We start from the raw sequence: 42,956 nt of genomic DNA on the forward strand, positions 1-42,956 counted from the left end.
TCGTCCTCGGTCAGCGCCATCGGCTTTTCCAGCATGATGTGGTGGCCGAGCGCGGCGAAGGCGAGGACCGGCTCCAGGTGGTCACGGTCGAGGGTGCAGATCAGCACCGCGTCCGCGACCCGCCCGCGTGCGGCCAGGACCCGCCAGTCGTCCACCGCCGCCTCGGGCTCCAGGCCGTGGGCGGCCGCGAACCGCTCCCGGCGCGTGCGGCGCGGCTCGGCCACCGCGACGACCTTCGCCCGCTCGGGGTGTGCCAGGGCCCAGGCCGCGTGGCCGGTCCCACGGTCTCCGGCACCGACGACGGCAAGGGTGACAGGGGGCATCCGGGTCTCTCCCAAGGCGATAGCTCGACACACGACACTTCATTGGCGATTGGCGATTGGCGATTGGCGATTGGCGATTGGCGATTGGTGATTGGTGATTGGTGATAGAAAGCGCTTGCCGTCGTCCACGGTAGTGATCCTCGGACCCCCGGGACAAGAGGCGGCGCGAGAGCGGCCGGGCGCTCAGGCCGAGAGCAGCCGCGTTGACCCTCACCAGCCCTCCTGCCAGGATGCAAACGATTACAGGAGTCCTGGGGAGGTTCGGTGGCCACCGAAGCGCATGCCGCGCCGCAGCCCTCGCGGCGACAGGCCACGATGCGCGATGTGGCGCGCCGGGCCGGGGTGTCGACGGCGACCGTCTCGCGCGTACTGGCCGGCAAGCCGCTCACGGACTCCACCCGCGCCAAGGTACTCCTCGCGGCGAAGGAGCTGCACTATGTCGTCAACACCCATGCGAGGGCGCTGAAGAGCGGGCGCAGCAACACGGTCGGCATCGTGCTCGTCACCCTCAGCGGCGGACCGTACAACGAGATCGCCCGGGGGATCGAGCTGCAGGCGGCCGTCGAGGGCATGCGCTGTACGGTCGCCTCCTCCCAGGCCGACCACGACCGCGAACTCTCCCTCGCGGCCACGATGGCCGAGCAGAACGCCGACATCGTGATCCTCATCGGGGGAGTCCGGGACACCCCGCGCTATCGGACCCGCGTGGCCGCGCTCGCGCGCGAGCTCGAAGCGGCCGGCTCCCGTCTTGTCCTGGTCGGACGACCCTCACCGGGAGCGGAACTGCCCCTCACCGTCGTCGACTACGACAACGAGGGCGGGGCCTTCGCGATCACGAGCCATCTGCTCTCCGCGGGACACGAACGGATCCTCTTCCTCGGCGGCCCCGACAACTCCACCACCGCCGGGCGCGTCGCCGGCCATGTCCGCGCCCTGGAGAGTCACGGTCTGGGCCCCGACCCCGCGCTGATCGCCAACCACGGCAACCACAACGACATGGGCCCGGCCGGCATCCGCGAGATCCTGCGCGGGATGCCGGCCGATGTGACCGCCGTGTTCGCGTGGGACGACGACGTGGCCGGCTGCGCGATGGCCCAACTGCGCGCGGGTGGGGTGTCCGTGCCGGAGGAGATCTCGGTCGTGGGGTTCAACAACTCCCTGCCCCACGCCGAGCACCTGTTCCCCGCCCTCACCACCGTCCAGATCCCGTTCCTGGAACTCGGCCGCACCGCCGTGAGGTTGGCCGTCCTGCGCGACGACCCGGAGCACCGCCACGACCAGCAGGTCGTGCTCGGCACGCATGTCGTGGTCCGTGATTCGGTACGACCCCGGGTCCGCCGCGCCTGACGAACCGGAACCACCAGCCGCTCACCCAGCAGCAGGAACGTGTCCCTTCAGGTCGTCCAGGTCGAAGGACGTGTCGCCGAGCGCCAGCGTGCTGCCCTCGGCGACGGCCGTGGGCACCGTGGCGCCCTTGCCGACTGCGAGGACGATACGGAAGTCCGCCTCCGTACCGCTCCGAACGACCCTGAACGCGCCCTTCTCGACGGAGAGTTGCGCCCCCTCGGCGTTCAGGATCCACCCCTTGAGCCAGCCGTCGCCCTTCCTGAAGAGGAAGGTCGTGGCCCCGGACTCGCTCTCGCCGAAGGTGATCGCCGTCCCCGCCTCCGGGGACAGCTGCCAGGCGTAGGTGCGCGCGGCCGCGTCGGCGAAGGTGTCGTGGACCGCGACGACCGAGTCGGCCCCGCCCGTCGGGCGCAGATCCACCGCGATGTCCCGTCGGGCCGTGCCGAGTTGGTAGTTCCCGCTGCCGTCCAGGGAGACGAATCCGCCGCCCTGACCCGCGTACGCCCGCGATTCCAGCGTCCTTCCCCGGCCCGCCAGCGGCTCGGGCTTCCCGTCGACGAGCGGCTTGGAGAACAGTTCCGGCTTCGAGGTGTTCTTCGCGGGCTGCTGCGCCCAGGTCACGTCCTGGCCGACCAGCGACAGCGCGAAGGTGTCCGAACCACCCCAGCCGATGTGCTGCTCGTTGCGGTTCTGGACGCCGACCAGGACGTCGTCCTTGTCCTGGTACCGGCTCCGGAACAGGTACGAGCCGACGTGGTCGTCGAGCAGCGCAGCGCGCACGCTCTCCGGCGCCTCGTCGGGGTCCTGCGGGGCGACCCCGTACGGGTAGTGCAGCAGCCCGTAGGTGCCGCCCCCGCCGCCGACCGTCCGCTCGTACTGCCAGAGCCAGGCTGCGCGCTGATCGGCCGGCACCTGGGTGAAGATCAGGCCGGGGATCGGCACCCCGCCGGTGCTCGTGGCGACACCCCACTGGAGACGCGCCTTGTCCGCCTGTGCGGACACCGTGTGCAGCAGCAGGTTCGCGAACCGCGGGCGCTCCCACTTCTCCTTCAGCGCGCCGATGCCCGCGTCGAGGGAGCCGGTGATTCCCGGCGCCCCGACCCCGAGCCCGTAGCCGAAGTAGTCGAGTCCCTCCTGGTCCCAGCCGGTGTCCGAGTACGCGGTGTCCAGGTGCCGGCCGAGGTCGTCGATGAGCTGGGGGATCCGTTCCTCCTGCAGGTCGAACGGCCCGTCGCCACGCACGGCGAGACGGAGCGTCAGTTCCGCACCGCGCACGACCGCGGTCCAGTTGCTCTGCTTGGTGGGCAGGGCGAAGTTCGGCTGGTACGCGACCTCCAGGTAGGCGGCGACGCGCTGGAGAACCTTCTGCGCCTCGGCCCGCTGGTCCTCCGTCCAGGCCTGGTACGTCCAGTCGTAGGCGGTGGCCAGGGGAGTGGCGGCGTTGGCGGTCTCCAGAGCGGCGGCGCCGGCGTGCGCGGTGCCGTTGACGAACGGCATGGTCCGGCCGGACTCGACGACCGCCTCATAGGCGATCCTTGCGTACGCCGGGTCCTGCGTGACCTGGTAGAGGAGTGCGGCGTCATGGGCCAGGGACGCCTGCGCCTCGCCCGGACGGTAGTTGTAGGCCGGGAGCCCCTTGGCGACCCGGTTCACCAGGCTGTCGTACGTCGACCTGGGCGTACCGCTCTGCTGGATCGCGGCGCGGATCGCGCTCAGCCGCTCGTCCGTGACGCCCATCCTCGGGTGGGCGAGGCTGCCGAGGGACGCGGTCGCGAGAACCTCGCCGTTCCGCCCGGTGAGCGCGAACCCGGTCGCGCCCTTGAGGTCCTTGGCGGACAGGGTGACCGCGCCGGTCGTGTCGTCGGCGCCGCACGTGCGGACCTTGCGGGCCTTGCCCAACTGGCCCTGAGCGACCTCAGGGCCGCCCGCGAGGAGGGTCACCGGAGTCCTGCTGCCGGCCTTCAACCGCCATGCCAGACGGGCTCCTTGGCCGGTCGTGGTCGCCGTCAGAACGTCCGTCTGCTGCTCGTCGAGGAAGCGGGAGGGTGTCGTCACGGTCTCCGCGCCGGTCGTCGCCAGCCGCGTGCCGTCGGCGGCCAGGGCGACGACCTTGTACGTGTAGCGCTTCCCGGGACGGGCCGAGCCGTCCTCGGCGGTCCAGGCCGCCGGCACCGAGCGGATCAGCGTCTTCCGCCCGGGCGTGAAGTTCCGGTCCTCGGAACGGTGCACCTCGTACGAGGCCGCGGGCTGCGCGAGGGTGCCGAAGTTCCAGGTGAGCTGGACGGCACCGGTCGGCTGGACGTTGGCGCCCACGACATCGCCCTCGACCCGCTCCACACGGACGTTGTCGACGAGCAGGCGGCCCGTGCTCCGTTCCAGGGCGAGCAGCAGATTGACGGTCGGGGCGCTCGGGCGGGCGAGGACGACGGCACTGGCCTTGCGCCATGGGGTGTCGCCGGTGACCCGGCCGATCAGGGCGTCGTGGCCGAAGCCGCGCGCCCACAGGTCACCGCCGTAGCCGGTGAGGCCCACCGCGCGCTCGTCGAAGGTGATGCGGTACGCGCGGAAGGTCCCGGTGTCCGGGATGGGGACGTCCTGCCCGATCGCCGCCTTGTCGTCCGCGTTCCCGAGGTCGAGGGCGAGCGCCCGGCTGCCGTCCGGGCCCGCGCCGTCGAGGACCTGGGCGCGGCCGCTGGCCCGGTTCTCGCTCTGCGGCCAACCGACGATCGTGCCGTCGACGGCGACCTGCTCGAAGTCGCCGTTGACGACCAGGTTGGTGGTGGCCTCGGCGTGGGCGGGCGCGGGGACCGACACCGCGAGCGCCCCTGCGACGGCCGCCCCCGCGACGGTGGCTCGGCCGAGACGGGACGGTAGGGCTCTGGACATCGCTGCTCCGAATCGCGTGCAATCGATTACGTGGCGGCGAGGCTAGGGGTGTGGCGTGAACCAGGTCAAGATGGCCGACGGTAAGAGGTCTGATGATTTGCGATGCGTGGGCTCACTTCTCCCTGGTTCAGCGCGAGTTCGTGCGGCGTTCCCCTTGAAGAGGCCAGACCAATCCCTTGACCGATGTGTGCAATCGATTTACGTTCCGGGGCGGTGAGGCGCCTTTGCGCGGCCCCTTCCCTGGTCCTGGGCAGGCCGCCTCGCCCAACTCGCCTTCTCCGCACGAGGAGTCAGGAGACACGCCATGAACCCCGATCACCGCCCCTCCCCGCCCGTACTCCGCCCCTCCCTGCCCGTACTCCGCCCCCGCACCCTCGGCGCCATGGCCGCGGCGGGCCTCGTCGCCCTCTCCCTGCTGCTCTCCGCCCCGGCGCGGGCGGATGTCCGGGCGGCGCCGGTCGACCCCAACACCCCCGCCGGTGTCCGCCCCGTCGGAGGCAGCTCACACGCCACCCTGGTCTTCAGCGACGAGTTCCACGGGACCGCGCTCGACACCACCAAGTGGTCGTCGGTGGACGCCGAGCGACGCGACGGCCAGTACTTCGACAGCTGGTGGAAGCCGTCGAACGTCAAGGTCAACCCCAACCCCGACTCCGTCAACGGCGGCAACCTGTGGATCTCGCTCTCCCAGCTCGCCGAGACCGAGTACGCCACGGGCGAGATCGAGAGCCGGGGCAAGTTCGACTTCACCTACGGCACGGTCGAGTGGCGCGCACAGATGCCGCCCAACCACGACCTCTTCGGCGCGCTCTGGCTGATGCCGCCCGGCGGTGTCGACGGCGTGGACGGCACGGCCCGCGACGGCGGCGAGTACGACGTGATCGAGAGCGTGTCCGCGTCGGACAGCTACAGCAACACCATCCACTACGACGGCTACGGCGCCGACCACAAGGTGTCCTCCGTCTCGGTCGCCGCCCCAGGGCTGCACAGCGGGTACCACACGTACACCCTCGAATGGCGGCCCGACCGCATGATCTTCCGCTACGACGGCACCGTCGTACGCGACATCACCGACCCGAAGCTCATCAGCCAGGTGTCCATGTTCCCGGTGATCTCCAGCGAGTCCGCCGAGTGGGCCGCCGGCTCGATCTACGACGCCCCGCTGGACTACCGCTCCAACATGTACGTCGACTACATCCGCGTCTGGCAGTAGCACCCCCCGTACCGCCCCCGCCCTACCGCCCTGCCCCCCCCCGGAACCGACCCCACCCGACCCCCGTAGGAGGACCCGCATGTCCGACGACGACCAGCAGTCCGGCCGCCCCTGGTGGCGCAGCGCCGCCATCTACCAGATCTATCCGCGCAGCTACGCCGACGGGAACGGCGACGGCGTCGGTGACATCACCGGCATCCGGGCCCGGCTCCCGTACCTGCGCGACCTCGGCGTCGACGCGGTGTGGATCTCGCCCTGGTACGTCTCCCCGATGGCCGACGCGGGCTACGACGTGGCCGACTACCGCGACATCGACCCGCTCTTCGGCACCCTGGCGGACGCCGAGGCCCTGATCACCGAGGCCCATGAACTCGGGCTGCGGATCATCGTCGACATGGTCCCCAACCACTGCTCCGACCAGCACCCCTGGTTCCGCACGGCGCTGGCCGACGGTCCCGGGTCGCCGGCCCGTCAGCTCTTCCACTTCCGCCCCGGCGTGGGGGAAAGCGGCGAACTGCCGCCCAACGACTGGCAGTCGGCCTTCGGCGGCCCCGCCTGGACCCGTACGAGCGCACCCGACGGCACGCCGGGCGAGTGGTATCTGCACATGTTCGCTCCACAGCAGCCCGACTGGAACTGGGACCAGCCGCGGGTACGCGCGGAGTTCGAGTCCATCCTGCGGTTCTGGCTCGACCGGGGTGTCGACGGCTTCCGTATCGACGTCGCCTCGCTCCTGGTCAAGCAGGACGGACTTCCCGACGAGGGAACCCTTCCGCCCGGGGCGCCCGCACCGCACAGCGACCGGCCCGAGGTGCACGACATCTACCGTTCGTGGCGGCGGCTCGCCGACTCCTACCCGGGCGAGCGCGCCTTCGTCGGCGAGCTGTGGGTGTCACCCGAGGCCCTGCCGCGCTACTTGCGCGAGGACGAACTGCACACGGCGTTCAACTTCCCTTTCCTGCAGGCTGCTTGGGAGCACGGGGCGCTGCGGAAGGTCATCGACGAGACGCTCACCCTGCACGCCCCTGTCGGCGCCCCGGCCACCTGGGTCCTCGGCAGCCACGACGCGACCCGCGTCGTCACGCGTTACGGCCGCGCGGACACCTCCTTCACCGAGCGGCACCAGCCCGTCCCGGTCGACCTGGACCTCGGTACGCGACGGGCCCGTGCCGCCGCCCTGCTCAGCTTCGCCCTGCCTGGCAGTGTCTACGTCTATCAGGGCGACGAGCTCGGACTGTGGGAGGTCGAGGACATCCCCCTCGCCCTCCGTCAGGACCCGGCCGTCCAGCAGTCCGGCGGCACGGACCCCGGCCGCGACGGCTGCCGCGTACCCCTGCCCTGGGAAGGCGACGAGGCCCCCTTCGGCTTCAGCCCGCCCGACGCCGGTACGGAGCCCTGGCTGCCACAGCCGCCGGCCTGGAAGGACCACACCGTCGCCGCGGAGACCGGTGACCCCGGATCCACGCTGGAACTCCACCGCAACGCCCTGCGCATCCGCCGCGCCGAACCCGCCCTCGGTGACGGCCCGTTCGCCTGGCTCCCGTCCGCCGACGGAGTCCTCGCCTTCACCCGAGGGCCCGGCTTCACCTGCCTGGTCAACCTCACCCCCGACCCCGTCGAGCTGCCCGCGCACACGGAGCAGCTCCTCGCCAGCGGCCCCCTCACCGACGGCCTGCTGCCGCCGGACACGACCGTCTGGCTGCGTGCGGTCTGAGCTCGAAGCGCCGAAACCGCCTGTCCGCCGCACACCCCTGGAGACCTCATGACAACGCCGTCGTGGTCCCGCCGTTCCGTCCTGTCCGCCGCGGGCGCCGCCCTCGCGGCCCTCACCGTCGGTGTCGCCGACGCGCGCCCCGCCCTCGCGGCGGACGCCTACGACGCGCTCCGCCTGAAGTGGCGTGAACTCCTGCTCGGTACCGGCTTCACCGCGAGCGACCCGCTCTACGCCGGCCGGCTGACCGAGCTGGGCGCCAAGGCCGTCTCGTACCGTTCCTCGATGGCGCCCTCCGGCTCCTCCCTCTGGCCGGACCTGCCCTACGCCTCCTTCTCCGGCGACCCGGTCAGCTCCACCTACAACCGGCTGAAGACCATGGCGCTCGCCCACGCCCAGCCCGGCACCGGACTCACCGGCGACGCCTCACTCGCCGCCGACATCGTGGCCGGTCTGCAGCACGTCCACGACGGCGTCTACAACGCCTCGTTCACCCTGCCCAGCTCCAACTGGTGGTGGAACGCCCAGATAGGCGCCCCGACCGCGCTCCTCGACACCTGCGTCCTGATGTACGACAGCCTCTCCGCCGCCCAGACGGCGGCCTACTGCGCGGCTGTCGACCACTTCGTACCCGACAGCCAGCTCGACGTGGGCGCCCCGCACGGCGAGAGCGCGAACCGCGTCGACTTCTGCAAGGTCGTCGCCCTGCGCGGAGTGGTCGGCAAGAGCTCCGCGAAGATCGCCCGCGCCCGCGACGGTCTCTCCCCGGTCTTCCCGTACGTCACCTCGGGCGACGGCTTCTACCGTGACGGATCATTCATCCAGCACAGTCACACCCCCTACACCGGTTCGTACGGCGCCGTCCTCCTCAGCGGTCTCGCCTGGCTCTTCGCCCTGCTCGGCGGTTCCTCCTGGGACATCACCGACCCCGGCAAGCAGCTGATGCTCGACTCCGTCGAGCGCTCCTTCGCCCCGTTCGTCTACAACGGCCTCCTCATGGACGCGGTCAGCGGTCGGGCCGTCAGCCGGGGGCTCTCGGCGGGCAGCACGAACGGCTTCGTCGGAGGGGACCACGGCCGCGCGCAGGGCGTCATGGCCGCCGTCCTGATGCTCGCCATGGGGGCGAGCGCCGCCGAGCGGACCCGCTGGCGCGGGATGGTGAAGGGCTGGCTCCAGCGCGACTACTTCCTGACCCTGGAGAACAACCCGTCGCTCGACGTCGCCTCGCTCTCCCGCCTGAAGGCGGCCAGGGACGATGCCGCGCTGGCCGCCGTCGCCGAGCCGGTCGGGCACCGCGTCTTCGGCTCCATGGACCGCGCCACCCACCGCCGCCCGAACTGGGCCGCCTCCCTGTCCATGTCCTCCAGCCGCGTCGCCTTCTACGCCTTCGGGAACCTGGAGAACAAGCGCGGCTGGCACACCGGCTCCGGCATGCTCTCCTGGTGGAAGGACACGACCCTCGGCCAGTTCACCGACACCTTCTGGCCCACCGTCGACCCCTACCGACTCCCCGGCACCACCGTCTCCAAGAAGACCCTGGCCGACGGCGCCGGCGGTGACTTCGGCGCACCGCGGCCGACCTCCACCTGGGCGGGCGGCGCGAGCGACGGAACGTACGCCGCACTCGGCATGGACATCCGCGGGCTGCAGTCCACCCTGGGCGGCCGCAAGTCCTGGTTCTTCCTCGACGACGCCGTCGTCTGCCTGGGCGCCGGCATCGGCTGTACGGACGGAACGGGCGTCGAATCGATCGTGGAGAACCGGAACCTCGGCGCCGGCGGCACGCACACCCTCACGGTCGACGGCGTCGCCATGCCGGCCACACAGGGCTGGTCGGCCACCCTCACGGGCGCCCGCTGGGCCTCCCTCGCGGGCATGGGCGGGTACGTCTTCCCCGGCGGCGCCACGGTCAAGGCGCTCCGCCAGGAACGCACGGGAGCGTGGAGCGACATCAACGGGCTCTCCGGCTCGACGACGCCGTTCACCCGCCGCTATCTGACGCTCTGGTTCGACCACGGCACCAACCCGACGGGCGCCGGCTACTCCTACCTCCTGATGCCCGGCGCCGACAGCGCCGCCACGGCAGCCCGGGCCGCCGACTCCGGCTGGATGAGCGTGCTCGCCAACACCGCCAACCAGCAGGGCGTCCACGTCCCCTCGCTCGGCTTCACGGGCGTCAACTTCTACGGCAGCGGCACCGTCGGCACCCTCACCTCCACCGGGGCCGCCTCCGTCATGGTCCGCGTGAGTGGTACGACCGCCACCGTCTGCGTCGCCAATCCGACGCAGACGCTCAGCAGCCTCGACATCACCTGGAACCGCGCGGTGTCCGGAGTGGTCTCCCAGGACCCCTCCGTCACCGTCCTCTCCACCGGCCCCTCACTGAGGCTGCGCGTGGACACCACGGCGAAGGCGGGCGCCAGCCAACGGATCACGGTCACCCTCGGCTGACTGCCCGGCTGCCTGGCTGACCCGGCTGCCCGCGCCCGCCGGGTCAGCCGGGCAGCCGGGTCAGCCGGCTCCCTGGCCGCGGTAGAGCTCGATCTCGCCGTCCAGTTCGAGGGCGAGGACGGTGGCCTGCGGGTCGCAGAGGGTCGGGGCGTCGATCCGGACGACGCCCGGGATGCGGTGGGAGGGGAAGCCGCCCACGACGCGGTGGCTCAGCTCTTCCCCCGTACCGAGCACGGAGATCTTCCGGACGGTGTTCCGGAGGCCGCGCACCTCGACGAAGCCGCGCGGCGGGTCGAAACAGACGAGGAAGAGGGTGCGACGGTCGCCGGCGAGCATCGAGGGGCCGTAGTGGTGGCCGTACGGCATACCGCGGTCCGTCGAGTAGACCGCCTCCTGGTTGCGGCGGATCCACTGGCCCAGGCCCTCGAGTCGTTCGGCGTGGTCGGGCTGGATCGTGCCGTCCTCCCGGGGCCCGGTGTTGAGGAGCAGATTGCCGCCGTGGCCGATGGTCTCGGCGAACACCCGGACGAGTTCGGGGACGGACTTGTGCGCCGTGTCCCCGGGCTGGTGGCCCCAGGCGTCGCCGATCGTGTAGCAGAGCTCCCACGGCCCTTCGGGCGGGAGGATCGGCACGCCGAGCTCCGGGGTCGCATAGTCGCCGTGGCCGAGCATCCGGCCGTTGAGCACGGTGCGCGGCCGGAGCTTGAGGATTTCCTCGCGCAGCTCCTTCATCCGCCACTGGCGTTCGTCGCGTTCCCAGGCGCCGTCGAACCAGAGCAGATCGGGCCGGTAGCGGGAGAGGAGTTCCCGGATCTGCCCCCGGTGGACCTGTGCGAGGAAGCGCTCCCAGCGCTCGGGCTCCTCCTGTCCGGGCGCGGGCATGGCGAAGCGGTTGTCCACCCAGGGGCGCTGAAGGACGGACGGGCGGACCGTCGGGTAGTCCGGGTGGCTCCAGTCGGAGTGGGAGAAGTACAGGCCGACCCGCAGGCCGTGATGGCGGAGCGCCTCGGTGAACGGGCCGACGAGATCGCGCGCCGCGGGGCTGCGGGTGGCGACGGAGAGGTCCGTCCGCGCGGTGTCCCAGAGCGCGACGCCGTCGTGGTGCTTGGTGGTGAGCACCGCGTACTTCGCCCCGGCGCGCACGAAGAGGCGCGCCCAGTCCTCGGGGCGGTACCGGGAGGCGGTGAAGCCCTTGAGCTGCTTCATGTACGTGTCGCGGGAGAGGTCCCCGCCGAAGAAGGACCAGGACTCGGGGACGCCGTCGACGGCGTAGATCCCCCAGTGGACGAAGATGCCGAGTTTGGCCTCGGGGAACCAGGGCTGCATGGTCATGCCGAACGCTCCAGGTCCTCGCGTCGTACGGGATGGGCGAACGGGAGGCCGGCCGCGTACCGCGCCACCTCCTCCAGGGCCAGATCGGCCATCCTGCGCAGCTCCGTCCCGAACGAGCCCGCGAAGTGCGGGGTGAGCAGGACGTTCGACAGGTCGTAGAGAGGGGAGTCGGCGGGCAGGTGCTCGGGCTCGGTGGTGTCGAGCACGGCCCTGATGCGGCCGGTGGCCAGCTCCTCGGTGAGGGCCTCCTGGTCGACGAGCGAGCCGCGTGAGGTGTTGACGAACGTGGCGCCGTCGCGCATCAGACCCAGTCGGCGCCGGTCGATCATGTGGCGGGTCTCGGGGCTCTCCGGCGCGTGGAGCGTGACGACGTCGGAGAGAGCGCACAGTTCGTCGAGCGGGACCGGGCGCACCCCGAGCCGCTCCGCCTCCTCGGGGGTCAGGTACGGGTCGTGGACGAGGAGGTCGAAGGAGTACGGGGCGAGCAGCTCGGCGACCCGGCGCCCGATCCGCGAGGCCCCGACGATCCCGACCGTGCGCCGGTAGTTGCCCACGTCGGGGTAGCGGGCGCGCCAGTCCTGCTCCCCGCGGACCCGGCGGTACTCGTCCCTGACCTCCAGGACGCGCTTGTTGGAGAAGAGGATCGCGGCCACCGTGTACTCGGCCACCGGCAGGGCGTTGGCCGCGGCGGCCGAGGACACCGCGATGCCGCGGTCCCAGCAGGCCTCGCTCACGTGCCAACGGACCGAACCGGCCGCGTGGACCACGGCCTTGAGCCTTGGGGCGGAGGCGAGGACCCACGTGTCGAGCTCGGGGCAGCCCCAGGAGGTGAGGAGCACCTCGGTGTCGCGCAGCGCGCTGAGGACGTCGGCGCGGCTGAAGTCGTCGGTGACCAGCCCGGTGTCGACCTCGGCGACCTCCGCGAGCCGGCTCAAGGTGGGTGCGTCGAGCAACGAGGGAGCCAGTTCGGGGGCCATGGCGATGAGAAGCCGGGGACGGCGAGGAGTCGCCGCCCGCTCGTGCGCCGGACGGCTGTGCGGGAGCATGGCGGTCATGGCGCGACCATATTGAGCGATTCTGCGATCGTCAAGATCGATCAAAGTGATCGATAGATCGATCCCTCTTGACTGCGATCGCATCGGTGGCCAAAATTCGGTTCATCGCACCGGGCCACTGATGAGGTCCCCGGGCGTCGTCGTCACAAGCCGCCCGGGACAGGCGGGTTACGCGTCCCACCGGAGCCGAACACGAGCGCGCCGCGAGCGCCGCTCGACCGCGTCCGTACCCCTGGCCACTCCTCCCGTAGGGGAGAGGTGTGCGCATCGGCCCGGCGCACGGCGGCCGGGAGGCATGGAGAGGGGAGCTGCATGTCCGTGACACTCAAGGACCGGGAGGCGCGCCGGCAGGCGCGCGCCCCCGGACCTCCCAAGGAAACGGCGCCCCGGCACCGGGGCCTGTGGGACCGGTTGCGCAGGGACCGCGCCCTGCTGATGCTCATGGTTCCGGGCGTGCTGTACTTCCTGGTCTTCCACTACGGGGCGATGTTCGGCAACGTCATCGCGTTCAAGGACTACGTCCCGTTCCTCGGCGTCAACGGCAGCCCGTGGGTCGGCTTCGCGAACTTCGAGACCCTGTTCAGCGACGGGGCCTTCTGGGCCGCCGCCTTCAACACCCTGTCGCTCTCCTTCCTCCAGATCGTCTTCTTCTTCCCGCTGCCGCTCGCCCTCGCCATGCTGCTGCACAGCGTCAGCCGCGGCGGCGTCCGCAAGTTCGTCCAGAGCGTCGTCTACCTGCCCCACTTCATCTCCTGGGTCATCGTGGTCGCGCTCTTCACCCAGGTCCTCGGCGGCGACGGGCTCCTCAACGGGCTGCTCGGCGAGGACGACGGCGACCATCTGATCGACGTCTTCGGCAACCCCACGGCCTTCCAGCCGCTCATGGTCGTCGAGTTGATCTGGAAGGACTGCGGCTGGGGCACGATCATCTTCCTCGCCGCGCTGCACAACGTGGACGAGTCGCTCTACGAGGCCGCGGCCATCGACGGGGCCGGACCCTGGCGCCGCTTCTGGCACGTGACCCTTCCGGCCATCCGACCGATCGTCATCCTGCTCCTGATCCTGCGCCTCGGCGAGATCCTGAACGTCGGCTTCGAGCAGTTCCTGCTGCAGCGCGACGTCTTCGGCCCCGAGACGGCCGAGGTCATCGACACGTTCGTCTACTACCACGCGGTCACCGACGGCATGTGGGGCGTCGCCGCGGCGGCGGCCCTCTTCAAGGGCCTGATCGCCGCCGTCCTGGTCTTCGCCGCGAACAAGGTCGCCCACCGCATGGGCGAGCAGGGGGTGTACCGATGAGCCGCCCGGCATGGATGGAGAAGCCCCGCGCCGTCACCCAAGTCGCCAAGGGCCTGGCCCTGGTGCTGACCGTGGCCATGGTCGTGCTCCCCTTCTGGACGGTCCTGGCCACCAGCTTCGCCCCGGACCGGCAGATCGTCGCGAACGGCGGCTGGGCGTTCTGGCCCGACGAGTGGACCCTCAAGGCGTACGGCAAGGTCTTCGCCAACGAGAACACCACCCACGCCATGCTCGTCTCGGCGGGCGTAGCGGTCGTCGGCACCGCGCTCAGCCTGGCCTGCACCGTCTTCCTCGCCTACGCGCTCGCCCGGCCCGGTGTCGTCGGCGGCAAGCCGATCATGCTGCTCGTCCTCTTCACGTTCCTCTTCCCGCCCGGCATCATTCCGAGCTTCCTGGTCGTCCACACGCTCGGGCTGCGCAACACCTACTGGGCGCTCTTCCTGCCCGTCCTCATCAACGCCTTCAACCTCGTGGTCGTCCGCGGCTTCTTCCAGGGCATTCCCGAGGAGTTGTACGAGGCGGCCCGGCTCGACGGAGCCGGCGAGATCCGCACGCTCTTCCAGATCGTTCTGCCGCTCTCCAAAGCGGTCATCGCGGTCGTCGGTCTCTTCTACGCCGTCGGGTACTGGAACGACTTCTTCCGAGGCGTGATCTATCTCGACGACAGCTCGATGTGGCCGCTCCAGACGGTGATGCGCGGATACGTCACCCAGGGACACGGACTGGCCGACTCCCAGGCGGTGGACGAGACGCTCGTCCAGGCGCCCCAGACGATCAAGATGGCCATCGTGATGGTGGCCACCGTGCCGATCCTCTGCGTCTACCCCTTCATCCAGCGCTACTTCGCGAAGGGTGTCCTCACCGGCGCCATCAAGAGCTGACCTTCCCGCGGCTCCGGCTCCGCACCACCAGAAACCTCTCTCCCCGTCTCCCGGGGCCTTCAGCAAGGGACGTTCCCATGAGCACTGGCGTATCCCGCAGAAGAGTTCTGCAGACCATCGGCATCGGCACCGCGCTCGCCGCCACCGGCGTGTCCCTGTCGGCCTGTTCGACGACCGGTGGCGGCGGAAACGACGCCGGCAACAGCGGCAAGGACCTGGCGCCCTTCCCGACGTACGTACCGTTCGCCGGCCCGAAGCCCGATCTCCCCGGCACCGAGCAGGGCGTCCAGGCCGCCTACCTCGGCTACCCCAAGGAGCTGACGCAGTCGGTCCAGGAGAAGCCCGGCGACGGCAAGAAGATCACGGCGTGGTTCCTGTCCTGGAACTCGACCCCCGTGCCCCGGGAGAAGAACAAGTTCTGGCTGGCGGTCGAGGCGGCGCTCGGCGTCGAGCTGGACCTCACGGTCGTCCCCGCGATGGAGTACGAGACCAAGCTCGCCACCCTCATGGCCAGCGGCGAGATGCCGGACATCCTCCAGGTCGTCGCCGCACCCAACGAGGCCCAGTTCGTCCTCAACAAGTGCGCCGACCTCACCGAACACCTCGCGGGCGACGCCGTCAAGGAGTACCCGAACCTCGCCAACATCCCGCCGTACGCCTGGAAGGCCGCCGGCCGCTTCGGCGGCAGGCTCTACGGCGTCCCGGTGGAGCGCCCCCTGATCGGGCACGGACTGATCGCCAACCAGGAGAAGTTCAAGTCGGCGGGCATCTGGGTCCCCGAGGCCGGCGTCCTCGACGTCGACACCTTCACCAAGGGCCTGAAGCAGCTCAGCGTCAAGGGCAAGTACGGTCTGGGCGCCTCCCAGATCGGCGCCTTCGGCTTCAACTCCTACATCGCCAACCACGGTTCGCCCAACATCTGGTCGGTCAAGGACGGGGCCTTCGTCAACTACATGGAGACCGAGGAGTTCAAGGCCGGTCTCGAGCAGATGGTCAAGTGGCAGAAGGAGGGCGTCTTCCGGCGTGACGCCCTGAGCGTGGACGGCGGTGCCTACAGCCTGGAGTTCTACAACGGCACCACGTACTCGCAGTCCAACGCTTTCGGCGGCTTCAAGGGTGCCGTGCTCGCCGTCAAGGACGGGTTCACCGTCGACATGGCCCGCCCCTTCAAGCCGGCCAACGGGGCGTCCCCCAAGCACTGGCTGGGCTCCGGGATCTACGGCTACACCGTGCTCAAGAAGGCGCCCAAGGAGCGCATCGAGCTGCTGCTGCGGGTGATGAACTACCTGGCCGCGCCGTTCGGCTCCAACGAGTACGAACTCATCAACCACGGAGTGGAGGGCACCCACTTCACCCGGGGCAAGGACGGCGGTCCCGTGGTCACCAAGCTGGCCGCCGACGGCGGCGACGGCCCGCTCAACCTCCCGCTGACCTTCATCGCGGGGCCGCCCCAGGCGCTCTACCTGGCCGACCAGCCCGAGGCTACCAAGCGCTACCACACCTACCAGCAGGAGATGATTCCGCTCGGCGTGCCCAGCGCCCACTACGGCCTGCGCTCCAACGCCTGGGCCAACAGTGAGCGCGGCCTGGTCAAGCAGCGCGAGGACGCGATCAACGCCGTCGTCACGGGCAAGCGCAGCCTCTCCGAGTGGGACGCCGTGGTGAAGGAGTTCAAGGCGAAGGGCGGCGCGAAGGCCGCGGAGTCCCTCGCCGAGGAGTACGCCGCCGCCGGCAGCTGATCCCGCCCAGGGCTTCGCCCGAGTACTGCCCGTGTCTACGGCCGGGATGGTGCTCGGGCGGAACTCTTCCGTACGACTCCGCCCACTGCCACCCTCACCCCCACCCCATCCCCGTACCGACGGAGCATCCTTGACCTCCCCCAGGGCGGTCCCGCCCTTCTCCGAGCAGCGCGCCCGCTGGCGGGACCTGCTGCTCGGATCCGGATCCGGACCCGGCCTCGATCCGACGGAGCCCCGCTTCGCCCGCCGCCTGGCCGAACTGGGCTCGGCCGCGGCCGAGTACCTCGCGACGATGGACCCGGCCGAGGGCCACCTGTGGCCAGGGCTGCCGTACCGCGAGGGCCACGGCATCCACCTCGGCGCCGGCTACGTCCGCCTGAGGAGCATGGCCCTCGCCCACGCCCACCCCGGCACCGGAGTGACAGGGGACGAGAAGCTGGCCGCCGGTATCCTCCGCGGCCTCGACCACCTCCACGAGCACGTCTACGGCAGCGTCCACGAGAAGCCCGCGAGCTGGTGGTGGTGGGCCCAGGTCGGTGCCCCGCAGGCCATGCTCGACACCTGCGTCCTGCTGTACGACCGGCTCGGGGACGAGCGGATCGCCCGCCTCTGCGCGGCCGTCGACCAGGCTCTGCCGCCCACGCGCCTGGACCGGTACGAGGACCAGAGCACCGGCGCGAACCGGGTCGACTTCTGCCGCACGCTTGCCCAGCGGGGCGTCCTCGGCGACAGCCAGGCCGCGCTCACGCTCGCCCGGGACGGCCTCCACCCGGTCTTCCCGTACGTCACGGAAGGAGACGGGTTCTACGCCGACGGCTCCTTCGTCCAGCACCGGACGGTCGCCTACACGGGCGCGTACGGCGCCGTGCTCCTCGAAGGCCTGGCCACGCTCTTCACCCTGCTCGACGGCACCCCCTGGGAGGTGACAGGCCCCGGGCGCCAGCTCGCCCTGGACAGCGTCGAGCACGCCTTCGCCCCGTTCGTCCACGACGGCGTGCTCGACGCGAGCGTCTGCGGCCGCGGCATCAGCCGGGGCCTCACCGGTCGCGACGTCCACCTGATGCCCGTACGGGACCATGCCCCGGCCCAGTCGCTGATGGCGGCCGTGCTGGTGCTGGGGGAGTGCGCGAGCCCGGCCGAGCGGTCGCGGTGGCGCGGCATCGTCAAGGGCTGGCTGCGGCGCGACGCATTCCTCCCCGTCGCCGCCAACCCCCGCCTTGGGACAGCCGACTTCACGCGCTTCACCTCGCTCCTCGACGACCCGGCCGTCGATCCGTTGCCCGAACCCGCCGGCCACCGGCTCTTCCCGATGATGGCCCGCGCCGCCCACCGAGGGCCGGGCTGGGCCGCGTTCCTCAGCATGTCCTCATCGACCATCACCTTCTACGAGTGCGGGAACCAGGAGAACACCCGCGGCTGGCACACCGGTTCGGGCATGCTGACCTGGTACGCCGGGGACAGCGGCCAGTACGCCGACGCCTACTGGCCCACCGTCGACCCCTACCGGCTGCCCGGCACGACCGTGTCGACTTGCACCCTCACCGACAACGAGGGCGGCGAGTGGGGAGCCCGGCTACCGGACGCCGTGTGGGCCGGCGGTGCCACCGACGGCCGGTTCGCGGCGGTGGGACAGGACACGCGTGGTCTGTCGAGCAGCCTGCGGGCCAGGAAGTCGTGGTTCTTCACCGACGACGCGGTGATCTGCCTGGGCGCCGGGATCGATGCCAGGGACGGTGTCCCGGTGGAGACCGTGGTCGACAACCGCCGGCTCAGGTCCGGCGAGGTCGGGACGCTGACGGTCGACGGCGCGCAGCAGCCGGTCGGCCCGCCGTGGCACGAGACGTTCCCCGACGCCCGCTGGGCTGCGCTCGACAGCCACGGCGGGTACGTGTTCCCGAGCGGGGCGACCCTGCGTGCGCTGCGCGAGGAGCGGACCGGACGCTGGAGCGACATCAATCGCCTCGTCGGTTCGGACGAGGAGATCCGCCGACGCTACGTGACCCTCTGGCTCGACCACGGCACCGACCCCCGCGCCGAGTCCTACACGTACGTCCTGCTGCCGGGCGCCGACGCCCGGGTCACCGAGGAACGGGCCCGGGACCGCGCGTGGCTGAAGATCCTCGTCAACGAGCCGGGCGCGCAAGGAGTGCGCGTCCCCTCGCTCGGGCTCACGGCCGTGAACCTCTGGAGCGCGGGCACCGCCGGTCGCATCGGCTCCGACGTGCCGGCCTCGATCCTGGTACGGGAGGACGGTACGGGCATCACCGCCACCGTCCATGTCGCGGATCCGACCAGGACGGCGGGCCGACTGGTCGTCACCTGGCGCCGACCGGTGGCGCGCGTCCGCTCCCACGACGCGACGGTGACCGTCCTGGCCACGGGGGAGAGCATGACCTTCGCCGTCGACACCGGCGCGAAGGACGGCGCGACGCACCGCGTCGAGGTGACCCTCGGCTGAGGGTCTGTCTGCCGGGGCCGGAGTGTGTCCTTGTCGTCCACTGGTAGATTTTCCGCGTGCCTGCGAGATTCTGGGTCCGGCCCGGGCGGACGGTGGCGGTACCACTGGAAGAGCCGCCACGAGTACTGAGCCTCGGAGTCGGGGTGCACGGCACGACGAGTCCGGTCGACGTGTTCCGGCTCCCGGACCTGTGGCAGCTTCACCTCTACCGGTACACCGCCGAACTCTTCGTCGACGGTGTTCTTCATGTCGTCCGGCCGGGCCATGTGAGTCTCGTGCCGCCGGGGACGGAGGTGCGGTACCGCTACCGAGGCCGGTCCGAGCATCTGTACGCGCACCTGCGCCTTCCCCTCTCTGGTACGGGAGAGACGGTCGACCTGCCCGTCGTCCAGGACGCCGGCGCGCGGACCCCCGGCCTTTCGGAGCTGTTCCTGCGGGCCATCGCGGCGGCTCCGCGCAGCCCGCGCCGGGCGGACGCCGAGGTCTGGTCGGTGCTGTGGGAACTGGCCGAACTGACCGAGCCGGCGGGGCGCGAGAAGGGTCCGCACGCCTCGCTCGCCGCAGCCGTCGCGTACATCGAGTCGCATCTCGCGGAGCGGCTCCTCGTCCCCGAGGTGGCGCGTGCCGCGGGGGTGTCGCACAACCACCTGCTGCGGCTCTTCCGCGCGGAGACCGGTACCACCGTCGTGGCGTACATCCGACAGCGGCGCATGGAACGCGCGCGGCACCTGCTGCGCGAGTCGACCCTGTCGATCCCCGCGGTGGCGGCGGCCGTCGGCATCGACGATCTGCAGGCCTTCAACAAGGCGTGCCGACGCGAACTGGGCGCTTCTCCGCGTGTGGTGCGCGCCGGGTAGAGGCCTACTGGTCTGATTTCACCACGCCGAGTGCTGCTGCTCGCCGGTGCTCACCCTTCCACGTGGGCCCGCATCCACTCCTCGACCTCGCCGACGTGCGCCGCGGCGGCCGCGCGGGCCGCCTCAGGGTCGCGGGCGACCAGGGCCCGATGGATCGCGGCGTGCTCCCGGCGGGTGCGCTCGAACGCGCCCTCCTCCGCGTAGCCACGCCAGACGCGGGCCCGGAACGTCCGGCTCGAAAGACCTTCGAGGATGGCGGCCATGGTCTCGTTGCCGGAGGCCGCGTTGACGGCCCGGTGGAAGGCCAGGTCGTGGGCGAGGATCTCCTCCGGGTCGTCGGCCTCGTCCATCGCCCGCAAGTGCCCGGTCACCACGGCCAGTTGGTCCTGGTCGATCCGGGCGGCCGCCAGGGCGGTGGCCGTGGACTCCAGGACGCGCCGGACCTCGAGCAGTTCGACGAGCTGCTCCCCGCGCGAGAGGTCGGCGACGACGCCGAAGGTCTCCAGCAGGTCGTCGGCCCCCAGCCGGCTCACGTAGATCCCGGAGCCGTGCCGCGCCTCCAGGACGCCGATGACCGTCAGCGCGCTGATGGCTTCCCGCATCGAGCTCCGGGAGAGGCCCAACTGCGCGGCGAGGTCCCGCTCCGTGGGCAGCCGGTCCCCGGGGTGCAGCTCACCCCCGCTGATCATCGCCTTGATCTGGTCGATCGCGCGCTGGGTCACGGTTCCCCTGGCCGGGGTGCGCTCCTCCACCGATTTTCTCCCTTGTCCGATTCGGGCAGTCTAACCAGCCAAGTGGTCCGACCACTTCGAATCCGTAGGAGCATTTTTTTGATCTCAGGGGTGTCGCCGACGCCAAGTGGTCTGATAAATCTAGGAGTCCGGGGGCGCAGCACAAGAGCCCCGGTCCGGGATCCGGCCCGTCCGGCAGCCGTTGCTCCGCGCCGCTCGCGGCCGCGACCACCGGTCCCGCGCGTGCGTGGGGCCGTTCCTCAGCGCCCGACCCGTCCCGAGGGTGGGAGCGGCCCCACTCCTTCCCCCGTCTGCAAGGAGACCGACCAGTGAAGCTGATGCGCCTGGGCGCCCCCGGCGCCGAACGGCCTGCCGTACGGACCGAAGACGGCCGGGTGTGGGACCTGACCCCCGTCGCCGACGAGATCGACGGAGCGTTCCTCGCCTCGGGTGGACTCGCCCGTGCCCGAGCGGCCGTCGAGGAGGGCGGGCTCGCGGAGTTGGACCCGCGGGGTCTGCGCGTGGGTGCTCCGGTCGCCCGGCCGGGGAAGGTCGTCTGCATCGGCCTCAACTACCGCGACCACGCCGAGGAGACGGGAGCGCCCGTCCCGCCCCGCCCGGTCGTCTTCATGAAGGACCCCGGCACGGTCGTCGGCCCGTACGACGACGTGCTGATCCCGCGCGGCTCGGCCAGGACGGACTGGGAGGTGGAACTCGCGGTCGTCATCGGCAGCCGGGCCCGCTACCTGGAGAGCGCCGAGGAGGGCCTGCGGCACATCTCCGGATACGCCATCAGCAACGACGTCTCCGAGAGGGAGTTCCAGCTCGACTACTCGCCGCAGTGGGATCTCGGGAAGTCCTGCGAGACCTTCAACCCGCTCGGCCCCTGGCTCGTGACGCCCGACGAGGTGGACGACCCGCAGGACCTCGGCCTGAACCTGGCCGTCAACGGAGTCCGGCGCCAGCGCGGCACCACCCGCGACATGATCTTCCAGGTGGGCCACCTCGTCGCGTACCTGAGCAACTACATGGTCCTGGAGCCCGGCGACGTCATCAACACCGGTACGCCGGCCGGCGTGGCCCTCGGCCTGCCCGGCACCCCGTACCTCCGCCCCGGCGACACCGTCGAGCTGTCCATTGACGGCCTCGGCAGCCAACGCCAGACCTTCGCCCAAGCCTGACAGGCCGCCCCACCCACAGCCCCAGCCCGGGCGCCCGCCCCGCCCCAGTCCGACAAACCGAGCTCCCGCCAGCCCAAGAAGGCCCCCGAGAGGCCCCACATGACCGCATCCGCCGCCCGCGTCACCGCGGTCGACACGTACGACATCCGCTTCCCCACCTCCCGCGAGCTCGACGGCTCGGACGCCATGAACCCCGACCCCGACTACTCCGCCGCCTACGTCGTCCTGCGGACCGACGCGGGTGACGGCCACGAAGGCCACGGCTTCACCTTCACCATCGGCCGCGGCAACGAGGTCCAGGTCGCCGCCCTCGACGCGCTGCGCCCGCACGTCGTCGGGCGCCCGGTCGCCGAGCTGTGCGCCGACCCCGGATCGCTGAGCCGCGACCTGATCGGAGACAGCCAACTGCGCTGGCTCGGCCCGGAGAAGGGCGTGATGCACATGGCCATCGGCGCCGTCCTCAACGCCGTCTGGGACCTTGCCGCCAAGCGCGTCGAGAAGCCGCTGTGGCAGTTCCTCGCGGACGCCGAGCCAGAATGGCTCGTCTGCCAGGTCGACTTCCGCTACATCGCCGACGCCCTCACCCCCGAGGACGCGCTCGGCCTGCTCCGCCGCGGCAGGATCGGCGCCGGCGCACGCGCGGACGTGCTCCGCGAGCGCGGCTACCCCGCCTACACCACCTCACCCGGCTGGCTCGGCTACCCGGACGAGAAGCTGAGCCGCCTCGCCCGGGCCGCCGTCGCCGAGGGCTTCACCCAGATCAAGCTGAAGGTCGGCGCCGACCTCGCGGACGACATCCGCCGCATGCGCGCCGCGCGCGCCGCCGTCGGCCAGGACATCCGCATCGCCATCGACGCCAACCAGCGCTGGAACGTCCCCGAAGCGATCGAGTGGACCAAGGCGCTGGCCGAGTTCGACCCGTACTGGATCGAGGAGCCCACCAGCCCCGACGACATCCTCGGCCACGCCGCCGTACGAGGGGCGGTCGCCCCGGTCAAGGTCGCCACCGGGGAACACGTACAGAACCGGATCGTCTTCAAGCAGCTGCTCCAGGCCGGAGCGATCGACATCCTGCAGCTGGACGCCGCTCGCGTCGGCGGGGTCAACGAGAACCTGGCGATCCTGCTCCTCGCCGCCCGCTACGACGTTCCGGTCTGCCCGCACGCCGGCGGCGTCGGCCTGTGCGAGCTGGTGCAGCACCTGTCGATGTTCGACTACGTCGCCCTGTCCGGCACGACCGAGGACCGGGTCGTCGAGTACGTCGACCACCTCCACGAACACTTCCGTACCCCCGTGGAGATCCGCGACGGCCACTACCGGGCCCCGCTCACGCCCGGCTTCTCGGCCGAGATGCACCCGCGGTCCATCGAGGAGTACGCCTACCCCGACGGCACCTTCTGGACCACGGACCTAGGGCCTGTCCGGCGGATCATGGCCGGGGCCGCGACGCCTGGCACGGCACCTCGCCGCGTTGCCGAAACGCCTGAATAGCTCCGCTATTAAGGCGCTCCGGCGCCTTGCGATGCACCGCGCCAGACGCCGCGTCCTTTCCGGCCCTGATCCGCCGGACAGGCCCTAGCGGCTGCTGTACGCCCCACCCACGAAGGGACCCCCGCATGAGCGAGCTCACCGGCCTGCGCGCCGTCGTCACCGGCGGCGCCTCAGGCATCGGCCTCGCCACCGCCGAACTCCTCGCCGCGCGCGGCGCCGCCGTCGCCGTACTCGATCTCGCCCCCGACGGCCTGCCCGCACCCCTCCTCGGCCACCGTGCCGACGTCACCGACGACGCCGCCGTACGGTCGGCGGTCGCCGCCGCCGCCGAAGCCCTAGGCGGCATCGACATCCTGGTGAACAACGCCGGCATCGGCGCCATCGGGACCGTGGAGGACAACGACGACACGCAGTGGCACCGGGTCCTGGACGTGAACGTGCTCGGCATCGTCCGTACGACCCGTGCTGCCCTTCCGTACCTGCGCGCGTCCGACGCGGCCGCCGTCGTCAACACCTGCTCGATCGCCGCCACCGCCGGACTGCCGCAGCGGGCGCTGTACAGCGCCAGCAAGGGCGCGGTCCTCTCGCTGACCCGCGCCATGGCCGCCGATCACGTCCGCGAGGCGATACGCGTCAACTGCGTGAACCCGGGAACCGTCGACACGCCCTGGGTCGGCAGGCTCCTCGACGCGGCGGACGACCCGGCCGGGGAGCGGCAGGCGTTGGCGGCGCGCCAGCCCACCGGACGTCTCGTGACCGCCGCCGAAGTCGCCGCCGCCATCGTGTATCTGGCGAGCCCGGCCGCCGCGTCCGTCACCGGCACGGCGCTCGCCGTCGACGGCGGCATGCAGGGACTCCGCCTGCGCCCGGCCGAGAAATGAAAGGCCCCGACCCCGTGCGACACCACCCCCTCGGCGCCTCCAAGGTCGCCGTCACCGCGCTCTCCTTCGGCGCGGCCGGCATCGGCAATCTGTACGCGCCCGTCAACGTGGCCCAGGCCGCCGGCGCCGTAGACGCGGCCTGGGACGCGGGCATCCGCTACTTCGACACGGCCCCGCACTACGGCCTCGGCCTGTCCGAGGAACGCCTCGGCGCCGCCCTGCGCACCCGCCCACGGGACGCGTACGTCCTCTCCACCAAGGTCGGCCGACTGCTCCGGCCGGCCACGGGAGAGGGCGACGACCTCGCCAACGGCTTCGCCGTCCCGGCCACCCACCGCCGCGTCTGGGACTTCTCCGCCGACGCCGTACGCCGCAGCATCCACGAGAGCCTGCAGCGGCTCGGCCACGACCGCATCGACGTCGTCTACCTCCACGACCCCGACGACCACGCCCGGGAGGCCTTCCAGCATGCCTATCCGGAGCTGGAACGGCTGCGCGCGGAAGGCGTGATCGGGGCGATCGGCGCCGGCATGAACCAGACCGCGATGCTGACCCGGTTCGTCCGCGACACCGACGTCGACGTGGTGCTGTGCGCAGGGCGCTACACCCTCCTTGACCAGAGCGCCCTCACCGACCTCCTGCCGGAGGCCGCCGCAAGGGGCAAGAGCGTTGTGATCGGCGGCGTGTTCAACTCCGGCCTGCTCGCGGACCCCCGTCCCGGGGCGACCTACGACTACACCGCCGCGCCCCCGGACGTCCTGGCCCGCGCCCTCCGTCTCCAGGTCGTCGCCGAACGCCACGGCGTCCCCCTGCGCGCCCTCGCCCTGCGCTTCCCCTTCGGCCATCCGGCCGTCGCGAGCGTGCTCGTCGGCACCCGCTCCGGCCACGAGGTCCGCGACGCGGCCGAGCAACTGGCGCGCCCGCTCCCCGCCGACGTATGGGCGGAGCTGCGCGCCGAGGGCCTGCTGCCGGACGACGTCCCCGTGCCGGGGGAGAGGTAGCCGTGCGCATCGCCCTCTTCATCACCTGCTTCAACGACACGATGTACCCGCGTACGGGAAAGGCGGTGGTCGCCCTCCTGGAACGGCTCGGCCACACCGTCGACTTCCCGCGGGCCCAGGCGTGCTGCGGCCAGATGCACCTCAACACCGGATACCGGCCCCAGACCCTGCCGATGGTGCGCCGCTTCACCGAGGTGTTCGGCGGTTACGACGCGATCGTCACGCCCTCAGCGTCCTGCGCCGGCACGATCCGTCACCACCACCGGACCGTCGCGCGGGAGCACAGCGACCCGGTTCTGGCGACCGCAGTCGAGCGGCTCACCCCGCGCGTGTACGAGCTGTCCGAGCTCCTCGTCGAGGTCCTGGGCGTCACCGACGTCGGCGCGTACTTCCCGCACCGCGTCACGTACCACCCGACCTGTCACTCGCTGCGGATGCTGAGGGTCGGAGACCGTCCCCTGAGCCTGCTGCGGGCCGTCAAGGGCATCGACCTCGTCGAACTCCCCTCGGCGGAGTCCTGCTGCGGCTTCGGCGGCACCTTCGCCCTCAAGAACGCGGACACCTCCCACGCCATGCTCGCCGACAAGATGCGGCACGTGCAGGAGACCGGCGCAGAGGTGCTCACGGCGGGGGACAACTCGTGCCTGCTGCACATCGGGGGCGGACTCTCCCGACTGCGGACCGGCATCGGCACGCGCCACCTCGCGGAGATCCTCGCCTCGACGGACGGAGACGCCCGATGACCGCCGGCGACAACGTCGTATGGCTCGGCGCCCCAGGCTTCCCCGAAGCCGCCCGCACCGCCCTCGCCGACACCACACTGCGTACGAACCTGCGCCGCGCGACGACCACGATCCGCGACCGACGCCTCGCCGTCACCGCCGAACTCGACGACTGGGAGCGGCTGCGCGAGGCCGGCGAGGCCATCAAACGCACCACACTCCGCCACCTCGACCACCACCTCACCCGCCTCGAGGAAGCCGTCACCCGGGCTGGAGGGCACGTGCACTGGGCGGCCGACGCCGCCGAGGCCAACCGCATCGTCACCGACCTGGTGCGGGCCACCGGCGAGACCGAGGTCCTCAAGATCAAGTCGATGGCCACGCAGGAGATCGGCCTCAACGAGGCACTGGACGCCGCCGGAATCCGCGCGTACGAGACCGACCTCGCCGAACTCATCGTGCAACTCGGCGACGACAGGCCCTCGCACATCCTCGTCCCGGCCATTCACCGCGGCCGATCCGAGATCCGCGAGATCTTCCGCCGGGAGATGGGGAAGTGGGGCCGAGCCGCCCCCGCCGACCTGACCGACGACCCGCGCGACCTCGCCGAGGCGGCCCGGCTGCACCTGCGGGAGAAGTTCCTCCGCGCCAAGGTCGCCGTCTCCGGCGCCAACTTCGCCACCGCCGACACGGGCACGGTGTGCGTCGTGGAGTCCGAGGGCAACGGCCGGATGTGTCTGACCCTGCCCGACACCCTGATCACCGTCATGGGTATCGAGAAGGTGCTGCCCTCCTCCACCGACCTCGAAGTCTTCCTCCAGCTGCTGCCCCGCTCCTCGACCGGCGAGCGGATGAACCCGTACACCTCGATGTGGACCGGCGTGACACCCGGGGACGGGCCGCAGACCTTCCACCTCGTCCTGCTCGACAACGGCCGCACAGCCACCCTGAAGGACACCGTCGGACGCCAGGCCCTGGCCTGCATCCGCTGCTCGGCCTGCCTCAACGTCTGCCCGGTGTACGAACGGACCGGCGGCCACGCGTACGGCTCGGTGTACGCGGGCCCCATCGGCGCGGTGCTCACCCCGCAGCTGGTCGGTGTCGAGCACGCGGACACCCTGCCGTTCGCCTCGACCCTCTGTGGCGCCTGCTACGACGCCTGCCCGGTACGGATCGACATCCCCGAGATCCTGGTCCACTTGCGCGCCAAGGCGGTCGAAGCCAAGGCGGACGGCCGTCTCGTGCCGACGGCCGAGTCCCTGGCGATGGGGGCGGCAGCGGCGGTACTGCGCTCACCCGCCGGCCTCGGCCTGCTCCAGCGGGCGGCCGCGTGGGCCGCCCGGCTGTACGGCCGCGGCGGCCGGATCCATCGCCTTCCGGGCCCGCTCTCCCGCTGGTCCGCCACCCGGGACACGCCCGTGCCGCCGGCCGAGTCGTTCCGGTCGTGGTGGCGCCGTACGAGAGAGGAGGGAGGGAAGGGATGAGTACGAGAGCGACTGTCCTGGCGCGCATATCGGCGGCCCTGGCGGACGTCCCGTCGAGCGAGACGCCGGACAGCGCCCTGGTTCCTCGCGACTACCGAACCAGTCACGCGTCTTCTGACCTGGTGTCCCTGTTCGTGGAGCGCGCGGCGGACCACGGGGCCTCCGTGATCCACACGACGGAGGGGAAGGCGGCGCGCACGGTCGCGGCGACCTTGGCGGAGCGGGGCGCGGAGAGCGTCGTACTGCCGCCGGGATTTCCGGAGACCTTGCTGGAGGAGGGGAGTGTGAAACGCCTGGGGGACGTACCGCCCCTCTCCCTGGAGTCCCTGGACGCGGCAGCCGGGGTGCTGACCACCGCGGTGCTGGGGATCGCCGTCACGGGCACGGTGGTCCTGGACGCGGGACCGGGACAGGGCCGCCGAGCCCTGTCGCTCCTCCCGGACTACCACCTCTGCGTGATCCGCGAGGACCAGATCGTCGGAGACGTACCCGAAGCCCTCTCACGCCTCGACCCCACCGCCCCGCTCACCTTCATCTCCGGACCGTCCGCCACCAGCGACATCGAACTGGACCGGATCGAGGGCGTCCACGGCCCACGCACCCTGGACGTCATCGTCGTCGCCGCCCGTCCCGCAGAGGAGCCGTCATGAGAATCGCGCTGCACACCAGGGTCCGTGCCGACCGCATCGCCGCGTACGAGGACGCCCATCGCGCGGTCCCCGAGGAACTGACCCGGGCCATCCGCGCGGCCGGAGCCACGTCCTGGACGATCTGGCGCAGCGGCACCGACCTCTTCCACGTCCTGGAGTGCGAGGAGTACGCCGAACTCCTCGCCGCCCTGGAGAAACTCCCGGTCAACGTCGCCTGGCAGGCCCGCATGGCCGACCTGCTCGACGTCGTCCACGACTACAGCACCGAGGGCACGGACGCCGGCCTGCCCGTCGTCTGGGAGCTGTGAGCGCCATGGGCATGGTCGACGCGCACCACCACGTCTGGGACCTCTCCGTCAGGGACCAGCCATGGATCAAGGGCGACGAAATGAGTCCCATACGAAGGAACTTCGGGCTTTCGGACCTGGCAGTGGAGGCGAGAGAGGCAGGCGTGACCTCCACGGTCCTCGTACAGACGGTGACGACAGCAGACGAGACACCGGAACTCCTGGCGCTGGCCGCGGAGCACGACCTGGTCGGGGGAGTGGTCGGCTGGACCGACCTCACGGCCCCCGACGTGGCCGACGAACTGGCCCGGCTCCGTGAACTACCGGGCGGGGAGAAGCTGGTGGGCATCCGCCACCAGATCCAAGGCGAACCGGACCCGCTCTGGATCCTGCGACGGGACGTACTCCGCGGCCTCGAAGCGGTGGCCGCGGCGGGGCTGGTCTACGACCTGGTGGTCCTCCCACACCAGCTCCCCGCCGCGACCTCGGCGGCCTTCCTCCTCCCTCAACTCACCTTCGTCCTGGACCACGTGGGCAAGCCACCCATCGCCACCGGCGAATGGAACGCCTGGGCAGGGCACCTCCACACCCTGGCCACCCTGCCCAACACGGCGGCCAAACTCTCGGGCCTGCCCACCGAGGCCCGCTGGGACGACTGGACCGTCGAGGACCTACGCCCCTACACCGAAACGGCCCTGGAAGCCTTCGGCGCGGACCGCCTGATGTTCGGCTCGGACTGGCCGGTCTGCCTCCTGGCCACGACGTACGCCGAAGTGGTGGACACGGCACGCCAGTTGACGTCGGACCTGAGCGATTCGGAACGGTCAGCACTCTTCACCGACACGGCGAGGAGGGTGTACGCCCTGAAGTGAGCCGGCTCAGCGGGCGACTGGACGTACCCACTGATGGGCCGCCTCTCACAGCACGATCAACGCCATACGCGTGTCGCTGATGCCAGTCTTGAGGTGGAGCAGCACCGTGCTCGTGACCTGGGACGCGTCGATGTTGAGGTACAGCGTCGTCTGGGCCGTAGCACCCGGGGCGAGGGCGGGGATGTTCCAGTACTGCCAGCCAGTGCTGTACGTGCCGACCCCCGGTGACTGCCCTCCGATGGACAGCATCTGGGTGGCGGGCGTGGTGGCGCTGGAGGTGTTGGTGATCGTGACCGGAATCGGAACCTGGGCGCCGCGGGACACGGTGCAGTTGCCGCTCGGCGGAGTGGCGGTGGCCCTGAGGGGGCCACTGCTGCTGGTTCCGGTGATGACGCCCATCTCGTACGAGTGCTGAGACACCCAGGGGCAGGCGTTGGCGTTCTTGGCGCTGGTCTCCCAGAGCACGACACCGTCCGCCTTGGCTTTCACCGCCTGTATGACGTGGGCCCAGCTGTTGCCCGGCTGGTACGTCTCCGACGGGAACGAGACCGGGTTGACGTAGGGGTAGATGGGGTGACTCGGCGCCATCGCGCGGTCGCGGGCGATCGACGCGTCGAACCTGCTGGTCCAGGAGGCCAGCGACTGCCCGTCGTCGAAGTACGCTCGCGGGGCGAAGCAGTTGAGCAGGTTGTCGTCGTGCAGCTGCTTGATGAGGTTCTGGTTGCGGGTCTGCCAGTCGTAGCCGTAGTGGCAGATCGGCGCCTGCGGGGCGGCGTTGCGGGTCCAGGTGAGCAGTTGCCGCCACAGGTTGTAGGCGTTGGTCGCCGCCTGCCCCGTGGGTACTTGAGTGAGCTCGATGTCCTCGAAGTCGAGCACGACCGGAGCGGTGGCTTCACCGCCGAACTGCCCGGCGCCCATGTACTCCTTGACCTTGGCCTCGTACGTGGCCTGAGTGGGCAAGGCCCCACCGTTGGAGGTACATCCGGCCGCGTCGCACCGGTAGGCGAAGACGTCGTAGACAACGGTGGCCTTGGTTGCGCCGTACTGAGTCTGCCCCGGCGGATGGGCGCCCCGCTCATTGGTATACACGGTGAACCCCGCTGCCGCGCCGGCCACTTCGAAGCTCTGCGCCAAGGCACCCGGAGCCGCGACGGGAAGGGCAGCGAGGGCGAGCGCGGCGACAGCGGCCGTCAGAACTCGCGCGCCATGGGCGCGAAGTGAGGTCAGGACCTTGCGACGTTGCAATGTGTCCTCCTGAGGAGAGTTTCCACCCGCATGCCGGCGATGAGCGAGAGGCCTGAGGAGCGGGCGGGGTTGACGGGGGCGCGCACTTCAGCGAGGTCGGACTGGGGCCGGTGACAAGGATGGTGACGCGGCATCACGCGACGACTGAAACAATACGATCGGACCGATCGAAGTCAAGGGTTTAGGGAGCGCTTTCGATCGCGCTGATCGACTCTGTGATCGCAACAACGGCACCGACCTCGGTGCCCCTCTCCGCATCCAGCCGCTGACGGCCGAAGGGAGGCCGAGGCCACCTTGCACGGATGCGGCGGCCCGGTCTCAGCGACGGGCTCTGATTGCCCGGCGACGGGTCGAGTGGATGAGGACGGAGACCAGGGCAGCCATGTCCGCCGCGCCGAGGGCGTCGTCCGCGTAACGCGTCGTCTGCAAGGGACCGACCTCATCCAGCCGAACCCCCTCCAGCTCCAAGACGTAGCCGAGCACGAGCATGGCGAGGCGGGCGTTGCCGTCCGGGAAGGGGTGAAAGAAGGCCACGTCCAGGTAGGCCCTGGCCGCACGGGAGGCCAGGGGGACGCGCGGATCGGCGCTGTCGCGAAGGCAGCGCTCGAAGTCCCGCTGGGTGTGCGCCGTGAGTGCGTAGCGCTCCCGGCCGCCCTTGGCGAAGGCATCGCCTTGCCGGAACGGAACCTCAGGCACGCCAAGAACAAGCCGCTGCCATTCGGCGAGCAGCAAGCAGGTGAGGGGGCGCTTGCGCGAAGCGTCCGCACGCGACTGAGCCAGCGCCGCGAGCAAACGGTCGCCTCGAGCGAGGCCCGAGGAACGCCGCCCCGCACCGCACCAGACGATGAGGCCGTCCACGGCCGCCTGGACAGGGGCTGCTGTCTCACGACCCACCCGAGTCCAGTCGACCTGGTTCCTGACCCGGCACCAGGCAGCCAAGGCGTCAGCGGTCACGGTAAGGCTGCTCTCCGGTCAGATCCACGGCGAGATCCTCTCCCACGGAGTCGACCAGGGTCCGCGACGGTACCGTCCAACTCTCGAATCGTCCCCCCACCGCGGTGTCGACCGCGTCCCGCGCGGCTTCAGGTCCCATGCCGGTGGAGGAGAGGAACCATGCCAGCACCGTGCGGCAGAGCCCGTACCAGCCGCATTCGGCACCCGTGCGGTCCACGACCACCGTCACCAGTCGGGTAGCCGCCCGTTCCAGGTGCCAACTGCGATCCCCGGCATTCGCTCCCGCCGGCGGAGCCAACTGCTCGAACCGCTCGGCCAACTCCTCCAGCCACTCGCGCCACTCCAACAGCGAAGCGACCACGTTGGCAGCCGTAGCTGCGGGCGCACCCACGGAATGGGATGCGCAGCACCAACTGCTGACAACGCCACCACCCCCGCCCTCGCCGACCGCCCAGTCCCATCCACAGGTCCACCGACCGTATCGGGCAGCCAGAAGCGCCGTGACCTCGGCGGTGAAGCGATGTCGCTCCTCCCACCCGGCATCGCCAGGCGGCACCATGGAGGCGATCACCGCGGAGAGCTGAGCTGCCTCCTCCTCGTCCCATGCAAAGCCGATGAGCCTGGGATCAACGGCAGACCACGGCAACCAGGCCGGAGCAAGCTCGTAATTGATGGCCGTGGTGTTCCTCCAGGACGGGACAGGGCAGGACAACTGAGCGATCGTGCCAAAGACTCGCGGATTTTGTCACAGAGGTGGCTGCGGGAGAGGTGGTCCGCTGCCGCCGGGGTTGGTGACGCCGCCAGGACCGTGCGGGCGTGACCGCGACCATCTACCTGGACGAATTCCACATCGCGGGCATCCCGCTCTGGGCTGTGCGGTGATCCAAACGCAACGCGCTTAGGGCTGCGCTGACGGCGCCCTCGTTGCCTGGAGTACCGACGCGCTCATCAGGCCGACGACCATCGCGCACGCCTCCGCCCCTGGTGTCCGCCCCCGCGGTGGCGGAGCGCTCGTGCGTGCGGTGCCGTGGCGGCTGTAGAGCAGCACACGCATCGGGACGGGCTCACGCTTCGTCGGCCACGGTGTCGCTGGAGGACGGGACCGCCCTTCTCCTGCGGTACAACACCACCCCGCACGCCGCGAGGAGGAGTACGGCAACGGCGGACAACCCGAGGGCCGTCCGCTCGGCGAAGAGCCTTCCCAGTACTTCGAGCACGCCCAGCCCCGCGGTCGCGTAGATCAGCGCCCAGGCCGCTCCGCCCACGAACAGGGCGGGGAGGTAGCGCGGCAACGGCATGCGCATGCTGCCCGCGAGGAAGTTGGCGGCGGTCTGGAAACCGACGGTCAGGAAGGAGACGGCCACTACCGGCGCACCCCATCGCTGGATCGCCTGCTCGGCACGCCGGAACTTCGCCGAGGAGATCCGTCCGGCGAACCTGCTGCGCCGTGCACCGGCGCCGGCGAGCCACCCGACGGCGAACGTTCCTCCTGCTCGGAGCAGGACGATGACGTACAAGGCTCCGGCCGTGAGCGCGATCTTATCCACGGCGCCTCGTCCTGGGCGCCGGGCGGGAACCCGCGTCCCCCGTCACCCGCATGAGAGTCCCGCCCCCAGCGGGCGCACGCCGCCCACAGGCTCGGTCACCGTTTCTCACCTGCGCCCTGCCTCCGTCTGTTCCCACCTGCGGCACGGGAACCCAAACCACGCCCGGGTCCGTACGCCAGGCAAGGCCAGCCTAACCGAACGTGCACACGGCGGGCAGGGCGCGGGCTACCCAAGGAACGCCAGCGCAGGCGTCTGCCCGCGCGGCAGGGGCCTCGCACTGTGGCAGACCCACCAGCAGGAGGTCGCCGAGCCTCAGACCTGCAAACATGTGCCCGCAACAGCGTGATCCCGGTATCCGTCCACGAGGACGGCGGCACCGTCGGTCCATGGCCGCCCTGTCTGACCGCCGAAGGTGAGCCGTGGTGGTCCGTCGAGGGCGCTCGAGGTCCGGCAGTCATCGCCCGATCCAGGGATGGCACCACGTCTGCCGCACCCGGCGCGGAGGGCGCGGGTCGGCCTGGCGGTCCCGATCGGCGCCGGGCGGCCCGCGGCTTCGTTCAAGTTCGCACCGGCGATCTGTACGGCCCCGCGACACCGACGAAATTGCCTGGCGCGCGTAGGGGTGGCAGGGCATGATCCCGGAACGTTCAGGCCGCCCATTGAGGGAGCTGTGATGACCGTTGGCGCGTCGGAGCCGTCCGAGCCTTCCGACCTTTCCGGGGCCGGGGCTGCGTCCGGGCCCGAGGTCCGCGCGGCGGGCGGGATGCTGCGCGGCAGCCGCGAGGCGGGCATGGCGGTCTTCCGCGGCATCCCGTTCGCCGAGCCGCCGGTCGGCCCGCTGCGCTTCGCCGCGCCGCAGCCAGCACGGGGATGGGACGGGGTGCGGCCGGCGGTGTCGTACGGCCCGCCGCCACCGCAGGGCGGCCACTTTGGCATGGACGCGCTGGCGCGGGACACCGCAGGTGACGACTGGCTGACGGTCAACGTCTGGTCGCCCGACCCGAGCCCGGTCGCGGGTCTGCCGGTGATGGTGTGGATCCAGGGCGGCGCCTACTCGATCGGCATGTCCGGTCTTCCCGAGTACGACGGCGGTCGCCTGGCGCGTGACGGCGTCGTCGTGGTGACGTTCAACTACCGGGTGGGTCTGGAGGGGTACGGGCACTTCGAAGGCGCGCCCGCCAATCGGGGCCTGTCGGACCAGATCGCCGCCCTGGAGTGGGTGCGCGACAACATCCGGGCCTTCGGCGGCGACCCGGGCCGCGTCACGGTCTTCGGCCAGTCGGCGGGTGCCGGATCGGTCGCCGCCCTGCTGGCGACGGAGCGCGCGGCAGGGCTGTTCGCCCGGGCCGTGGCGCAGAGCGTGCAGGGTACGTTCTTCTCGCCGGAGCTTGCCGCCGACATCGCCGCCGCGTGCGCCGGCGAGCTGGGACTACGGCCCACGGTGGCCGACCTGTCCGGGGTGGACCCCACCCGTCTGGCCGCTGCCGGTGACGCGGTCAGTGCCAAGACGAACACCTGGGCGGATCGCTGGGGGCCGGTCGCACACAGGGCGATCCCCTTCTCGCCGGTCATCGACGGCGACACCCTGCCGGTCACCCCCTGGCAGGCCCTGGCGAACGGCGCCGGCCGGGACATCGAACTCCTCGTCGGCCACACCCGCGACGAAACTCGGCTGCTGGCCGCACTCGACGGCGTGCTCGGCCAGGTCACAGCGGAGCAGGCCGAGACCGCGCTGCGCGTCTTCGGCCCCGGCCGGGACGCCGCACACCGTTACCGCGAGGCGTTCCCCGCCGCAGGCCCGGAGGAGCTCTACGAGCTCGTGAACTCCGACTGGTTGTTCCGCATGCCCTCCCTCCACCTCGCCGAGGCCCAAGCCGCTGCCGGAGGCAGCGCCCACGTCTACGAACTGACCTGGTCCGCCCCGGGGATGGGCGGTGTCCTCGGTGCATGCCACGGCCTCGACGTGCCCCTGGTCTTCGGCAACCTGGACCGCGGCCAGCCCGCAGCGTTGATCGGCGAGAGCCCGTCCCCGGAGGCTGAGGAGCTGTCCGCGCGCATGCGCGCCGCGTGGACGTCCTTCGCCGCCCACGGCGACCCGGGCTGGCCCGCGTACGACCCCGGGGAGCGCCTCGTTCGACTCTTCGACACCGAGAACCGGGCAAGCCTCGCCGCCTATCCGGAAGAAGCCTCACGCGTGATCTGGCAGGACCACACCTTCCCCGCGCTGCCACTGCTCGACCGCTAGGGCCTGTCCGGCGGATCATGGCCGGGGCCGCGGCGTCTGGCACGGCACTCCCCCAAGCTCTTCGAGCAGGGGGGACCCCCACGCCGCGTTGCCGAAACGCCCCGATAGCTCCGCTATCGAGACGCTCCGGCGCCTTGCGATGCGTCCCCTAGGCCCAGAGGGCCTGGGGAGGCCCCATGCGCCAGACGCCGCGTCCTTTCCGGCCCTGATCCGCCGGACAGGCCCTAGTCCTCTGAACGTCGGCGTACTCGTCGAAGTGGCTATGACAAGACCACTGCGAGCGGGCGAGCTGTCCGAGCCGCTGCGGCGATGCCTGATGAGAGGTCAGGTCCGAAATCGAGTAGACGGTCTCGTGGTGACCTGGCTGTTCTTCAGGTCGGTGCGGTGGTGCAGGATGCGCATGGTCTGGGCGGCGTAGGGGAATTCCGGGCCGTGGCCACGAGGTACGACGACAAGCGGGCCTATGCCTTCCACGGCACAGTCACCGTAGCCGTGATCGGGCTCTGGCTCCGCTCATGATCCGCCGCCCAGGCTCGGGGAGGCGCGCAGGGTACCCTCCAGCACCGTAACGGCGTCTCCGGTGAGGTGTACGCGATTGCCACGTACGGCCGTGTGGACCAGCCCGGTGCGCGCGGACGCCTGAAGGCCGGTGAGTTCGTTGCGGCCAAGTCGCGCGGACCAGAATGGGGCGAGCGCGGTGTGGGCGCTACCTGTGACGGGGTCCTCGGGGATACCTCTGGCCGGCGCGAAGAAGCGGGAGACGAAGTCGTGTCCCAGTCCGGAGTTGGCGGCTGGAGCCGTGACGATGACTCCTCGCAGGCCCTCCCGCTGCGTTAGTGCGGCCACCGCGTCCAGGTCCGGAGCGGCGGCCCGGACAGTGGCCTCATCGCGCAGGACTGTCAGTAGATCACCGAGTCCTTTCGAACGGAAGGTGGCCTCCGGTGCGGCGCCCAGCGCCTCGGAAAGTCCTTTTGGCACAGGCACGTTGGTGCTGACCGCAGCCGGAAAGTCCAGGACTATGCCGCCTTCCTCGCCGGCGTGCGTGACGAGGACGCCGTGTTGGCGGCTCATGAACCGCACGGTGCCGACGATTCCCCGCTCGGCGCGCAGCACGTGCGCGGTGGCCAGCGTGGCATGGCCGCACAGTCTCGACTCGACGAGCGGAGTGAACCAACGTATCGCCCAGTCGACCTCGGACGACGCGGGCAGCGGGAGAGCGAACGCCGTCTCTGATTGATTCATCTCGGCCGCGATCCGTAGCATTCATGCATCATCGGGCCATTCTCCGGCCGGCAGGAGACAGACGGCCGCCGGGTTCCCGGCGAAGGGGCGATCGGTGAAGGCGTCAACAATATGGATGCGCATGTCAGGAACCTAGAGACGCCAAGGCGAGTCCCACCAAGGCCAATCCGGGATGGGTGGACTGGCTCGGGGCAAACATGGGTCGCTGGGATTCAGCAGGGTGCGCCGCCGGACAGGCATCGTGCCTGAGCTTCCGCCGTGAACGACAGCACACATGGCATACGGATCAGACCAGCCAGGCGGCCTCGACGACGCACGGGCGCACACCGGCCATTCTGGACGTGCTCGACTCTGCGGTGGTCTGGATGAACGATCGCGGGAACACCGAGCAGTGGGGCACGACGCCGTACTCGCAGCAGCCCGGCGGGGTGGAGCGAGTGGAGCGATATCTGACCGAGAACGCCCCCATATCGCAGAGTTGAACGGGATGCCCGTCGGAGCCCTGGTGTTGGACTCCGGGAAGCCAGGCGGGCCGGCGTGGCGCTCCTGAGAGTCGGCTGGTGGGCCGGCGGCGGAGGCGAATTGGTCGCGTACTACGAGCGCAACGGCTTCACTCCCACCACCTCCGCCGGACAGAGCCCCGGGCTGCGCCGAATCCCTTGGGCCGATGACCGTGAGTTTCGGAGTCGGCGTTCAGTTGTCGGGTTTGATCTTCGAGGACAGCCAGAACAGTCCTGCCGCCGCCGCGATGAGACCTCCGGCCAGTTCCTCGTAGCCCTGCACGTAGGCGATGGGGATGCCGATGACGCAGGCTGCTCCGGCCAGGTCGAAGACGCGTCCGGTCAGTCGTCGGAATCTGCTCGGCGGCGGAGGGCGATGGGGGTTCCGTGGGTTTCCCCAGTAGGGGAAGGGACCCGGCCTGGGTTTCCAGTCCTCGTCCAGGAGCCGGATGAACTCCGGGTGATGGCGGGCATGGCCCAGGCGGTGGGGTGCCAGACGCCGCCATGGCAGCCGACCATGTCTGATGGCGATCCAGGTGAGACCGGGCAGGCAGGCGAAGGCCGCCCAGATCGCTGCGACCGCCCGCTCCGGGCCCGAAGCCGGCAGAATGCCGAGGAGTCGGTCCAGCTGGCCGCCGGCGGAAAAGGCGATCAACGCGGCTATGGAGAGCACCGCCGCGGTCTGCTCGATCTGATGTCCGTAGTGGCAGCGGGCACAGCGTGGCACATGCACGACCTCTTGGCGCCACGTCGTGCGCAGAACGACGATCCACGCGGTCATCGTGGTGTCGGTGCCCTGGTGCAGCCCCAGGACGCGGTCGTGCCATGAAGCCGATGTGGCATTCCCGCAGAACCAGCACTCCCGCACCACGAGCTTCCCTCCCTGTACGACCGGTTCGATCGTTCCCTCCGGCGGGCTGCGCGCGCCGGACGTCTCCCCTCACCCGCGGCGTCAGTTCCGGCCGGTTGCCGGCTCATCGTCCTCGTCACGACTGTCGTCGCCGACGAGCTCGAAGTCCAGCCGGCCACGAGAGCGGAGAAGTCCTCAACGGCGGTACAGGATGTTCCTGGCGGCGCGCTCGCCGGAGGCCGCGCTGCTGTTGGTGCATTCGAAGAGGAAAGTGCCGTTCGCGCACCGGCGCGAGTGGCGCACACAGCTCTGGTGGTACCGCTGCCTGGCCGACAGGTCGGAGTGGGGGTGGACCGGGTCCTTCTGGTCGCGGCCTACTGGCGGACGAACCTGACGCTGCGGCAGATTGCGCCACTGTTCGTGTGTCCAAGTCGGCAGCCGACCGAATTCGGGATGGGGCGGGTCGTCCGAGTCGCGGAAGCGGTCGCGGGCCCACGGTTCGTGTGGGTGGACCTGCGCAGGGGCCGCAGGTTCGTCGGCCGCCGACGAGGGCGATCAGCACCTTTACCGTCGAGCAGCCGGGGCACGGGGTGGATGGCTTCGGGCCTTGCGGGTAGCAGGGCGTCCGTGGCTGAGGTGCACCGGAGGGCCGCGAGTCTGGGGAACGGGGACGAGCAGCTCCGGTGGAACGTGGAGACGCACGGCTGCTGTTCGCGGAACACGGTGCTCGCGTGTGGCTTCGTCCGCTACGCCATCGAAAAGAACGCCCGTGTCGGCGGTGCCCTGTTCCTGGCTTGCGGCCGAAGCCTTTCGTCCGCCGTGCGTTCAGACGGCGCGCACCGAGCTGAAGTCGACGGCCCGGTCCGCTTCCTCCAGCACCCGCGCGGCCACCTGCCTCGCCTCCGCCGGTACGTCCCCGCGCTCCCGGACGAGAGTCGCGTAGATCGGCGCGTCGCTTGCTGCCCGGCTCATGGGGTCGTACTGGTTCACTGCGGTGGTGTCCTTACCTGCGGCGGAATCAGCTAGCGAGTGTACGGGGCCGCATTCGACTCGCCCGCTCCGCCCGGTGCCGCTGGCCTTCTGCTCCGCCCCGTGCTGCCGGTCCGGCGCCGGCGACCATGCCCTGGGCCACGGCCGCGTCGAACTCGACCGCCGCCTTCGCCCCGGACCCGCCCACCGCCGCGAAGGGCACGAGCGCGGCGCAGGCTGTGGTCTAGGCGCTAGCCGCGGGGCGGGCTAGGCCCCCGGGGACACTGGCAGGTCGGCGCGCCCGCCGTCGGCTTCGTGGTGGCCGGTCTGTGGATGGGGGGAGCGCGGTGATGCGGAAGTACCAGATCCACCTAGCGCGGGGGCAGATGTCCCGCAGAGCTCGGCGCTTCATGGACGTCACCAGACGCAACTCGCCTGACACCGCCGTCCGTGTTGCCTGCCCAAGCAGGAGGCGCCCGGAACCCGTGGGACGAACCGTGGTGGATTCGGCAAGGCCCTGTCACCGAACCGTGAAGCTCTCGCGCGACCCTGGTGTCCACCAGAGCGCAGTTCGAGCGCCATCATCGGGGGAGTACCGCAATGAGTACCGTTCGCAGAGCCGCCGTCGCCGCCGCCCTCCTCGCCGTGTCCGCACTGACCCTGACCGCCTGCGGCCCTTCCGAGGACGGCGCCGCGGGCGGGACCGACGTGCCGACGACCGCGACTCCCACCTCCCCGTCGCAGCCCGCCGAACCGTCTGCGCCCGCCAAGCCGTCCGGCCCGGCAAACCCGTCCGCGCCCGTCAAGCCGACCAAGCCCGTCAAGCCGACTGCACCCGCCAAGCCGGCCCCGCCGACAGCCGATCCGGACTACGACGTCTTTCCCTGCAGCACCTACGACGTGACGTTCACCGCGAGTCAGGCAGAGCCCACGACCAGCAGCTACCTGTTGAAGATCACCAACAAGTCCGGCAAGCCGTGCCGGGTGCTCGGCCACCCCGTCGTGACCTTCGGTGACCTGGACGGGCAGGCGACGGAGCGTGGCACGGCGCCTGGTATCGAGGAGGCCATCCGGCTCGCACCGGGCCAGTCCGCCTACGCCGGCCTCATGGGAGGCCTGAAGGACGCCAAGAGCGAGACGGTCTCCTCGATCGCGATGACCATGAACACCGAGTCCGACCTGGAGCAGCTGCCGCTCAAGGCCTCCACGCCCGGGCTGAACGTGTCCGACGACAACTCGGTCACCGCGTGGATGGACAACGCCGAGGACGCACTCAGCCTGTAGTCAGGGCACGGTGGCGGCCCGAACGGACTGCTTCCCGCTCCCGCGGCGCGGGTTCGTCGGCCATGGACTTGCAGCAACCTCCGTCGGTGCCTCGGCGTCCCACTCCATGACGGACGGCTGCCGATCACCCGGGAGAGCGCATGGCGAAGAAGGCCGAGACGACGGACGCGGCGAGCGAGAAGGACCGCGAGAAGTGGATGGCGCGTTTCCAGGTACGGCTGGCCATGCAGCCGGGCGTGGACCGGGCGGTCGTGCTCCAGGCGGTCAAAGAGGTCACGGCGCACTGCGCGGAGACGGGAGAACACCCGCGGACCGCCTTCGGCGACCCGGACGCCCACGCCGTGCAGGTCGCCGCGAGGCTGGTGCCGGCGGACCGGGCGGCGCGCGAGAGCCGGCGCAACACGGGGGTGGACACGCTCGACGCCGTGCTGAAGAGGGCCAGGGACATCGCCGGTCTGTGACTGGTCGAAGGCGCGCGCTGCTGGTGCCGGACAGCCCGCTTAGGCAGCGGACCACACCTGCTCGCCGTTCCCCACCCTGGACCGTTCTGAGGACCTGACGACGTCAAAGTACGAGGTCGTCGGATCCCAACCCGAACCCCGGGCAGATGCGCTCGACGGGCAAGGACGCGTTCTCGCGTGTACACCGTGGCGATGTCGACACGGCACCGTGGACACGCCCGAGCGCGGAACCTCACGCGCATTGGGACGATGATCGAATGAGTGGGACGTGAGTGGGGTAGAACGGATGCCGGGTGGCTTCCCACAGGGGGAGGTCCCCGTCTTACTCCGGCCGGCGCCCCCGGCACGTTCGAAGGACACGCAGCATGGCCAGTGGCATCGTGAAGTGGTTCAACGCTGAGAAGGGCTTCGGGTTCATCGCCCAGGACGGCGGCCCGGACGTGTTCGCCCACTACTCCAACATCACGGGCAACGGGTACCGGGAGCTGGTCGAGGGTGAGACGGTCACCTTCGACGTGACGCAGGGTCAGAAGGGTCCCCAGGCGGAGAACATCGTCCGCGGCTGACTGGCTGACGGGGAAATGCGTGCGACCCCGCGTGAGCCACTGTGTAGAGTGGACTCACCGACGCGGGGTGGAGCAGCTCGGTAGCTCGCTGGGCTCATAACCCAGAGGTCGCAGGTTCAAATCCTGTCCCCGCTACGAAAACAAGGGGCCCGGCACAGCCGGGCCCCTTGTCGCGTTCCCTGGCACGGCTGCCAGAGGCAGGCGCTGCCTGGATACGGCGATCAGTAGGCGGAGTCGACGTTGTCGATGGAGCCGTACTTGTCGGCCGCGTAGTTGGCGGCCGCCGTGATGTTCGCGACCGGGTCGGTCAGGTCGTGCGGGGTGCCGTCGACGTGGTAGGCGTCGAAGGTCGGCTGGATGACCTGGAGCAGCCCCTTCGACGGCGTGCCGTTCTGCGCGTTCACGTCCCAGTTGTTCTGGGCGTTCGGGTTGCCGGAGGACTCACGCATGATGTTGCGGTGCAGGCCCTCGTAGCTGCCGGGGATCTTCTCGGACTTCATGATGTCGAGGGCTTCCTTGATCCAGCCGTCGAGGTTGTCGGCGTACTGCTTCTTCGCCTTCTTGGCCGCCGGAGCTTCCGCCGCTGACACCTGGGACGCCGAGACATTCGCCGACACCGGGGCTGCCTGAGCGGGCGACGGGATCAGCGTGAGCGCCGCTGCTGCGGCACCCGCGGTGGCCATGCCTGCGACGGACAGCTTGCGGAATCGGGCGACGCGGCTGGTGGTGTTCTGCGTGGGGGCGGTCATACGCGAGTAACTCTCCATCTGACGACGATGTGGGGATGCCGACCGAATGCGGTGGCGGCGGAGCGGAGCTGCGCTCCGCGAGGTGGCTGGGGCGGTCGAGCGAACGTGCTCTGCTGTCGGGCCCGCACCGGGATCCCCGGAACGACAGCCATGGTTAGGGGCGCTCCGAGGGAAGCGCAAGGATGTGACGTACTACCCCACTGCATAGCAAATGCCGGAAATGGCCTGTCGCGATCTGCCTGGGCGCGGGATCGCGGGACCCCCGCGTACTACCTCCCTTAGGACGTGACGTGGGTCCTGTGCGGGGCATCACAGCCAGGGCCACTGCCCGGGCGATCTCGTCACTCACCGGTCGAAAGGCCTCACGTTCCGTACGCGACCAGAGCGTCGCCCTTGCCCTGCGCCTTGGGGGACCGCTCGATGTTCCTCGCCGCCGCCCGTACCTGTGAGCCCGCATACGCCTAGTTCGCCGATTTAACGCGTTTGATCCCGGTCTGCGTGCACGTGATCGACCAGGGCATGGAGCCGGGTGAGGATCCGGTGCCAGGTGCCGTCCCGCTGCCATCGGCGGAACAGGTCGCAGACCCGGCCCCACGGCCCGTACCCGCCGGGTACGTCCCGCCACGGCACACCGGTCCGGGGCTCGAAACCATATGCGGCAACTGGCCGATTCACGCTCGCGAAGGACGTGGCCGGGCAACGCGGCGGGTCCTGAGCATCGTCATCGACCAGCAGACCGTCGCCTCCGCGCCGGCGATGGAACGCTCGAAGTCGCGCGCGAGACGGCGACTTCGCAGCAGGTGGGCGAAGAACCGCTCGACGATCCAACGCTTGGGCAGCACGACGAAGCCGCGCATGTCGTCGCTGCGTTTGACGATGGCGAGGACCAGGGCGAGGGCCGCGAGGCAGTACTCGACGAGGCTGCCGGGGTATCCGCCGTCGGCCCGGACCAGGGCCGGCAGGCGGTGTGCGGCAGTGACTGGGTGAGCAGGACTGGGCCGCGGCGCAGTCGCCCACATCCGCTGCGGTGACCATCACCGCGAGCATCAGGCCAAGGGTGTCGACGACGACGTGCCGCTTGCGCCCGTTGATCGGCTTGCCGCCGTCGAAGCCGCGACTGTCAGAGCCGACGACCGCGTCCGCTATCGACCAGGTAGCGGATCGCGTCCAGCATCGCGCGGTGGCAATAGGCCTCCAGTTGCCCGCCCCGGCCCCGCAGCCGGCCCGGCACCGGCAGCAGTGGCCGGACCACCGCCCACTCGGCGTCCGACATGTCCGTGGGATACCGACGCTCGCGCGCCCCGTGGTCTGGTGACGCCCAGAGGCCGCCTCGCGGGTTTGAGCCCGGTGCCGCGACCGACGAACCTGGCGAAGAGTCGTGTCCTACCGGCTCGAGACGCGGCCAACCGCCCCCGCTACGTCCTACTTCTCCTCCGGCTCCCAGGCGCGGAGCAGGTCGAGCAGCCCTGCGTCTCCGTCAACGTGCAAGGAG

Annotated in this window: 36 protein-coding genes, 1 tRNA gene and 5 pseudogenes (1 of these 42 only partly in view); 25 read left to right on the forward strand and 17 right to left on the reverse strand. The window is 70.6% G+C overall.

Features of this window, described 5'->3' with window-relative positions:
• Positions 1 to 323: the beginning of a Gfo/Idh/MocA family oxidoreductase gene (locus AB0F56_RS32170; protein ID WP_362016155.1), read on the reverse strand. 970 nt of this gene lie to the left of the window's left edge; 323 of the gene's 1,293 nt are visible here — the first part of the coding sequence; its start codon is at positions 321 to 323; its stop codon lies off the left edge, out of view.
• A gap of 264 nt (positions 324 to 587) precedes the next feature.
• Between AB0F56_RS32170 and AB0F56_RS32175 the strand changes: the two genes are divergently transcribed.
• On the forward strand, positions 588 to 1,670 hold the full coding sequence (locus tag AB0F56_RS32175) for a LacI family DNA-binding transcriptional regulator (RefSeq protein WP_362016158.1): 1,083 nt from the start codon (positions 588 to 590) through the stop codon (positions 1,668 to 1,670).
• A 21-nt stretch (positions 1,671 to 1,691) separates the two neighbouring features.
• Here the strand turns inward: AB0F56_RS32175 and AB0F56_RS32180 are convergent, their stop codons facing one another.
• A complete protein-coding gene (locus tag AB0F56_RS32180; protein WP_362016161.1) occupies positions 1,692 to 4,556 on the reverse strand; it encodes a hypothetical protein in 2,865 nt (954 codons plus the stop codon).
• A 304-nt stretch (positions 4,557 to 4,860) separates the two neighbouring features.
• Here AB0F56_RS32180 and AB0F56_RS32185 point away from each other — a divergent pair, with 304 nt between their 5' ends.
• The 3 genes from AB0F56_RS32185 (at position 4,861) to AB0F56_RS32195 (ending at position 9,931) form a co-directional block, all read left to right on the forward strand.
• Complete coding sequence (locus AB0F56_RS32185) at positions 4,861 to 5,769, forward strand: glycoside hydrolase family 16 protein (protein WP_362016164.1); 909 nt, start codon at positions 4,861 to 4,863, stop codon at positions 5,767 to 5,769.
• Positions 5,770 to 5,848: 79 nt separating this feature from the next.
• The gene (locus AB0F56_RS32190; protein WP_362016167.1) at positions 5,849 to 7,483 is read left to right on the forward strand and encodes a glycoside hydrolase family 13 protein; all 1,635 of its coding nucleotides are present in this window, start codon (positions 5,849 to 5,851) and stop codon (positions 7,481 to 7,483) included.
• A gap of 48 nt (positions 7,484 to 7,531) precedes the next feature.
• Positions 7,532 to 9,931: a polysaccharide lyase 8 family protein gene (locus tag AB0F56_RS32195; protein WP_362016169.1), complete on the forward strand. Its 2,400-nt coding sequence runs from the start codon at positions 7,532 to 7,534 to the stop codon at positions 9,929 to 9,931.
• 60 nt (positions 9,932 to 9,991) lie between these two features.
• Here AB0F56_RS32195 and AB0F56_RS32200 read toward each other — a convergent pair whose 3' ends face one another.
• Entirely contained in the window at positions 9,992 to 11,263 is a 1,272-nt protein-coding gene (locus tag AB0F56_RS32200) for an alpha-L-fucosidase (protein ID WP_362016172.1), read from the reverse strand.
• Positions 11,260 to 12,240 carry a hydroxyacid dehydrogenase gene (locus tag AB0F56_RS32205; protein WP_362016258.1) on the reverse strand — a complete coding sequence of 327 codons (981 nt, stop codon included), beginning with the start codon at positions 12,238 to 12,240 and terminating at the stop codon, positions 11,260 to 11,262. Before AB0F56_RS32205 ends, AB0F56_RS32200 begins: the two co-directional genes overlap by 4 nt.
• A 390-nt stretch (positions 12,241 to 12,630) precedes the next feature.
• Between AB0F56_RS32205 and AB0F56_RS32210 the strand changes: the two genes are divergently transcribed.
• From AB0F56_RS32210 to AB0F56_RS32230, 5 genes are all read left to right on the forward strand, one after another.
• Entirely contained in the window at positions 12,631 to 13,617 is a 987-nt protein-coding gene (locus tag AB0F56_RS32210) for an ABC transporter permease subunit (protein ID WP_362016173.1), read from the forward strand.
• Positions 13,614 to 14,498, forward strand: a complete 885-nt coding sequence (locus AB0F56_RS32215; protein WP_362016176.1) for a carbohydrate ABC transporter permease — start codon at positions 13,614 to 13,616, stop codon at positions 14,496 to 14,498. The genes AB0F56_RS32210 and AB0F56_RS32215 overlap by 4 nt, the downstream gene beginning before the upstream one ends.
• Positions 14,499 to 14,575: 77 nt before the next feature.
• Positions 14,576 to 16,237, forward strand: coding sequence for an extracellular solute-binding protein (locus tag AB0F56_RS32220; RefSeq protein WP_362016179.1), 1,662 nt, complete (start codon positions 14,576 to 14,578; stop codon positions 16,235 to 16,237).
• Positions 16,238 to 16,367: 130 nt separating this feature from the next.
• The gene (locus AB0F56_RS32225) at positions 16,368 to 18,695 is read left to right on the forward strand and encodes a polysaccharide lyase 8 family protein (protein WP_362016181.1); all 2,328 of its coding nucleotides are present in this window, start codon (positions 16,368 to 16,370) and stop codon (positions 18,693 to 18,695) included.
• Positions 18,696 to 18,751: 56 nt separating this feature from the next.
• Positions 18,752 to 19,552, forward strand: coding sequence for an AraC family transcriptional regulator (locus tag AB0F56_RS32230; protein WP_362016183.1), 801 nt, complete (start codon positions 18,752 to 18,754; stop codon positions 19,550 to 19,552).
• A gap of 50 nt (positions 19,553 to 19,602) precedes the next feature.
• Here the strand turns inward: AB0F56_RS32230 and AB0F56_RS32235 are convergent, their stop codons facing one another.
• Positions 19,603 to 20,304, reverse strand: a complete 702-nt coding sequence (locus tag AB0F56_RS32235) for a FadR/GntR family transcriptional regulator (RefSeq protein ID WP_362016186.1) — start codon at positions 20,302 to 20,304, stop codon at positions 19,603 to 19,605.
• 308 nt (positions 20,305 to 20,612) lie between these two features.
• Between AB0F56_RS32235 and AB0F56_RS32240 the strand changes: the two genes are divergently transcribed.
• From AB0F56_RS32240 to AB0F56_RS32280, 9 genes are all read left to right on the forward strand, one after another.
• On the forward strand, positions 20,613 to 21,464 hold the full coding sequence (locus tag AB0F56_RS32240; RefSeq protein ID WP_362016189.1) for a fumarylacetoacetate hydrolase family protein: 852 nt from the start codon (positions 20,613 to 20,615) through the stop codon (positions 21,462 to 21,464).
• A 99-nt stretch (positions 21,465 to 21,563) separates the two neighbouring features.
• Positions 21,564 to 22,955, forward strand: coding sequence for an enolase C-terminal domain-like protein (locus AB0F56_RS32245; RefSeq protein ID WP_362016192.1), 1,392 nt, complete (start codon positions 21,564 to 21,566; stop codon positions 22,953 to 22,955).
• Between the two features lie 125 nt (positions 22,956 to 23,080).
• Positions 23,081 to 23,836: an SDR family oxidoreductase gene (locus tag AB0F56_RS32250; protein ID WP_362016194.1), complete on the forward strand. Its 756-nt coding sequence runs from the start codon at positions 23,081 to 23,083 to the stop codon at positions 23,834 to 23,836.
• Positions 23,833 to 24,837, forward strand: a complete 1,005-nt coding sequence (locus tag AB0F56_RS32255) for an aldo/keto reductase (RefSeq protein WP_362016197.1) — start codon at positions 23,833 to 23,835, stop codon at positions 24,835 to 24,837. The genes AB0F56_RS32250 and AB0F56_RS32255 overlap by 4 nt, the downstream gene beginning before the upstream one ends.
• 2 nt (positions 24,838 to 24,839) lie before the next feature.
• Positions 24,840 to 25,580, forward strand: coding sequence for a (Fe-S)-binding protein (locus AB0F56_RS32260; RefSeq protein ID WP_362016200.1), 741 nt, complete (start codon positions 24,840 to 24,842; stop codon positions 25,578 to 25,580).
• Positions 25,577 to 27,043: a lactate utilization protein B gene (locus AB0F56_RS32265; protein WP_362016203.1), complete on the forward strand. Its 1,467-nt coding sequence runs from the start codon at positions 25,577 to 25,579 to the stop codon at positions 27,041 to 27,043. Before AB0F56_RS32260 ends, AB0F56_RS32265 begins: the two co-directional genes overlap by 4 nt.
• On the forward strand, positions 27,040 to 27,693 hold the full coding sequence (locus tag AB0F56_RS32270) for an LUD domain-containing protein (RefSeq protein WP_362016206.1): 654 nt from the start codon (positions 27,040 to 27,042) through the stop codon (positions 27,691 to 27,693). Before AB0F56_RS32265 ends, AB0F56_RS32270 begins: the two co-directional genes overlap by 4 nt.
• Entirely contained in the window at positions 27,690 to 28,001 is a 312-nt protein-coding gene (locus AB0F56_RS32275) for an L-rhamnose mutarotase (protein ID WP_362016209.1), read from the forward strand. The genes AB0F56_RS32270 and AB0F56_RS32275 overlap by 4 nt, the downstream gene beginning before the upstream one ends.
• 5 nt (positions 28,002 to 28,006) lie before the next feature.
• Positions 28,007 to 28,852: an amidohydrolase family protein gene (locus AB0F56_RS32280; RefSeq protein ID WP_362016261.1), complete on the forward strand. Its 846-nt coding sequence runs from the start codon at positions 28,007 to 28,009 to the stop codon at positions 28,850 to 28,852.
• A 45-nt stretch (positions 28,853 to 28,897) separates the two neighbouring features.
• Here AB0F56_RS32280 and AB0F56_RS32285 read toward each other — a convergent pair whose 3' ends face one another.
• From AB0F56_RS32285 to AB0F56_RS32300, 4 genes are all read right to left on the reverse strand, one after another.
• Positions 28,898 to 29,812, reverse strand: coding sequence for a hypothetical protein (locus AB0F56_RS32285; RefSeq protein WP_362016212.1), 915 nt, complete (start codon positions 29,810 to 29,812; stop codon positions 28,898 to 28,900).
• Between the two features lie 603 nt (positions 29,813 to 30,415).
• Positions 30,416 to 31,051 (reverse strand): Fic family protein, encoded by a 636-nt coding sequence (locus AB0F56_RS32290; protein ID WP_362016215.1) that lies wholly within the window; start codon positions 31,049 to 31,051, stop codon positions 30,416 to 30,418.
• Positions 31,041 to 31,763, reverse strand: coding sequence for a hypothetical protein (locus AB0F56_RS32295; RefSeq protein WP_362016218.1), 723 nt, complete (start codon positions 31,761 to 31,763; stop codon positions 31,041 to 31,043). The genes AB0F56_RS32290 and AB0F56_RS32295 overlap by 11 nt, the downstream gene beginning before the upstream one ends.
• 352 nt (positions 31,764 to 32,115) lie before the next feature.
• Positions 32,116 to 32,598, reverse strand: coding sequence for a VTT domain-containing protein (locus tag AB0F56_RS32300; RefSeq protein ID WP_362016221.1), 483 nt, complete (start codon positions 32,596 to 32,598; stop codon positions 32,116 to 32,118).
• Positions 32,599 to 33,271: 673 nt separating this feature from the next.
• Between AB0F56_RS32300 and AB0F56_RS32305 the strand changes: the two genes are divergently transcribed.
• Positions 33,272 to 34,843, forward strand: a complete 1,572-nt coding sequence (locus AB0F56_RS32305; protein WP_362016224.1) for a carboxylesterase family protein — start codon at positions 33,272 to 33,274, stop codon at positions 34,841 to 34,843.
• Between the two features lie 513 nt (positions 34,844 to 35,356).
• Here the strand turns inward: AB0F56_RS32305 and AB0F56_RS32310 are convergent.
• Positions 35,357 to 36,208, reverse strand: a pseudogene (locus tag AB0F56_RS32310) (PhzF family phenazine biosynthesis protein).
• Positions 36,209 to 36,364: 156 nt separating this feature from the next.
• Between AB0F56_RS32310 and AB0F56_RS32315 the strand changes: the two are divergent.
• Positions 36,365 to 36,706: pseudogene (locus AB0F56_RS32315) on the forward strand (GNAT family N-acetyltransferase); the annotation flags it as partial.
• Positions 36,707 to 36,778: 72 nt separating this feature from the next.
• Here the strand turns inward: AB0F56_RS32315 and AB0F56_RS32320 are convergent.
• Positions 36,779 to 37,456: a hypothetical protein gene (locus tag AB0F56_RS32320; RefSeq protein ID WP_362016226.1), complete on the reverse strand. Its 678-nt coding sequence runs from the start codon at positions 37,454 to 37,456 to the stop codon at positions 36,779 to 36,781.
• 321 nt (positions 37,457 to 37,777) lie between these two features.
• On the opposite strand from AB0F56_RS32320, the pseudogene AB0F56_RS32325 reads away from it, so the two are divergent.
• Positions 37,778 to 37,890, forward strand: a pseudogene (locus tag AB0F56_RS32325) (transposase family protein); the annotation flags it as partial.
• Positions 37,891 to 38,260: 370 nt separating this feature from the next.
• On the opposite strand, the gene AB0F56_RS32330 reads toward AB0F56_RS32325, so the two are convergent.
• The gene (locus AB0F56_RS32330) at positions 38,261 to 38,407 is read right to left on the reverse strand and encodes a hypothetical protein (protein ID WP_362016229.1); all 147 of its coding nucleotides are present in this window, start codon (positions 38,405 to 38,407) and stop codon (positions 38,261 to 38,263) included.
• A 597-nt stretch (positions 38,408 to 39,004) separates the two neighbouring features.
• Here AB0F56_RS32330 and AB0F56_RS32335 point away from each other — a divergent pair.
• The 4 genes from AB0F56_RS32335 (at position 39,005) to AB0F56_RS32350 (ending at position 40,850) form a co-directional block, all read left to right on the forward strand.
• Positions 39,005 to 39,688 (forward strand): DUF4232 domain-containing protein, encoded by a 684-nt coding sequence (locus AB0F56_RS32335; protein WP_362016232.1) that lies wholly within the window; start codon positions 39,005 to 39,007, stop codon positions 39,686 to 39,688.
• A 140-nt stretch (positions 39,689 to 39,828) separates the two neighbouring features.
• Complete coding sequence (locus tag AB0F56_RS32340) at positions 39,829 to 40,149, forward strand: hypothetical protein (protein WP_362016235.1); 321 nt, start codon at positions 39,829 to 39,831, stop codon at positions 40,147 to 40,149.
• Between the two features lie 365 nt (positions 40,150 to 40,514).
• Positions 40,515 to 40,715 (forward strand): cold-shock protein, encoded by a 201-nt coding sequence (locus tag AB0F56_RS32345; RefSeq protein WP_362016238.1) that lies wholly within the window; start codon positions 40,515 to 40,517, stop codon positions 40,713 to 40,715.
• Positions 40,716 to 40,776: 61 nt separating this feature from the next.
• Positions 40,777 to 40,850: transfer RNA gene (locus tag AB0F56_RS32350), tRNA-Met, on the forward strand.
• Between the two features lie 86 nt (positions 40,851 to 40,936).
• On the opposite strand, the gene AB0F56_RS32355 is transcribed toward AB0F56_RS32350, so the two are convergent.
• From AB0F56_RS32355 to AB0F56_RS32375, 5 genes and pseudogenes are all read right to left on the reverse strand, one after another.
• Positions 40,937 to 41,464, reverse strand: a complete 528-nt coding sequence (locus AB0F56_RS32355) for a transglycosylase SLT domain-containing protein (RefSeq protein WP_362016241.1) — start codon at positions 41,462 to 41,464, stop codon at positions 40,937 to 40,939.
• 531 nt (positions 41,465 to 41,995) lie between these two features.
• Positions 41,996 to 42,103, reverse strand: a pseudogene (locus AB0F56_RS32360) (transposase); the annotation flags it as partial.
• A gap of 32 nt (positions 42,104 to 42,135) precedes the next feature.
• Complete coding sequence (locus AB0F56_RS32365; RefSeq protein ID WP_362016243.1) at positions 42,136 to 42,483, reverse strand: transposase; 348 nt, start codon at positions 42,481 to 42,483, stop codon at positions 42,136 to 42,138.
• Positions 42,461 to 42,583, reverse strand: a pseudogene (locus AB0F56_RS32370) (transposase); the annotation flags it as partial. The pseudogene AB0F56_RS32370 and the gene AB0F56_RS32365, both read right to left, overlap by 23 nt.
• Position 42,584: 1 nt before the next feature.
• Entirely contained in the window at positions 42,585 to 42,737 is a 153-nt protein-coding gene (locus AB0F56_RS32375; protein WP_362016246.1) for a transposase, read from the reverse strand.
• Positions 42,738 to 42,956: the final 219 nt, after the last annotated feature.

The organism is Streptomyces sp. NPDC026092 (genome assembly GCF_040638605.1).
In the GTDB taxonomy this organism is placed as follows: Bacteria; Actinomycetota; Actinomycetes; order Streptomycetales; family Streptomycetaceae; genus Streptomyces.

Bases quoted from the DNA above. Each gene is read 5' to 3' on its own strand.
- AB0F56_RS32180 (WP_362016161.1), bottom strand. From the start codon at position 4,556: ATGTCCAGAGCCCTACCGTCCCGTCTCGGCCGAGCCACCGTCGCGGGG.
- AB0F56_RS32185 (WP_362016164.1), top strand. From the start codon at position 4,861: ATGAACCCCGATCACCGCCCCTCCCCGCCCGTACTCCGCCCCTCCCTG.
- AB0F56_RS32190 (WP_362016167.1), top strand. From the start codon at position 5,849: ATGTCCGACGACGACCAGCAGTCCGGCCGCCCCTGGTGGCGCAGCGCC.
- AB0F56_RS32195 (WP_362016169.1), top strand. From the start codon at position 7,532: ATGACAACGCCGTCGTGGTCCCGCCGTTCCGTCCTGTCCGCCGCGGGC.
- AB0F56_RS32200 (WP_362016172.1), bottom strand. From the start codon at position 11,263: ATGACCATGCAGCCCTGGTTCCCCGAGGCCAAACTCGGCATCTTCGTC.
- AB0F56_RS32205 (WP_362016258.1), bottom strand. From the start codon at position 12,240: ATGGCCCCCGAACTGGCTCCCTCGTTGCTCGACGCACCCACCTTGAGC.
- AB0F56_RS32210 (WP_362016173.1), top strand. From the start codon at position 12,631: ATGTCCGTGACACTCAAGGACCGGGAGGCGCGCCGGCAGGCGCGCGCC.
- AB0F56_RS32215 (WP_362016176.1), top strand. From the start codon at position 13,614: ATGAGCCGCCCGGCATGGATGGAGAAGCCCCGCGCCGTCACCCAAGTC.
- AB0F56_RS32220 (WP_362016179.1), top strand. From the start codon at position 14,576: ATGAGCACTGGCGTATCCCGCAGAAGAGTTCTGCAGACCATCGGCATC.
- AB0F56_RS32245 (WP_362016192.1), top strand. From the start codon at position 21,564: ATGACCGCATCCGCCGCCCGCGTCACCGCGGTCGACACGTACGACATC.
- AB0F56_RS32250 (WP_362016194.1), top strand. From the start codon at position 23,081: ATGAGCGAGCTCACCGGCCTGCGCGCCGTCGTCACCGGCGGCGCCTCA.
- AB0F56_RS32255 (WP_362016197.1), top strand. From the start codon at position 23,833: ATGAAAGGCCCCGACCCCGTGCGACACCACCCCCTCGGCGCCTCCAAG.
- AB0F56_RS32265 (WP_362016203.1), top strand. From the start codon at position 25,577: ATGACCGCCGGCGACAACGTCGTATGGCTCGGCGCCCCAGGCTTCCCC.
- AB0F56_RS32270 (WP_362016206.1), top strand. From the start codon at position 27,040: ATGAGTACGAGAGCGACTGTCCTGGCGCGCATATCGGCGGCCCTGGCG.
- AB0F56_RS32275 (WP_362016209.1), top strand. From the start codon at position 27,690: ATGAGAATCGCGCTGCACACCAGGGTCCGTGCCGACCGCATCGCCGCG.
- AB0F56_RS32280 (WP_362016261.1), top strand. From the start codon at position 28,007: ATGGGCATGGTCGACGCGCACCACCACGTCTGGGACCTCTCCGTCAGG.
- AB0F56_RS32305 (WP_362016224.1), top strand. From the start codon at position 33,272: ATGACCGTTGGCGCGTCGGAGCCGTCCGAGCCTTCCGACCTTTCCGGG.
- AB0F56_RS32330 (WP_362016229.1), bottom strand. From the start codon at position 38,407: ATGAGCCGGGCAGCAAGCGACGCGCCGATCTACGCGACTCTCGTCCGG.
- AB0F56_RS32335 (WP_362016232.1), top strand. From the start codon at position 39,005: ATGAGTACCGTTCGCAGAGCCGCCGTCGCCGCCGCCCTCCTCGCCGTG.
- AB0F56_RS32340 (WP_362016235.1), top strand. From the start codon at position 39,829: ATGGCGAAGAAGGCCGAGACGACGGACGCGGCGAGCGAGAAGGACCGC.
- AB0F56_RS32345 (WP_362016238.1), top strand. From the start codon at position 40,515: ATGGCCAGTGGCATCGTGAAGTGGTTCAACGCTGAGAAGGGCTTCGGG.
- AB0F56_RS32355 (WP_362016241.1), bottom strand. From the start codon at position 41,464: ATGACCGCCCCCACGCAGAACACCACCAGCCGCGTCGCCCGATTCCGC.
- AB0F56_RS32365 (WP_362016243.1), bottom strand. From the start codon at position 42,483: ATGTGGGCGACTGCGCCGCGGCCCAGTCCTGCTCACCCAGTCACTGCC.
- AB0F56_RS32375 (WP_362016246.1), bottom strand. From the start codon at position 42,737: ATGTCGGACGCCGAGTGGGCGGTGGTCCGGCCACTGCTGCCGGTGCCG.